Source organism: Myxococcus faecalis (assembly GCF_050039385.1).
GTDB lineage: Bacteria > Myxococcota > Myxococcia > Myxococcales > Myxococcaceae > Myxococcus > Myxococcus fulvus.
Map to the genome: position 1 here is coordinate 4529613 of NZ_CP144336.1, position 55926 is coordinate 4585538.

Consider the following 55926-nt stretch of genomic DNA (forward strand, 5'->3'; position numbering starts at 1 on the left):
AGGCGGACGTCACCCTTCACCACCACGTCGCCGGGAATCTTGTTCTCCTTGGTGTTGGCCGCCTCCATCACGGTGGCCTTGAGGCTGGAGGTGGCGAGGAAGCCCCAGCGCTTCTCGTCCTCGTTGGGCGGGTAGCGCGCGTGGAACCAGCGGCCCAGCTCCAGCGACGCGGCCATCGCCAGCTCCAGCGCGTTCACGCAGTTCTGCGGCATGCCCGAGTGGCCGCCCACGCCCGTCACCTTCAGCTCCCACACGCTGTTGCCCGCGGTGCCCACGGTGGGGCCGAAGTTGGCGCTGTCCAGCCAGTACACCGGCTGGCCCACCAGGTCCTTGAGCCGGCCCTGCTCGGCCACGTAGCTCAGGCCCAGGCCGGGCAAATCCCCCGCCTCCTCGTTGGCGATGAGCACCACCTTGAGCGTGCGGCGCGGGCGCACGTTGGCCTCCGCCAGCTGCGCGAGCAGGTCCGTGGCCACCGCGACGTGGCCCAGGCAGTCGGTGACGCCGCGCCCGTAGAGCACGCCGTCCGGGCCCTCCCACAGCTCGAAGGGGCTGCGCTCCCAGCCCTCGGCGACCTGGTCCGCGGGGACCACGTCGAAGTGCGCGCCCACGAAGCCCACCGCGCCCTCGCCCGTGCCCTTCACGGTGAGCACCAGGCTGACGCGCGACTCGTTGCCCTGGGACGCGAGGGCCTCCGCGTGGATGAAGCCGCTGGCGATGTGCGGGGCCAGCGTGTCCAGCACCACCTGCGCGGCCAGCCGCTCCTGGGGCACCAGCCCCGCCTCCAGGTTGTTCTGCAACCGGGGCGTCAGGGCGATGAGACGGCGGAGCACATCCAGGAAGCGGTCTTCCTTCAACATGAGCGCGGACATGGGCGCGGATTGGAGCCCAGGTGCCGACAGGATGTCACTGAAAACGACGACGCCGGAGCCCCATGCAGAGCCCCGGCGTCGAGACTTCAGCAGGCCGCGCTCAGCGGTAGGTCAGCGCCTGCGAGTCCATGCGGGCCGCCTGGCCCGTGGTGAACGTGTTCATGCAGGAGTCGTCCGTGTAGTCCATGAAGTTGGTGATGGGGTCGTTGCCCGCGGCGGAGCAGGTGTTGCGACCCGTGGGGCAGCCGTACGCGGGCGAGGCCTCCGCCGGCGTGTCGCTGACGGAGTCGTTCGTGGTGGAGCAGCCGCCCTGGAACGTGTGGTACAGGCCCAGCCAGTGGCCGACCTCGTGCGTGCCCGTGTCACCCAGGTTGTACGGCGACGCGCTGCCGCCCGGCACGCTGGAGTACAGAATCACCACGCCGTCCATCGTCGGGTTGCTGGCGTAGCTGGAGGGGAACGTCGCCCAGCCGAGCAGGCCGCCGCTCAGGTTCGCCGAGTAGATGTTGAGCGCGTTCTTGCCGCCCTTGCGCAGCGCCGTCTTCATCGCGCGCTCCGCGGACGAGCCCGAGCCCAGGTTGTACCAGGTGCTGTTCGTCGTGCGGTCCGTCGCCGTCAGCGTGAACCTGAACGGCGTGTTCGCGTACGCGGCGTTCAGCACCGCAATCTGGTTGGTAATCATGGCCGTGGTGATGTCGCCGTTCGCCACGCCCGTGCCCTTGTTGATGACGTGGAAGTAGACGGGGATGTTCACCGAGCCGTTCGGACGCGCGAAGGCAGACACCGCGCGCTCCGACTGGAAGCGGCGCTCCATGTCCGCCATCTCCTCGTGCGTCGGGTTCACGCCGCAGCCGCGACCCTCGATGGCCTGCTGACCGGGCTGCTCCTCGGCCGCCGGAGGCGTGGGCTCCGGCTGCTGGGACTCCGGAGCGCTCGAACAGCCGGACAGCAACGCCAGGACACCGATGACCACGGAGAAACGGCCACTGCGACGCGCAACGAAGCTGGACATTCCCGACTCCTCGGAAAATGCGTGGAATACGTATTTTCCACGAAAAGCTGTCTCATAGTCAAACCGTCCCCTGGTGCGACGGCGGGGGGTGGGATTGGAATGTCCGTGGAGGACACACCATGACGCGCAAATCCATTCATCGTCGGCGGGAGCTGTTCATCACGGAGCTGGGGGAGACGCCGAAGCCGCCCGGGACGGGGAAGCCCGGCGGCCCCAAGCCGATGACGACGATGGCGGTGGGCGAGGAGTCGAAGCCGCCGGACAGCGGCCCGCGCGATTGACGCGGTGCGCGTCCCTGGAGCTCCCACCGAGCATCTGCTTCGCTTCGCGTCCATGACGACTGGCGTGGTGGCACTGGTGGGCTCCCGGGAGGACATCCACATCCAGGAGGTGGGCCGGAGGCTGGAGGCCCTGGGTGTGGCGAGCGTCGTGGTGGACACGCTGACGTTCCCCGACGAGACGCGGATGTCGCTGACCGAGGACCTGGCTGGCATCCGCGTGGACGGGCGCGAGCTGGGGCGCCCCGCCGCGGCGTACCTGCGCGGGCTGCACACGCATCCGTTGGCGCACGGGGTCGACGCCTCGGAGGCGATGGCGGAGGACTGGCGCACCACGCTCACCGTGTTCCGCGAGAAGGCCACGTTCCTGTTGGGGGTGCTGGGCCGGTGGGAGCGGTTGGGGGTGCCGCTGTACAACCCGCCCTCGGCGGACTGGGGGCTGCACAAGCCCGTGCAGCTGAGCGCGCTCGGGGCCGCGGGGCTGCCGGTGCCTCGCACGCTGTGGACGAACGAGCCGGAGGCGGTGCGCCGCTTCGCCTCGGGCGGACGCGTGGCCTACAAGCCCGTCATGGGCGGGGCCGCGACGCAGGAGCTCCTGCCGGAGGACCTCACGGACGCGCGGCTCGCGGCGCTGGCCGCGTCTCCCGTCACCTTCCAGGAGCTGCTGCCCGGCGAGGACATCCGCGTCTTCGTGCTGGATGGCGAGGTCATCGCGAGCCTGCACATCGTCACCTCCGCGCTGGACTTCCGGCAGAACGAGGAGCGCATCGAGCAGGTGGTGCTCCCGGACGCGGTGGCGCGGCAGTGCGTGAGGGCGTGCGAGGTGCTCGGCCTGCGCTGGACGGGGCTGGACCTCAAGCGGGGCGTGGACGGTGAGCTGAAGTTCCTGGAGCTCAACGGCTCGCCCATGTTCCTCGGCTTCGACGCGGGCGGAGGCACGGACGTGGCCGGGCACTTCACGCGGGCGCTGGCGAAGCACGCGCGGGGCGGCTGAGGCGCGCTATCGCCACAGCGCGGCGAGCACGGTGCGCGAGGCCCCCCACGCCAGCGCGCCGAGGACGAGCACCAGCGCGGCGGTGAACAGCAGCGGGCGATGGGGACGCGGGTGCATCACCGCGCGCAGCTCCTCCGTCATCGCCGGGTCCGCGTCCAGGTCCTCGTCGTCACGGGGGGACGTCATCGCTGCTCCATCTGGTTCTCGACGAGCGCGCGGTAGCGGCCGCCGGGGATGAGCACCAGCTCGTCGTGGGTGCCTTCCTCGACGACGCGCCCCTGGTCGAGCACGACAATCTTGTCCGCGCGGCGCACGGTGGACAGGCGGTGGGCCACGACGACGAGCGTGCGTCCGGCGGCCTCACGCTGGAGGGCCTCGGTGATCGCCCGCTCCAGGGATGCGTCCAGGTGGCTGGTGGCCTCGTCGAGGAAGAGCACGCGCGGATTGCGATAGATGGCGCGCGCGAGCTGGAGCCGCTGCTCCTCGCCACCGGACAGCCGCACGCCCGCTTCGCCGATGCGCGTCTTGAGGCCGTTGGGCAGCGCGAGCAGCTCATCCAGGCACGCGGTGCGCGCGGCGTGCAGCAGTCGCTCCGCGTCCGGCGTGTCGTCGCCCAGGGCGATGTTCTCCGCGAGGGTGCCGTCGAAGATGTCGGTCTTCTGGAAGACGAAGGCCACCGAGCGGCGCAGCGCCACCGGGTCGAAGGTCTCCAGCGGCTGGCCGTCGTAGAGCACCCGGCCCTGCTCGGGGCGATAGAGGCCGTAGAGGACCTGGGTGAGCGTCGTCTTGCCCGCGCCTGAGCGGCCGACGATGGCGGTCATCTTCCCCGCGGGCAGCGTGAAGCTCACGTCGTCCAGCACGGGCGGCTCGTTGGGGGAGCCGTAGCGGAAGGTGACGTGGTCCAGGCGCAGCTCGGGGGCGCGGGTGAGGGCGCCGGTGCCTTGCGCGGTGTCGTCGCGCAGCTCGGGCGTGGACTCGTAGACGATGTCCACGCGGCGCAGGGAGATGACCACGTCCTGGAGCTGGTGGATGAACATCACCAGGTTCTGCATGGGCGCGAGCGCGAGGCCGAGAATCGCGAGCGTCGCCACCATCTGCCCCAGCGTGAGCCGGCCTTCGAGGACCAGGTGCGCCTCGTAGACGAGGATGCCCATGGACACGGCCTGATTGACCAGCTGCGCGCCGGAGGTGTGCACGGTGTCGTGCAGCCAGATGCGGCGCGCGGCCTCGGCCTCGCGGGCCTGGAGCTTCTCCCAGCGCGTGCGGGCCTGTCGCTCGGCGCCGCAGGCCTTGAGCGTCTGGATGCCGCCGAGCATCTGCAGCTCCAGCCGGCTGGCCTCGGCCGCGACGCGGAAGCGCTGGTGGTCCAGCACCGTGCGACGCGGCATCAGCAGGAGCGTCCACACCGCGTACACCGCGGCCCCACCCGCGAAGAGGCCGAAGACGGCGCGGTCGTAGAGGAAGAGCACGGCGCCGTAGCCCACGAGCATCACCAGGTCCAACAGTACGGACACGGACGCGCCCTGGAGGATGCGGCGGATGCGCTGGTGGTCCTCGATGCGCTTGAGCAGGTCTCCCCGGTGACGCCGCGCGAAGAACGTCACCGGCAGGGACAACAGGCGCCGCCAGAACTGCGCGAGCAGCAGCGCGGAGAAGCCTCGCGACAACAGGAAGAGGCCGGCGCCGCGCGCAATCGACACGGCGATTTGAGCGACGAGCAGCACCGCCAGCCCCACGCCCACGGCGGTGAGCAGGGAGACGTCCCGGCCACCCACGGCCTTGTCCACGAGCCCCTGGATGAGCAGCGGCTGTGCGAGCGCGAGCGCCTGGAGCAGCAGCGTGGTGACGAACACCTGGAACAGCAGCAGGCGGTAGCGCAAGAGGCCCCGTCCGAAGCGTCGCAGCGCGCCGAAGCGGCGGGACGTGACGGGCGCGGTGGGGAGGGGACGGAAGAGGGCCTCGGTGGCCTCCAGCGAGAGGAGGATTCCATCCCAGTGCTCGCCGAGCTTCGCGCGCGGGATGCGCCGCAGGCCCTGCTCCGGGTCCCCGACGACGGCCTCCTTCGGGGTGACGGCGTAGAGGACGACGAAGTGGTGGTCGTCCCAGTGCGCGATGCCGGGGAGGAGCGCCTGGCCCTCCTCGTCCTCGAGGTCCGTCGGGTCGTCGACGTGGAAGGCGCGGACCTTGAAGCCGACCTTCTCCGCGGCGCTGGCGAGGTCCGGTAGCGAGGTGCCCGCCGCCTGGACGTGGGCGAGGTCCTTGAGCGCGGCGAGCGAGTGCGTGGCGCCGTGATACGCCGCAATCATCTCCAGACACGCCGGCCCACAGTCCGCCTCCTCGAGCTGGTGGCGCAGTGGATACGGTTCCAGGGCGACGGCGAGCCGGGAGCGGGGCACGGCGCAATCGCTATCACGGAGCGCCGGGGGCAACCAGCCACCACCCGACACGACGCACAGCGGCTTGAACCCGGAGCCGCGAGCGTCAGCGCGAGACCCGGGCCACGGGGCGCATCAGGTCGCTGGCGTACGCGGCCTCGCCCCTGGGAATCACTCCCTCGTAGCGCCGGGTGGTCCGATACCAGTCCGGGTGGCCTCCGATGTTCTCCTCGAGGCCCTGGACGAGACGAAGCAGGTTGTCGGTCTCCACGCGGGACAGCTGCTGCCGGGCGCAGGCCTCCGGGAGGCCGGCGGCAAGCTGGATGAACTCCTGGCACCAGCGCCGCATGGTGTCGTGGGTCTCCGCCAGGGCCTTCTCACAGGGCCCACCCCGCTCGGATTGCAGGACCAGGACCAGGTTGTGCACGTCACCGCGTGCGTGCTCCTTCTCGAAGGAGCAGACGTCGTTCATGGTGTCGATGAGGTCCGCGGTCAGGTCGAGCAGCTGTTGCACCCCAGGGACTTGTCGGGCCCGCTCGGTGGTCTCGAAGCCGTTCGCCTTCTCCGTCAGGTCCATCATCATGTAGACGAGACCGGACTTGCGGCGCAGCGCGAGAAAGCGGTCACGGGTCAGGCGCACGGAGCCCTGCCGCCACCGGGCCTCCTCGGGAAACGCCTCGAGGAACCATCGCCAATGCCGTGCCGCGCGCCGCCGCCACTCGAGCGAAGCGCCCTGGCAGGTGCGCGCCCACACGTCGGCCAGCGCGGTGGCGAGGACGCCGACGGGAGACGGGGGCCGCCCCTCCACCTGGAGGACGGCGAGCAGGGTCTCGCAGTCCGCGCGGACCTGCTCGGGGGGAATGTCCCGGGCGCCGTCGAACTGCTCGTCGATGAGGGTTCCGACGACGATGGCATCGACCGCGAGGTCGAGCCCGGCGCCCGAGGCCTGGGGAAGCCACCGGGCGGCGAGGTCGGCGATGTCCCACGAGACATAGCGGCGCTCGTCGATTTCGTTGGTCACCAGGCCGGACGCGCGAGCCCAGTCGAGGTTGCGCCGTCGAGCAGCGTCCCGGTCCGGACTGCAGCGGGACGGGAAGGGCATGGGGAAGTTCACGGCGACATTCATCACGTCCTCCGGACGTCAGGTGTCCTCGTTGTGCGGCGACACGAACGGCAGCACGCCCCCCCTTCAGCTCCCCGAGCACGCGCCGGGCCTGGTCCACCTTCACCTCGCCCTGCTGGACGAGCAGCGCGGCGACGGTCTCCACCCACTCGGGCGGCGTGCCCGCGCTCACCGCCACCGAGCGCGCGTGCAACGCCATGTGGCCCTTCTGGATGCCCACCGAGCCCAGGGCGCGCACCGCCGCCAGGTTCTGCGCCAGCCCCACCGAGGCGAACAGGCACGCCAGCTCCCGGACTCCGGGATGCCCCAGCACCTTGAACGCGGCCTTCACCCCGGGGTGCACCAGCAGCGGCCCGCCCACCGTGCCCAGCGCGAGCGGCAGCTCGATTTCGCCCACCAGGTTCCCGTCCTCCCGCGTCCACGTGGACAGCGGCCCGTACCGGCCCGTGCGGGCCGCGTACGCATGCGCCCCCGCCTCGATGGCGCGCCAGTCCTGGCCCGTGGCGAGCGCGATGGCGTCGATGCCGTTCATGATGCCCTTGTTGTGCGTCGCCGCGCGGTAGGGGTCGGCCTGCGCGAAGCGGCTGGCCTGGACGATGCCCTCCGCGATGTCCGCCCCCGGCAGGCCGTAGTCGGCGAGCAGCGCCTCCGGGATGACACACCGCGAGCGCGCCAGCCGCCGGTCCGCGAGGTTGGAGAGGATGCGCAGGAAGACGCGGCCTCCGGTGAGCGCCTCGATGCGCGGCGCCACGCCCTCCATCATCGTGTTGATGAGGTTGGCGCCCATGGCTTCCTGGGTGTCGACGTGGAAGTGCACCACCAGGAGCGGCTCGCCCAGGGGGCCCTCCGGCGCGTCGAGGAGACGGACCTCCAGGTCCTTCGCGCCGCCGCCTCGGCGCACCAGCTGGGGCTGCAGCGCGTTGGCCAGGTCCAGCAGCTCCGAGCGCGCGGCGAGGATGCTCGCGCGCGCGGACTCCGGGTCGCCATAGCGGGTGAGCTGTATCTGTCCCACCATCAGCGACGGCTCCGCCTCCGCGATGAAACCTCCCGCCGAGCCGACGAGCTTCGCGGCGAACGAGACGGCCGCGATGACGGAGGCCTCCTCGATGACCATCGGCGCCACGTACGCGCGCCCGTTCACCCGGAGGTGGAGCCCCAGCCCCAGCGGCAGGCTGAAGAAGCCCAGCGCGTTCTCCACCATCGAGTACGCCTTCTCCGCGCCCAGCCCCTCCTCTCCGGTGAGCGCGGCCAGCTCCGCGTCGCTCAGGCCCAGCTCGGCCGCGACCCGCGCGCACCGCTCCTCCAGCGAGAGACGGTGGAAACCCGAAAAGATGCTACGGCTGATATCGATGCCCATGGGGCTTCATCCTCGGTGTATTTCTTTGCCAGGGACCCACTCACAAGCCGCCGCGACATGGTTTCAAAACAATAACCAGTCAGACAACGTCTCGCAGGCAATTTCTTGGACATCACTTCGACACGAGACGTCGGCGTTTGATGTCTCAAGGCCCGCACCTGAACCCAGACATCGCCCGCACGCGGGACAGCAGGTTCCCCGCACCGGGAGGCGGATGCGGTGTCAGGGATGCGCGGGTGTCACCGGGAGGGGGCGCATCGGGCTCGTGGTGCCGACGGCCACGGCCCTGGGGTTCGAGGAGTTCTCGTAGCGTCCACAGGTCCTGTACCAGTCCGGTTGTCCGCCGATGCCCTCCTGCAGGGCGCGGATGAAGTGGAGCAGGTTGTCTGTCTCCTCCTGGGAGAGCCCATGCCGGACACAGTCCTGGGGGATGAGGGCCTGGAGCTGGATGATGTCGTCGCACCAGCGCCGCATCATCGCGTAGGACTCCGCGATGGCGGCCTCCTGGGACCAGCCGCGCTCGTGTTGGAGGACGAGGATGGTGTTGTGCACATCGCCGAGCGCGAGCTCCTTCTCGAGCGAGCAGACGTCGTTCATGACGTCGACGATGTCCACCGTCAGGGTGATGATTCGCGCCACGTTGGGGAGGTCCCGGACCCTGTCGGGGAGCGTGAAGCCATTGGCTCGCTCGGACATGTCGACCATCACGTGGGTGAAGCCGGACGCACGGCGCAGCTCCAGGTAACCGTCCAGCGTCTGGGGGACGCGGCTCCGCCGCCAGCGCGCCTCCTCGACGTACGCGTCGATGAACCACCGCCAATGCAGCGCGACGCGTCGCCTCCATTCGAGAGGCGCCCCTTCGCACAGGCGCGCCCACAGGTTGACGAACGCCGCGGAGAGGACCGTGGACGGAGCCTGGAGTCCACCCGGCTCGATGACGGCGAACATCTCCGCGCAAGCATCCCGGACGAACTCGGGCGGCTTGTCGATGGCGGCTTCCATGTGCTCTTCGAGGAAGACTCCGACGGTGATGGTATCGATGGCCAGGTCGAGCCCTTCGCTTGAGGCCCGGGGAAGCCAGTAGGCGAAGATTCCGGCCATGTCCCAGAGGAGGAGACGGCGGGCGTCCGCCTCGTTGACCACCAGACCGACCTCGCGGGCCCACTCGAGGTTGCGCTGTCGGGCGGCCTCCAGGTCTGGATGGCAGCGCGAGACAAAAGGCATCGGGAAATTCACGGCGGGCAGCACGTCTTCCTCCTGGCGCTCGGATGCCAACTCACACGGCGGAGGGACGTCGGGACAAGGCCCGCTCCGCCGAGAACACAGTCACGAGCACCAAGATAAAGACATCGAGAACCCAGACAACCGCGACTCCGGTCCAGAGCCCGTCGAACCGCGGACTGCGGGTTGCCTGTCTCGGAGGATGCGGGGCTGCGGCCCGCAGCGACAGCGAGGCCGCCTGGCTCGCATGGCATCGTTTGACAGGTACGCCCCACCTGACCACGCTCCACGAAAACCCTGGAACAGAGGACTTCAAGAGAACACCATGCACAGGAGCTTGCGATACGTCGGGGGGCTCCTCGGGCTCCTGTTGATGGCGTGTGCGTCCTCTCCCGAGTCGTCCTCCGGGAGCCAGCGGCACCTGGCCCACATCGAGGGTGAGGATTGTGGAGAGACAGACCGGTGCGTCACGCTGGTCTGCGACGCGGGCGCTCACTGTGGGCTCTACTCATGTGAGGACGCTGGGCGCCTGCTGGCGCGAGGCGGGGGCCCCATCGCCCCGCCCTCGGCCCCTGGTTCCGGACCTCGCCGCCATTGGGGCAACGTCCAGAAACTCCCCGGTGGGAATGGGCCCATCTTCGTCTTCGACTGGTACAACACGCCTCAGCCCCAGCATCGTCCGCCCGAGCTCCCCTCGGGCCCCGGATGGGTGCGGCACCATCTGTTTCCTCAAGCAGAGTCCCTCGCACGGTGGTTCACCCGAGCGCCACGAGGGCTGAACGTGCATGACTTCACGATGGTGGTTCCCGCGAACATCCATCAGCGCATCCACAGCGGGCCTCGCGGCGGAGACTGGAACCGGGAGTGGTCGGACTTCGCGAGGCAGTACCCTGGAGCCAGTCACGCCCAGGTCTGGGAGCATCTCGGAAAGCTCATCCAGAAGTACGACCTCGTGGGCCCCATCGTGCCGTACTACTACCTTCGCTGATGGCCGAGCCGCGCATGACCTTCTTCGAAGTGCTGCCCTCCGACGCACCGACCTTCAACGCCACCCTCGACGGCGTCAGCCGATGGACCCTCCCCAGCATCGACTGCTCGGTGTGCGGAGGCCATGGCGGAATGGGCGAGCACTACCCCACGGTCGCTCTCTCGGACTGGTCCGAGCGGGAGCACCTGGAGGAGCCACGAAGTCTCCAGGCTGTCTCCCTGGAGGAGTATCAGCGCCTGCATGCGCTGCTGCGTCCACGCGTCCCAGCAGGTGCGCCCCTGGAGCCGGGCACCCAGTTGGGGCCCGTCGACGCCCGCTCATCAGGGCGCTTCGGCGACATCTTCTTCCAGGAGCCGTGGCAGCCCTGGATGACACGCTCGGCACTGGAGCGACTCCAGTCCCGGAAGCTCCTGGGCCTCCGGGGGGCCCCCGGAAACCTGCGTCACCGCGGTGCCTCCGCGCCGCCCGAGCTGCTCACGTTGGAGATTCTGGTGCGAGGCGAGCTCCATCCCAGCTGTCGCCCTCCGGACTGGCAGCCCCCATGTCCTCGCTGCGGGAGCCATCGCAACGGATACCCCATGGAGGCCTCCGTCCTCGACGCGAACACGCTGCCCAAGGACGTGGACCTCTTCCGACTGCGGGAGTTCAAGACCGTCATCGTCGCGAGCGCGCGGTTCGTCGAGGCCGTGAACGACCTCGCACTCCGAGACATCCAGTTCCGCGAACTCCCCTCTCGCTGAGGGGCGCAGCACGCTCACTCCACGGCGGTCGCCGGCTCAGGCGGCTGCGTCGCCCCAGACGCGGGCGGCGTCACCGGCTCCCCCACCGTGACGGAGGCGGCCGGCCGTGCCTCTCCCGCGGGCGAGGCGGGCGCCTCGGCCTTGGGCTCCACGCGCTTCACCTTGCCCATCTGCTCCAGGTCCTCGCGGTTGTTCAGCGAGAAGCGCACCAGCGCGCGCAAGATGCGGTTGCGCTTCACGTTGCCCAGCACCTCGCGCAGGTCCTCGTACACCGTGGGGTCGCTGATGAGCCCGCCCACCGTGCCCTCGCCCTTCGCCACCGTGGCGGTGATCTGCTTCAGGTCCGCCGCCGCGCTGCCCAGGTCCGCGAACATCCCGCTCGCGTCCCCGTACACCAGCTGGTGCACCGCCCCGTTCGGGCTCTTCTTCGCGTCTTCAATCAGCCCCGCCAGCTGCCCCGCCGCCTCGCCCAGCTCGCGCAGCGCCGTGGCGCCCTCGTTGCCGTAGATGAGCGCGTGCGCCGTGCCGTCACCCGTGCGCACCTCGCGCAAGAGCGCCTCCACGTGCCCCACCGCGCCATCCACCCGCCTCGCCGCGCTCGACGCGTTCGCCATCAGCGCGCGCACCTCGCGCCCCGCCTCCTTGTCGTAGATGAGCGCGTGCAACACCCCGTCCCCGTTCTGCACCTGCTCCAGGATCGCCCGGAGCGACGCCATGCCCCGCTGCACGTCACCCGCGAGCTTCGGGTCCCCGTACGCCTCCACCGTCTTCAGGAGCGACTTGCTGATGGCCACCGAGTTGTCCATCACCTCGCTCGCGCTGCTCAAGAGCTTGGACAAGTCCCCGCTCGTCGACGACGTCAGCACCCCGCCCGGCTCAATCGGCGGCGCCGTGGGCGTGCCCAACGAGATGTCCACCGCCTTGTCCCCGAGCACCCCCATGCTGCTCAGCTGCGCCAGCGAGTCCGTCTTCACGCGGTCCGCATACCGGGCGGAGACTTGAAGCTGCACCTCCAGCTTCGGGTCGTTGGGGTCCTGGGAGAAGAAGATGCCCGTCACCTTCCCCACCTCCAGGCCCCCCAGCCACACCGGGGACTGGTCGCTCAGGCCCTGCACGTTGGTGAAGTACGCGCGGTACATCACCTGCCGCTGGAACAGCCGCGACTCCTGGCCGATGAAGAACACCACCACGCCCGCCACCGCCAGGCCGATGGCCACGAACAGCCCCGCCCTCAGCGCCAGCCGCTTCTCGCCCGACGTCGAGGTGAAGAGGCTCATGACGCCGCCTCCGGCTCCAGCTCCACCCGCCGCGCGTCCAGGAACGCCCGCACCTCCGGCACCGTCGAGCGCCGGAACTCGCCCGGCGTCCCCACCTGGACGATGCGCCTGTTGGCCAGCATCGCCATCCGGTCCCCCACCGCGAACGCGCTCACCAGGTCGTGCGTCACGACGATGGAGGTGCTGCCGAGCTTGGTCTTCATCGAGTTGATCATCGCGTTGATGGACTGCGTGGTCACCGGGTCCAACCCCGTGGTGGGCTCGTCCCAGAGGATGACTTCCGGATTGGTGGCGATGGCCCGCGCCAACCCCACCCGCTTCTTCATGCCGCCCGACAGGTCCGCCGGCATCAGCCGCTCCGTGCCCGGCAGGTTCACCAGCTCCAGCTTCTCCGCCACCCGGTCGCGCACCTCGGACAACGGCATGTCCGGGTAGTGCTCCCGCAGGGGATACGCCACGTTCTCCCCCACGCTCAGCGAGTCGAACAGCGCCGCGCCCTGGAACACCATCGCCACGTGCCGCCGCACCGGGATGAACTGCCCTTCCGAGAACCCCGTCACGTCCCGGCCCTGGAAGAGGATGCGGCCCGCGTCCGGCCGCTGCAGCCCGATGAGGCACTTGAGCAGCACGCTCTTGCCCGTGCCCGAGCCCCCCAGCACCACCAGCGTCTCCCCCGCCCGCACGTCCAGCTCCAGGTCGTCATAGACGCGCTTGGGGCCGAAGGACTTCTGGAGGTGCTGGAAGTGGATGAGCTGCTCGCCCGGCGTGGGCTGCTGGAACTCGAACGTGGGCGCTTCCTGGTGGCGAGAGGCGAAGGGCATGGCACGTCACAGGTACAGCGTCACCTTGGTGATGAAGAAGTCGGCCAGACACACCGCCACGGAAGTAATCGCCACCGTCTGCGTGGTGGCGCGGCCCACGCCCTCCGTGCCGCCCTCCACCGTCAGCCCCTTGAAGCAGCCCACCAGGCCGATGATGAAGCCGAACACCGCGCCCTTGAACACGCCGGACACGAAGTCCTGCATGAACACCGCGTCCAGCGCGCCCTGGAAGAACAGGTCGAAGGAGATGGCGTACTGCGTGTTCACCACCACCGCGCCCGCCACCAGCCCCACCACGTCCGCGAACACCGTGAGCACCGGCATCACCAGCAGGCACGCCAGCACGCGCGGCACCACCAGCTTGCGCAGCGGGTCCGCCCCCAGCGCGCGGATGGCGTCCACCTGCTCCGTCACCGTCATGGCGCCCAGCTCCGCCGCCATGCCGCTGCCCAGCCTGGCGCCCACCGTCAGCGCCGTCAGCACCGGGGCCAGCTCGCGGAACAGCGTGAGGATGACCACGCGCCCCACCGTGTACTGCACCCCGAAGCGCGCCAGGAAGTAGCCGAACTGCAGTGAGATGACGAGCCCGGCGAACATCGCCGTCAGCAGCGCGATGGGCAGCGAGCGCACGCCCAAGGACTCGATGTGGAAGATGAGCGTCTTGCCGTCGAACGGCGGCCGCACCACGCGCTGGAGCACCTGCCCCGTCATCACCGTCATCGCGCCCAGCGACTCCAGCCGCTCCTTCGCCTTGTCCCAGAGCCCGGGGCGCGGGGCTGACACCTGCTCGCCCGCGTCCGCTTCCGTCGAGGCGTTCATCCGACGTGCTCCGACTCGAAGCCCGCCAGCAGCGCGTCGAAGTCCGCCATGCGCTCCATCGCCAGCCCCGGCGGCGCCACGTAGGAGAAGTCGAACACGCAGTTGTCCTTCTTGAGCACCACCAGCTCCAGCTCCACCGGCACGCCGTCCATCTTCGCCAGGTAGCGGCTGCGCAAGGCCTCGCGCCCGTCCATGGCGACCACGCTCTGGGCCACCTCCTGGCGCTCGGTGAAGCCCATCAGCAGGTGCCGGGTGAGCACCGGGAGCGGCGGGTCGTCGTGCCCCTCGCACGTGGCGTTGATGGAGAGCGCGCGGCCGGTGCCCTCCTCGGCGAAGGCCAGGTCGTTGCCGTCCAGCCACACGCGGCGCCAGTGCTTGGGCAGCTCGCCCACGCGGTAGCGCACGTCGGGCTTGGACAACACGGAGTCCTCGAAGCTCACGCGGCGGCAGCCCACGCAGGAGGCAAGAAGCAACACGAGCAGCAGCGTCATCCTCGGCATGGCACCGTTCTTCGCGGCATCTACGTCCGGCCCTTGCGGGCAAGTCATGCGACAGCCCAGCCGCCGCCGCAAGAAATTCCGTGTACTGGAACGTCCACTACCGCGCCCTTCCTCCCACCCCTGGATGGTGGGTACCGGACACTGAACCTCGCGGGTTGCACGCCCAAGGTGCGTGATACCGGAACACTGCCGTGGCATTCCCCCTGGGAGAAGGGGTGGCCCGTCCGCCCCGTCCCCGGTCGGATTCAGCCTCTCCCCGCCAGGGGGAGTGACGGCGTGGCGCGGGCGTTCGCAGGTTCTCCTCATCACCCCTCGACAGGAGGCTCCATGGACGGCGGACTCGCGATATTCGGCTTCGGCCTCTTCCTGCTGTCCATCGCCGGCCTGTACGCCCGCACGGCGTACGGCCTGGTGGTCGCCCTGCTGGTGCTCGCGGTCGCCTCCATGGGGATGGCCTTCAGCGAGTCGAAGAAGCTGCGCGAGCTGTCGCTGGGGGTGAGCATCGCGCTGCTGCTGCTCGCCACGGTGTCACTCGCCACGGGCACGGTGTGGTGGCTCACCCTGGGGACGTTCCTGTTCGCCGTGGCCTTCGGCGTGCTGTGGGCGGAGTTCCGCTTCAGCGCCTTCGGCAACGTGCGGCGGGAGGACCTGCCGGTGCACCAGCACCCCCCCGCGCGGCGGATGAACGTGCACTGGCCCTGGCACCGGCGTCGCTCGGTGCACTGAAGCGCCGTCAGCCGACCGGGGGCGCGTCCTCTTCGCGGAGCGTGACCTGCCCTGAGTGCACGGAGAGCCACAGCGTGTCCTCGGCCGCGGCGCCCCTCACCAGCGAGCCATCCGTGGTGGACAGGAAGACCTGCGCGCCGCTCCTCGCCAGGTAGTCCATCAGGTAGGCGTTGCGCTCCGGGTCCAGCTCGCTCGACACGTCGTCCAGCATCAACAGCGGCAGGAAGCCCGTGCAGGACTCCAGGTTCTCGATTTCGGCGATCTTCCAGCCGAGCACCAGCGCGCGCTGCTGCCCCTGGCTCGCGTAGGCCCGGGCGCTGCGGCCACCCAGCGTCACCGACACATCATCCGAGTGCGGCCCCACCGACGTGAAGCCCCGGTCCAGGTCCCGCCGCATCCGGGCCGTCAATGACTCGCGCAGGGAGGAGGCCAGGACCGCCTCGTCCGCCGCGGCGAAGTCACAGGCCAGGTGCGCCGGGTGATAGCCATACACGGCCGGGTCCACCGTGCGGCCAATCGAGGCGAAGGTCGCCTGCGCGCGTGGCGCCAGCTCCGCCATCAGCGCGCGCCTTCGCGAGTAGATGCGCGCTCCGGCCTTGGCCAGGGTCTCGTCGTAGGCGTCCAGGTAGGCGGGGTCCACCGCGCCGCCTTCGCGCAAGAGGCGGTTGCGGTTCTTCAGCGCGCGCGCGTACTCGCGGCTCTCGCGCAGGTACGCGGGGAAGCGGTTGAACACGGCGCGGTCCAGGAAGGCGCGCCGTGAGTCCGGCCCACCCTTGACGACCTCCAGGTCGTCCGGAGTGAAGGCCACCACGGAGACGCCGCCGAAGTACTCCTCCAGGCTCGCGGCCTTCTTGCCGTCCACGAAGGCCTGCCGGGTGCCGCCGCCCACCTCCACCGCGATTTCACGCTCGGCCCCCTTGAGCAGGAAGCGGCCGGACACGCGGGCCGTCTGGGTGCCCCAGCGCACCAGCTCCGACAGGCGCCCGGCGCGCAGCGGCTTGAGCGTGGCGAGGAAGTACAGCGCCTCCAGCAGGTTCGTCTTGCCCTGCCCGTTCTGCCCCACCGCGATGGTGGCGTGGGCACTCGGGGTGAGCGACACCTGGGCGAGATTGCGGAAGTCCTGGACGTGGAGTGCGAGGAGGCGCACGGCGCCCCCCGTATACCCGCCTTGGGGCCGACAGGGGAGGTTATCTCGCGGTCCCGAGGCAGGGCCGCGCGGCCTCCCCGCTCCCGCCCCCGCAAAGGCCCTCCACACCAGCGGGGCAGCCCGGGCCCCGCCGGGTCCTCCCGCTCATCCCACAACCAAAGACAAACATTCTACCGGGACATGGAACCAAAGGACACCTTGAAGACATACCCAAATCATAGCAATTCAATCTCCACATCCATGCAGGGCCACCGGGAACCCAACCCCAAACAAGACAGCGCTGACGGCCGGGAGGAACGCTCCCGACCGCCGCGCCTCCTCGCGCGCCCCCGCGCCCGAAGGGAACGACACACATGGTGAAGAACAAGCGAGTCGTCATCACTGGCGGAGGCCGGGGTCTGGGCCTCGCCTTCGCCCGGAGCTTCCTCGAGCAGGGCGCGAAGGTCACCATCACCGGCCGCGACGCCGCGACGCTGGCCAAGGCCGCCCAGACGCTGGGAGGCCAGGTGCAGACCCAGGCCTTCGACATCTCCAACGCGATGGCCACCAAGGCCGCGTTCGACGACATCCACCAGCGGCAGGGTGCCATCGACGTGCTGGTGAACAACGCGGGCAGCTGGGGCCCCGTCGACTACTTCTGGAACACGTCGCTCGAGGAGTGGCAAGAGGCCATGGACATCAACGTGAAGGGGCCCGTCTACTGCACCCACGCCGTGCTCAGGCACCGCGTCGACCACCAGGTCGACTCCACGACCACCATCATCAACATCACCAGCCACGCGGGGGCCTACCGCTGGCCCACCGCGTCCTCCTACTCCATCAGCCGGGCCGCCATCATCAAGCTGACGGAGAACCTGGCGTTCGAGACGCGCCACAAGGGCGTCGCCCTCTTCGCCTACCATCCGGGCCTGGTGGTCGGCACGGGGCTCGTCGCCGATGGCCTCGCCATCTCCGAGGAGGAGGGGACACCCAGGCGCGCCATCCAGCAGTGGGTGCTGGCGGAGCAGGAGGCCGGCAGGACGGTGTCGGCCGAGCAGGGCGCGAAGAACCTGCTCCGGCTCGCCAGCGGGGGATACTCCGCCCTGAGCGGCTGCTACCTCACCGTCCAGGATGATTTGGACGCGCTGCTCGCCGACCAGCAGGCCATCCGCGCCGACGGCCTGCTCACGCTCCGGGTCAAGTCGCGCTCCGCCTGACTCAGGACGCCAGGTCCGTGGCGGCCGCTTCGGGGGGCGCCTCGGAGACGAGCGGGAGCTCCACGGTGAAGGTGGAGCCCTCGCCCGGGTGGCTGTCCACGCGGATGACGCCCCGCATGGCCTCCACCAGCGTGCGCGCGACGTACAGCCCCAGGCCCAGGCCGCCGTAGTTGCGCTCGGACACCGCGCGCTCGAACTTGTGGAAGATGCGCGCCTGGGCCTCCCGGCTGATGCCGATGCCCTCGTCGCGCACGCTCAGGCGCGCCAGCCCCGCGTCCGCCTCCACGCGCAGCCGCACGGGCCGCCCCGCGCCGTACTTCAGCGCGTTGGACACCAGGTTGGTGACCACCTGCTCCAGCCGCATCCGGTCCCACGTCCCCACCGCGGGCGGCCCGCCCTCCAGCTCCACCTGACACTCCGCGCGCTCGGCCTCCGGCTGGAAGCGCGCCACCACCTCCTGCACCAGCGCGCGCAGGTCCACCTGCTCCAGCTCCAATCGCAGCCGCCCCGTGCCGATGCGCGACACGTCCAGGAGGCCATTGACCAGGTCCGCCAGCCGCATCACCTGCCGAAGCATCCCCTGCACCTCGCGGCCGTGGCGCAGCGCCCAGGGGGACTCCGGGTCCGACAGCGTCGCGCGCGCGAAGGCCTGCAGCCGGAGGCTCAGCACCGTCAGCGGCGTCTTCAGCTCGTGGCTCGCCACGGAGAGGAACTCGTCGCGCGCGCGGATGGCCTCCTGCAGCCGCTGCTCCACCGTCTTCAGCCGGGTGATGTCCAGGAAGGGCAGGAGCGTCACCGCGGGGTGGCCATGCATCGCGGGCAGCATCTCCGAGGAGATGCTCAACACCACCTCCCCCGCGCTCGTGTGCCACACCGCCTCCATGCCCTCCAGCTTCTCCCCCCGGGCCGCGCGCGAGGACGGCAGCTCGTCGCCCGTGAGCCTGCGCCCCTGCAGGTCCGTGACGTGGAACAGCGCGCCGTACTCCGACGCGGGCACGCGCGTGGGGATGTGCTGGCCATGCAGCCGGTCCGCCGCCGCGTTGGAGAAGACGAGGTTGCCCGTGCCCGGCTCCGCCATCACCACCGGCAGGGGCATGGAGTCCAGCACCGCCTCCAACCAGCGCTGCTGGTTCTCCACCGCGTGCCGGGCGAGCACCTGCTCGGTCACCTCGAAGGCGAACGTCACCAGCCCGTCCACCCGCCCCCGCTCGTCGCGCAGGGGCTCGTAGAGCATGTTCCAGTAGCGCGTCTCCACCTGGCCCTGGCCCGCGTAGTCGATGGCCAGCGGGTACTCGTGCGCCGCCACCGGCTCGCCCGTCTCCAGCACGCCCAGGTACAGGCTCACCAGCTCCGGGGAGATGTCTGGAATCGCCTCCAGGAGCGCGCGGCCCACCAGCGCGCGGCCGCCCATCAGCTTCTGCAGCAGCGGGTTGGCGAACTCGAACCGCAGCTCCGGGCCGCGCAGGAGGTTGATGGCCACGGGCGACTGCGTGAGCAGTTGGTAGAGCCGGCTCCTCTCCAGCTGCTCCGCCTCGCGCGCGGCCAGCTCCGCCGTCACGTCCTTGTAGGCCAGGGCGATGTGGCGCACCTCGCCTCCGGACGCGGACAGCGGGAAGCACGTACACGCGATGGCGATGCGGTGCGCGTCCTTCACGTCGATGTGCCGCAGCTCCTTCACGTCGTACCAGATGACCGGCGTCTGCACCGTCTCGCCCGCGAAGGCCCGGCGCAGGAGGACATCCAGCCCCAGCTTCGCCACCAGCTCGTCGCGAAAGAGGCTGTACTCGGGCGGCGGCACCGAGCCGAACATCGCCCGGTACGCCGGGTTGCTCAGCCGGCAGTGCCCCTCCACGTCGAAGATGGCGTAGGGCACGGGCGAGTGGAGGAACAAGCCCTCCAGGAGCGCCAGCGGGTCCGTCACGAAGGAGAGCTGTTCGCGAAGCGCGGGCTGGGGCGGGCGCACGACGTCGTCCACACCGGCCATGCGGCCCGTCTGCTTGCGCTGCTTCCCACCCCGAGAGCCGCGGCCTTTGCGTGTCGGCACGGAGCGTACGACTAGCAGAAGACTGTCATTCCTGGCAGCGCCGAAAGGTAGGACACGTCTTGTGGACCACGTCCTGACAGGGTTTGGTGGACCCATCATGGCGGAGCCTCTCAAGACCTTCTTCGACGCGCGGCTGGTGGAGCGGCTGGGCACCTCGCTGCACCGCGCGCACCCCGCGTTCCCAATCGACACGTTCCTGCGCGAGGCCCGAGAGGGCCTGGAGGCCCACGAGCTGGTGGGCCGGGCCCGGCACCTGTGTCTGGCCATGCGGCGCTCGCTGCCGGACGACTATCCCCAGGCGGTGCAGGTGCTGCTGCGCTCCCTGGGGCCGGTGCGGGAGGTGGACCGGGTGGGCGGCATGGAGGTCTTCTTCTACCTGCCCCACACCACCTTCGTGGCGGAGTACGGGTTGGGGCACTTCGAGGAGTCCATGCGGGCGCAGCACGCGCTCACCCAGCGCTTCACCGCGGAGTTCTCCATCCGGCCGTTCCTGGAGAAGCACCCGGAGAAGACGCTGGCGCGGCTCTCCGAGTGGGCCACGGACGAGAACGTGCATGTGCGGCGGCTCGTCTCCGAGGGCACGCGGCCGAGGCTGCCGTGGGGCTCCCGGCTGCGCGCGTTCCAGGAGGACCCGACGCCGGTGCTGGGGCTGTTGGAGCTGCTCAAGGACGACCCGGAGCTGTACGTGCGCCGCTCGGTGGCCAACAACCTCAACGACATCGGCAAGGACCACCCGGACGTGCTGGTGAAGGTGGCGAAGCGGTGGATGAAGGACGCTACGCCGGAGCGCGAGTGGCTGGTGCGCCACGCGCTGCGCTTCGCCATCAAGCGCGGCGAGCCGTCCGCGTTGGAGGTGGTGGGCGCGGGCAAGCCCTCCGGCATCGAGGTGCGCCCCACGCAGCTGCCCCGGCGCGCGAAGCTGGGCGGCGCCATGGACGTGCGCTTCGTGGTGGCCAACCGCTCCCGGAAGGAACAGTCGCTGGTGGTGGACCTGGCGGTGCACTTCTTCAAGTCGCGGGGCGAGGCGCCGCAGCCCAAGGTCTTCAAGGTGCGCGAGCTGGTGCTCGGCGCGGGCCAGGAGGAGGAGGTGGGCAAGCGCGTGTCGCTGGCGCAGCTGTCCACGCGCCGCCACTACGCGGGCCCGCATCGGCTGGAGGTGCGCGTCAACGGCGTGGACCTGCCGCTGGGCACGGTGGACGTGGTGGAGTGACCTGGCCGGGCCGTCAGCGCGAGCCGAGCAGCTTCACCAGCTTGTTGTAGACGCCCATCACCAGGAGGGGGGACACCCAGGAGCCGACGAAGCGCGCGGGCTGGGTGCGCCCCGTCAGCTCGAAGCCCAGGGACACGCCCATCGAGCAGAGGCTGGCGAACAGGAAGACGTGGGAGGGTATCTTGGCCGTCTGCTGCTCGAGCAGGCGGGTGAACGAGCTGTCGGCGTGCTCGGCGCGAACGACGGGCGGTGCCTCGTAGTCGTGCTTCGAGGCCTCGCTCGCGGGGTTGACGTCCAGGCTCATGCTCCCTCCCCTGGCGGCCGGTCAGGCCCGCCCATGCCCCGCACGGGCGGGCAGGCCCCATGCCTCCCGTCGTGGCGGTCCCCATCATGGTGGGACCGGACCTGGCAAAGGGCGAGAGGGTGCACCACACACCACACACGACAGAGGGCGAGGCGGGCGACCTGCAGCTGCCGAAGGCGGGCGCGGGGCCGCTGTTGCAGCGCGACTACTGGGCCGTCATCCGCCAATGCCATCACCGGCCGTCGGACCTGGTGGACTGGGTGGCCCGGCGCTTCCCGGAGCTGGCGCCGGACGAGCTGTGTGTCTTCGAGCGGGAGGACCGCTCGCGCGAGGGGCAGCCGCTGGAGTTGGGGGAGCACCTCACGGTGCACATCCAGGGCGCGGGGACGTTCGGCGTGCGCGTCATCCACAAGGACCGGCAGAGCCTGACGCTCGCCACGCTGCCGGGGCACCCGGAGGCCGGGCGCATCACCTTCGGCGCGTACCGCAACGAGTACGGGGACGTGCTCTTCCACATCCGCAGCCGCGCGCGCTCGGGCTCGCCCGTCCACTACTGGGGGTTCGTGGCGGGGGGTGAGGCGATGCAGACGAACACCTGGACGGAGTTCGTGCTGCGCGTGGCGGTGTCCACGGGTGAGGGCGTGGTGGGTGCCATCCACGCGGAGACGGTGGAGCTGGAGGATGAGCCCGAGGGGGGCGACGTGACGGCGGGTCCCACGTTCCTCGCGCGAGGAGACGAAGCGGATGATTGAGTGGCGATGGCTCTCCGGGTGGACGGACGAGGAGCTGGCTCCGAGGCTGGAGGCGGCGCGGGCGCTGTCGCGCAACTTCGAGGCCGCATCGGGGGAGATGACGCTGGAGGGGGGATGGAACCAGGTGCACTCGGTGTCCTCGCTGGGCCACGAGGCGCCGGGGCTGCCGGTGGCGGACGGGCTCTTCGCGCGCGCGCAGGGGGTGCTGGAGACGTTCGACTTCTCGGACCCGCGCATCGTGCGCTGGCACTTCAACGCGGACTCGCCGCTGCATGGGCGCACGGTGGTGCTGGAGCTGAAGTCGCTGGCGCAGCGGCTGCGCTTTTTGTGCGCCGTGCGGGTGGGGGACACGCGCGAGGAGCATGGCGGGACGTGCAGCGTGTTCGGCTTCAGCTTCGAGACGCTGGAGGGGCACATCGAGGAGGGGCGCGAGTGGTTCCTGCTGCGCAAGAGCCACGAGACGGGCGAGGTGCGCTTCCACATCGAGGCGGCGTGGCGGCCCGGGAGGTTCCCCAACTGGTGGAGCCGGGTGGGCTTCACGGTGGTGGGGCGGCGTTATCAGCGCGCGTGGCATCGGCTCACGCATGCGCGCCTGCGCGCCTTGACGCTGCATCACCCGGAGCTGGCGGGGCGGCCCGCGGAGCACGGCAAGGTGGACCACTCCGGCCATGAGCTGGAGGAGCTGGGGCCGGTGCGCTTCTTCGCGCAGCGGGCGCCTGGGCGACTGAAGTCACAACTCGAGGAGGAGGTGGAAGCCGTGCAACGAGGACACTGGTTGACGCCCGTCGGGCTGGGAGTGATGGCGGGGATGCGGAGCATGAGCGCGCCGGCGCTGGTGAGCCACCGGCTGGCGGAGTCTCCGGAGCCGAGGACGGACCCGCTGTCGGTCGCGCTGTCGAAGCCCTGGGTGCCTCGGGTGCTGGAGGTGCTGACGCTGGGTGAGCTGGTGGGGGACAAGCTGCCGACGACGCCCGCGCGCGTGAAGCTGGTGCCGATGACGGGGCGCATCTTCATGGGGGCGGTGGCGGCGGCGACGTCGGTGTCAGGGCAGCCGCGAAAGCGCAGGGTGCTCGCGGCGGCGCTGGGTGGGCTCGCGGCGGCGGCTTCGACGTGGACGTTCTATTCGCTGCGCAAGCTGGCCACGACCCGGTTCCGGGTGCCGAGCATGGCGGCGGCGTTCGCGGAGGACGCGCTGGTGGCGGCCATCGCCTCGCGGCTGATGCCGCTGGTCTCGAATCGCCCCGCGGAGGCGTGAGGGTCCGGGCCTCTCGCGCTCGCCGCGCGGGAGGCCCATGCGCAGGTGGAATCGCGCAACGACACGCGCATCGCGGCGTGGCGCGCACACCGACGAGCACATCGCGGCGGCATGCGCGCATCGTGGCACGGCGCGCGCATCGACGAGCACATCGCGGCGGGGCGCGCGCATCGACGAGCACATCGCGACGTGGCGCGCACCGACGAGCACATCGCGACGTGGCGCGCATCGACGAGTACATCTTGGCGTAGCGAGCACATCGCGACGTGGCGCCCGCATCGACGAGCACCACGGCGCACGCTCGTCCTCATCCAGGCTCGACACTCAGCCGCGCCGAGTGGCTGCGTGCCTCGCGGCCTGGACGAGCGCGGGCAGGTCCTTCATGTCCCGCACATCGCGCCCCGGCTCCTCCGAGGCACGCGGTGACGCGCGGGACGGAGAGAACAGTCGGGCCGGTGTCTGCTCCGTGCCGCGCAGGATGACGAACAGGCGCAGGGCATCGCGCAGTCGCTCCACGTCCGCGCCGCCCTCGTCACGTGCTCGCTGCGCCGCGCTCCACAGCCGCGTCCACGCGGCCTCCTCGTTCCACGCGCCCGTGGGGCGCTCGTGCGACAGCGACGCCAGCTCAGCGGCCAGCTCGAACAGGCCCGCGCGTCCCTCGTCGAAGGATTCACCGGCGCTGAGCTTCGCCTCGCCGCCCGACGCGGCCTCGCGCGCTGCAATCCACGGCAGCAGCGCGGGCACCTCCGTCTCCAGCGGGGACACCGGCGCCAGTCGCTCCTCCAGCAACGCGCGCAACCTCGCTCGCGCTACGCCGTGCCAGAACGCCGCATGCAGCACCAGCTCCGGCCCGCTCCGAGGCGCATGCAGCGGCGTGCGCGAGGCCCGGCGCGACAGGAACTCCTTCACCCGCCCGCTCGTGTCGAAGTGCTCCAGCCGCGCCCACAGCGCCCCCAGCGCGGACTCCGCGAGCGGCAGGGCACGGCGCAGCTCATCCGCCTCCGCCTCACTGAACGGCAGGGCCCCCGGCCGCGTGGGCCGCTTGAACACACGCTCGAACACCTCGGCCGCGGCACACGCGGCGCGCAGCTCCGGGAGGTTCCGGGGCAACAACTCGATGGCCCGCGCCCACGTGCGTCGGCCCAGCAGCGGCCCCGCCTCCAGCACCACCTCCTCGAGCCGCAGCAACATCTCGCCCAGGGACGACGAGCGCTCCGCCTCCGGCAGCCGCTTCCGGGCCACCTGCCGCACGGCGTCCCGCAGCCGTGTCACCTCCGCCATCAACTTCATGGGCGCGGCGTCGCGCGGCCAGCTCTCGGCGGCGGCGCGACGCTGGAGCGCGGCGAGCGTGGCGTCCACTTCGGGCTGCACCTGCGCCACCTCGCGCAGCAGCTCGAAGTGCGCGCGCACCCGGTCCTTCCAGAAGAAGGCATCCAACATGCCGCGCAGGGCGACGTAGCGCAGGCGCGTGGCCTCCAGGAGGTCCGCGCGGTCCTCCAGTCGTGCGCGCAGGTCGTCCGGGTGCGTGGCCACGGCCTCACTATAAAAGCGCGGCCCTCATCTCGCAGGCCCCCCGGCCCCTCTCTCCTCGGAAGAGCGTGCACGATGTGTCACCCGGGACCGCGCCCCTCCCTCCCGAGTGCGCGCCCCGCGCGTTCCCCGTCCAGAATGAGGCATCCGGCGCGCCGCGCTCGGGCGAGGCCTCCCACCCAAGTGCGCGTGTGGAGCACGCCCTCTCGTCGCGCACCACGCCGGACGAGCCGCTCTCAATCTCGGACTCCTCGCCCAAGCAAGCGCGGAGCAGTCCGCGTCCTCTCACGCCGAACGAGCGCGGCTCGAACCCGCACGCACCTCCGCGCGAGCACCCCGCCCCCGCGCCCACGAAAAAGCCCATGCGACCCCACCCCGAAGGCGGAGCACGCATGGGCTCGCACGGCGAGACGCCGGCCGTGGCCGACTCAGACGCGCATCGGCATGACCACCGCGGTGAACGTGCGGTCCCCCGGCGCGTGCAGCACGCCCGGGCTGTGCTCGTCCCCCAGCTCGAAGCTCACCTCGTCCGTGTCCGTCACCGCGAGCACGTCCATCAGGTAGCGCGCGTTGAAGCCCACCGTGATGTCCTTGCCCTGGTACGCCAGCTCCACCTCGTCGCGCGCCTCGCCCAGGTCCGGGTTGCTCGCGGTGATGATGAGCTTGTTCTCCGCCAGCCCGATTCGCACCGCGTTGCTCTTGTCCGCGGACAACAGCGCGATGCGCTTGAGCCCCTCCAGGAGCCGCACCTTGGGAACGAGGACGACCTTCTCCCCCTCCTTCGGAATCACCCGCTGGTACTCCGGGAACTGCCCGTCGATGAGCCGCATCACCATCGTCAGGCCCGGCTTCTTGAAGAGCGCCGAGTTCTCCGCGAACCCCAGGTGGCACTCCGCGTCCGGCGCCTCGTCCAACAGGCGCTTCAGCTCCATCAACCCCTTGCGCGGGATGATGACGCCGCTCTTGAGCTTGAAGTCCCCCGTCAGCTCCCGCTCGATGAGCGACAGCCGGTGACCGTCCGTGGCCACCATGCGGACCTTGCCGCTGGCCTGCGGCTCGAAGAAGACGCCGTTCAGGATGTAGCGCGTCTCGTCGCTGGAGATGGCGAACTGGGTCTTCTTGATCATCTCCAGGAGGGTGTTGCCGCCCACCTGAACCAGCGGGGCGTTCTCCTCCTTGGGCAGCTTCGGGTACTCCTCCGCCGCCATGCCGACAATCTTGAAGTGGGCGGAGCCGCTGGCGATGTCCACGTAGTTGTTCGCCAGCTTCTTGAGCGTCACCTGCGCGTCCGGCAGGTTCTGCACGATGTCGAAGACGTACTTGGCGCTCAGCGTGACGGCGCCCGTCTTGATGACCTCGGCGGGGTGCTCGGACACGATGCCGATGTCCAGGTCGAACGCGGTGACGGTGATGCCGCCCTTCGTCGCGTTGACGAGCACGTTGGCCAGGATGGGCATCGTCGTCTTGCGCTCCACGATGCCCTGGGCGCGGTAGAGGGCCTTCTTCAGCTCGTCGGCGGCGATGCGGAATTCCATCGGAGGTCGTCCTTGAATCCCGGCCCCCCAGAGGGAGCCGATCAGGCGGTCGATGTAGCCCGTGAGTCCAGGCGGGTCAACGCGCCAGAAGCACTCTGGACACGAGCGCCAGGACGTCAACTGAAGCACATCAGCCACCCTACCCGCCCTGTACGGGCATTCAGCCACGGGCAGTCCAATTGACCGCCAGTCAGCCGGGTGAACGGGAGACTGGCCCAATCGCCGGGGGCGATGGACACTGGGTGCCTTCCCGCCTTCCGGAGCCTTCCCATGAACGTCCGCCCGCTGTTGCTCGCCGCCCTCGCGCTGGGCTTCGCCGCCGGCTGCAGCAAGCCGTCCGCCTCCTCGTCGTCGGCCACGGGCGAGCCGGGTACGCCCCCCCCGGGCGACACCCGCCCGGCCGCGGAGAACGCCGCCCCCGACAATGACCGCAGCGGCACCCCCGTCGCCCCGCCCCCCTCCAACGCCAACGGCGGCGAGGCCAAGCCGGGTGAGAGCGCCGTCTACATCGTCACGGACAGCGGCATCCGGTGCATCGCGCCGCCGTGCCCCTCGTACAACGCGGTGCTGGCGGACAAGCCGGGCATGGACGCGATTCCCGTCCACGAGCTGGACCTGACGGCGGTGACGGGCGGCAACGAGCAGCAGATGGAGTCGCTCATGCAGCAGACCACCAGCGGCGGGCTGCGCATCCGCGCCACGCTGGAGACGCGCGCCAAGGCGGGCCCCGCGGGCGACGCCACGGTGCTGCGCGCCAGCAAGGTGGAGTAGCCCGACTAGAAGTGCAGTCCCAGCTGGAGGCCGGGCCAGTGCTGCAAGCGCTTGTCGGCCTTCGGGTGGCTCTCGCGCACGGACATGCGCGTCACCGACGCGAAGTCCGGCTGTCCCCACACGAGCCACGCGTTGTACGTGGGGCCGACGAACACCGCGAAGCGCGGCATCACCTGGACGCCCAGCATCAGGCGCAGCTGGCCCAGCACGTTGCCGCCGTCGCCCTCGAGCGGCTTCTGCACCGGCTGCACCGCGCCGCCCGTCACGTCCAGGTCCAGCCAGAAGCGGTGCGACAGCACGATGTGCCCGCCCACGCCCAGGCCGAAGTTGAAGCGGGCCTCGTCGCGGCTGCCCGGCTCGATGCCCGCCAGCAGCGTCAGGTAGAAGGGGCCACCGCCCAGCTTCACCGCGAGGTTGGCGAGCTGGATGTCGCTCGACCACAGCTCCATGTGGACGTTGCCCTTGCGCAGCCCGCGACGCTCGGGCTCGGGGCCCGGGTCCGCCGACTGCGCGAACGCACCTTCACCCTCCTCCATCGCGAGGGGGCGCGCCGCCCTGACATCGGCGACCGCCGCCCCCGCCCACAGCCACAGTGCGAGAAGGGCTCGGGGTTTCATCACTCCTTCTTTTGAAGGGTGAAGGACACCTGCGTCAAGCCCTCGGGCAACATGAGCGACGCGGTGTCGGCCCCGGCCGACGCCGCCAGTCGCCGGGCCGCCTCCACCACGGGTTCCACCTCGAAGGGCGCGTCGGACGTCACCAGGAAGAAGCGCTCGAAGCCCGGCGCGTCATCCAGCTCGTAGGCCCCCGGCAGCCGCTGTGTGCCGGAGGGGGACAACGCCGCGGCCCGGGCCCCGTGCTCCGGCGCGTGCAGCGTGACGGCGCCCCGTCCGTCCACGGAGAGGATGACGCCGTGCGCCCGCCCCGCCGCCACGTACGCCAGCTGCACCACGTCTCCCGGCGCCGCGCGCGCGCCGTCCTGGAGCGCCTCGTCCGCCTGCCCCCGCTGGCGGTGCACCTCCAGCTTCGGCTTCAGGCCCTTGGAGCGCGTGGTCTCCGTGTCCCACCCCGCCACCGGCGCCTCCACGCCGTCCGAGGGCCGGGACGCGGGCTTCACCACCATGAACAGCGCGAGCGCCGCCAGCACCGGCACCAGCCCCATCGCGGGCGTCAGCCACGCGGGACGAGTCGCACGACGCTCGGCGCCCCGGCGAAATCGCGCATCCACCTCGCGGGTCACGCGCTCGGCGGGCAGCCGCTCCAAAGTGGCGCGCGTGTCGGCCTCCAGCGCGGCCAGGCGCGCCAGGCCCTCCGGCTCCGACTCCAGCCGCGCGCGCGCGGCGGCCAGCTCCTCCGGGGGGAGCTCGCCCAGCAGGATTCGCTCCAGCAGCCAGTCCGGGGTGCGTTGGGGGGAAGTCATGCGGCCTCCAGCTCGAGCTCCTGCAACACGGACGTCAGCGCGCGCAGGCGCTTGCGCACACCGGACACGGACAGGCCCACCTCGCGCGCCGTCTCCTCCAGCGTCATCCCATCCACCAGGTGCAGCACCGCGATGTCGCGGCTGGACGCGGGCACCCGTCCGAACAGCCGGTCCAGCATGCCCCGCGCGCTCGCGCGCGACTCGGTGTCGTCCGCGGAGGCGATCTGCAGCACCAGCTCGTCCTCGCGGTCCTCCGGGCGGCGCCGGGCGCCGCGCAGGCGGTTGAGGCACACGGTGGTGGAGATGCGGTGCAGCAGGCTGGAGGGAGCGGCGTCCTTCAGCGCCCCCTGGTAGCGCAAGAGCTGCACGAACACGTCGTGCATGGCGTCCACGGCCTTCTCCTCGTCACGCAGGAGGAAGCGGCAGCGCCGGAGCACCTGGGGGCCGTAGCGGCGGTAGTAGGCCTCCACATCGATAGACACCGGCGTCGCGCCTCCCTCGTTCCGCGAAAGGGAACACCAGTGCCTTGCGAAAGTGTCACCGGCCTCTTCGCGCTCCGGTTTCCCTATCCCGATTCCCCCCGCCGGCGAAGCCCGATGGGCCCGCGCCACCTGCAAAATCTACAGGGCGGGCGGCTTCACGAGCGCTCGTCTTCCCGAGCGTTCAGTGTCAGGTTGTCGATGAAAACACCCCCGCCCGCGTGTACTCGACTGTATCGAGGCAGGTTCCCGTCACTACTTTCCGAAACTCGACGCCCCCGGCAGCTCGCGCCCCCTGTGACCGAAGACGCCCTCACCCAGCTCAGGACGCGCTACCTGGCGGCGCAGCTCGCGGGCAACCGACAGGAAGCCCTGCGCCTGCTGGTGGATGACGGTCTGCTGCGGGGCATCCCCCTGCAGCTCATCCACCTGGAGGTCATCCAGCAGGCCCAGTACGAGATTGGCCGGATGTGGCAGGAGAACGTCATCTCCGTGGCCCAGGAGCACCTGGCCACCGCCGTCTCCCAGCTCGCCCTGGCCCACCTCTACCGCCACCTGCCCCGCGACCCGCCCAACGGCAAGGTCGTCATGGTGTCGTGCGTGGAGGGGGAGCTGCACGAAGTCGGCGCGCGCATGGCCAGTGACTTCCTGGAGATGGCGGGCTTCGACGTGCGCTTCCTGGGCGCCAACGTCCCGCCCGAGCACCTGGCGCGCATGCTGCGCGAGCAGACGCCGCACCTGCTCGCCTTGTCCGTCACGATGTCGTACCACCTGCCCGCGCTGCGCCGCGCGGTGGAAGCCGCCAGAGAAGTCGCCCCCCACCTTCCCATCGCCGTCGGCGGACACGCCTTCCGATGGGCCCCCGGCCTGGAGAAGGAGCTCGACGTGACCTTCCACGGCAAGGACGCGCGCGAGCTCGTCTCGTCCGCGTGCCGCACGCTGGGAGTTTGAGGAAAACGCATGGAGAAACCCAGTCGCCAGTTGGCTGCGCGCGCTGACGCCATCGCCCAGGCCTCCGTCGAACCGATGTATCAAGACCCCTTCTGGGAAGCGCGCTACGGCCCCGAGCGCGCGCGCCGCTTCGGCGACGAGGATGCGCGCTTCCATGTGCGCTACCTTGTGCAATCCCTCGACGAGCAGCGCCCCTCGGTGATGGAGGGCTATGCGCGCTGGCTGCGCACCTTGCTGGTGTCGCGGGGAATGTCCACCTTCCATCTCGACGCGAACTTCGCCGGGCTGGCCTCCGCGCTGGAGGCCGAGGGGTGGGGCCCCGGCACCGAGCCGTACGAGCATGTGCGCGCCGCCCGGGAAGCCTTGCGCTACCCGGAAGGTCCCTCACGCACCCTGCAAGACGACGCGGCGGAGCTGTCCCGTGCCGCCACTGCCCGGCTGGCCCTCTACCTCACCCAGGAGGACCGCCCCCGATTGGAGGAAGAGCTGAGACTCCAGCTTTCATATCTGGCGGACGCGCTGGACGCGGACAAGCCCGAGCTGATGGCGGACCACGTGCGCTGGTACGTGGGCTTCTGGCCCCGGCGGGGCTTCGGCCTGCTCGCCTTCCCCACCGTGCTGGGGATGTTGAAGGCGGTGCTGGGAGGCCGGCATCCGCAGGCGCGCGCGCTGCTCGCCACCGCGGGTGTTTCGTGGGAGGAGACCCGCTCATGAGACTCTCCGCTCCCGACAAGAGCCCCCCCGTGGACGAGCTGAGCCGCGAGGTCGCGATGATGTGCGACGCGGAGGGCGTGCTCACCTGGGTGGACGCGCGCGCCCAGGGCGTGCTGGAGGCCGTCCCGGGCAAGACGCTGCGGGCCCTGGCGGCCCAGGGCACCGAGGACAAGGTGGACCGGCTGTTGATCCAAGCGCGCGACGAGCGCGTGGACGGCTGGGAGCTCATCCTGTGCCGCGGCCAGACGCCCACCACGTTCGCCTTCCGCGCGCGCCCGCACGAGGGCGGCGTGCTGCTGGTGGGCAGCCTGGTGCCGGAGGACTACGGCAACGCGCTGGAGCAGGTGAGCACGACGATGAGCGAGCTGTCCGCGCTGCATCGCGAGGCGGAGACCCAGCGCCGCGAGCTCAAGCGCCGCGCGGACGAACTGATGCGGCTCAACCGCGAGCTGGAGGAGTCCAACCGCGGCGTGAGGAGCCTGCACGCGGCCCTGGACGAGAAGGCGGAGGGGCTGCACCGCGCCGCCGAAATCAAGAGCCGCGTCGTCGCCAACGTCAGCCACGAGTTCCGCACGCCGCTGCACTCCATCCTCGGCCTGTCCAAGGTGCTGCTCAACCCCATCAACGGGCCGCTGTCCTCCGAGCAGGAGAAGCAGGTCCAGTTCATCCGCAACTCCGCCGAGTCGCTCTTCGAGCTGGTCAACGACCTGCTCGATTTGTCCAAGGTGGAGGCGGGCAAGACGACGCTGCGCCACAGCCGCTTCGTGGTGCACGACCTGCTCAGCGCGCTGCGCGGCATGATGAAGCCCATGCTGCCGCCGGGCTCGCCCGTGGACCTGCGCCTGGTGGAGCCCCAGACGCCGCTGGAGCTGGAGACGGACGAGACGCGGCTGAGCCAGGTCTTGCGCAACCTGGTGTCCAACGCGCTGAAGTTCACCGAGGCCGGCCACGTCACGGTGAGCGCGGCGCCGGGCCCGCGCGACACGGTGGTCTTCACCGTGAAGGACACGGGCATCGGCATCGCGCCGGAGGACCACGAGCGCATCTTCGAGGAGTTCACCCAGCTCGACAGCCACCTGCAGCGCAAGGTGAAGGGCACGGGCCTGGGCCTGCCGCTGGCGCGCCGGCTGGTGGAGCTCTTGGGCGGCACGCTCACGCTGCAGAGCGCGCCCGGCGAGGGCTCCACCTTCACCATCACCCTGCCGCGCGTGCACATGGAAGTGTCGGAGATGGCGGGGCTGTCCGAGCGCAGCCAGCACCTGGACACCAGCCGCGCGCCGGTGCTGGTGCTGGAGGACGACCGGCAGACCCTGTTCCTCTACGAGAAGTACCTGGCCCGCTCGGGCTTCCAGGTGCTGCCGGTGCGCAGCACGGACGACGCGCGCCGGGTGCTCCAGCGCGTGCGGCCCGCCGCCATGGTGCTGGACGTGATGCTGGAGGGCGAGACGAGCTGGAACTTCCTGGCGGAGATGAAGAACGGCGAGGCCACCCGTGACATCCCCATCCTCGTGGTGACGGTGACGGACCGCGAGCAGAAGGCGCGCGCCCTGGGCGCGGACGAGTTCTGGCTCAAGCCGGTGGACGAGGTCCGCCTGCAGAAGAAGCTCCAGGAGCTGGCGCGCAGCGGGCCGGTGGAGCGGGTGCTCATCATCGACGACGACGACGTGCACCGCTACCTGCTCAAGCAGCTGCTCAAGGACACGCCCTACGTGCTGCTGGAGGCCGCGGGCGGCAAGGACGGCGTGCGGCTGGCGCGCGAGCAGGTGCCGCAGCTCATCTTCCTGGACTTCGTGCTGCCGGACATCACCGCCTTCGACGTGCTGGACGAGCTGAAGGGGGACCCGCGCACGCGGGAGATTCCGGTCATCCTCCACACCTCGCACGAGCTGCGCGAGGACGAGCGGGTGCGGCTGGCGAACGAGACGGCGGCCATCCTCTCCAAGCACACGCTCAGCCGCGAGGTGGCCATCGGTCGCATCCGCGACGCGCTGGCCAAGGCGGGGCTGGGCTCTCACATCCCACAGGAGGGGCGCCGTGGTTGAACCTCGACTGGCCACCGTCCTCAACGTCAACGACGACGACGCCAACCGATACCTGGTCAACCGCATCCTCGAGATGGCGGGCTACCACGTCATCGAGGCGGCCACCGGCATGTCCGCGCTGCTCATGGCCGAGCAGCACCGCCCGGACGTCGTCGTCCTCGACGTGAAGCTGCCGGACATCAGCGGCTACGAGGTCTGCGCGCGGCTGCGCGCCAACCCGGACACCGCCGCCATCGCGGTGATGCACACGTCCGCCACCTTCGTCACGTCCGACAAGAAGGCCCGCGGCCTGGACGGCGGCGCGGACGCGTACCTCACCCAGCCCTTCGAGTCCTCGGAGCTCATCGCCACGGTGCGCTCGCTCTTGCGGCTGCGGCACGCGGAGCAGGCGGCGCGCCGGCGCGCCGACGAGCTGGCGGAGATGGACCGGCGCAAGGACGAGTTCCTGGCCATGCTCGCGCACGAGCTGCGCAACCCGCTCGCCGCCATCATGACGGCCATCGGCATCCTGGAGCGCAAGCCCACGGATGACACGAAGGAAGCGCGGATGCGCGGCATCATCCACCGTCAGACGAACCACCTGGCGCGGCTGGTGGATGACCTCCTGGACGTGAGCCGCATCACCCGGGGCAAGGTGGAGCTGCGCTCGGGCCGGCTGGACCTGCGCGCGGTGCTCTTGCAGGTGGTGCAGGTCATCCGCCCCATCACCGAGGCGCGCGGGCTGGGGCTGGAGGTGTCGCTGCCGGAGGGGCCGCTGCTCATCAGCGGCGACGCCACGCGGCTGGAGCAGGTCTTCACCAACCTGCTCGACAACGCGGCCAAGTACACCGACAGCGGGCACATCTCGCTGCGCGTGGAGAAGGAGGGCGTGGACGGCACGGCGCAGGCGGTGGTGCGGGTGCGCGACACGGGCATCGGCATCCCTCCGGACGTGCTGCCGCGCATCTTCGATTTGTTCGCGCAGGCGGACACCTCGCTGGAGCGCACGCGCGGGGGCCTGGGCATCGGCCTCACGCTGGTGCGCCAGCTGGTGCATCTGCACGGCGGACAGGTGCAGGCGGTGAGCCCCGGCCCCGGCCTGGGCGCCGAGTTCGTGGTGCGGCTGCCGCTCCTGCACGTGCACGAGGTGTCGCTGGCGCCGCCCGTCAACACGGTGTCGCGCGGGGGCCGGCGCATCCTGCTGGTGGAGGACAACCCGGACGCGCGCCAGGCCATGCGCGAGCTGCTGGAGCTGTGGGGCCACGACGTCGAGGTGGCGCCGGACGGCCTGCAGGGCGTGGAGCTGGCGGTGAGGAAGCCACCGGAGCTGGCGCTGGTGGACATCGGCCTGCCGGGGCTGGACGGCTACCGGGTGGCGAAGGAGCTGCGCATGCGCATCGGCCGCGACATCCGCCTGGTGGCGATTACCGGCTACGGCGGGCCGGAGGGACATGACCGCGCGCTCGAGGCGGGGTTCGACCTGCACATCGTCAAGCCGGTGAAGCCCGACGAGCTGGATCGCCTGCTGTCCAATCTGTGAGGGAGGCGGGGGTGGGCGCGGGCCGGCGCCCTTCACTGCTTCGGGCGGGGCGCTTCAGCGCCGGCCCAGGGCGTTGGCCACCAGCCCCAGGAGCTTCACGTGGGGGGCCTCGAGCTGACGCACGGTGCGAAGCAGGCGGCGCACCTCGGGCCGCTCGGGTGGGGACGACGACGACTCGCTGACGCGCGAGGGCTGCACGCCCTGCGAGGCGAGCCCCAACAGCTCGTCCGCGGAGACATGCAGCTCGTGACACAGCTTCAGCAGCGTCTGCACGCTGGGAAGCATGCCGCCGCGCTCCAGTCGCCCATACACCTCCGTGGCCACGTCGATGCGCTCGGCCACGTCAGCCTGGGTGAGCTCCAGCCGGGACCGCGCGGCTCTTGCTCCCGCTCCGATGGTGGTTGCCAGTTTCTTGTCCATGCCTTACCGACCCGAAACGTTTGGCCGCTGGCATAGGACGTATAGAGGCAGACAGACAGAACTTGTCGGGTCAGCCTCAGGTTGTTCACCCAGCGGGTCACCGCTGTAGAGGGAGACTTTCGGGGTTCCGAGGACCTCGATACCCGCCCCTTTCTCTCGACGGAAGAGCTGTCTTCCACGCTCAACCCGGCACCCCGAAGTCGGGGGGAGAGGCCCTGGGAGGGGACGACCTGAGACGTCGGGCGTCGATTTTCCTACGGTGCCTGGGAGTCCTGCCGCCAGGGCCACCCCGCAAGGTTGTATCCCCTGTCGGACGCGTCGCCCCGTCATCGCCCGCGTGTGGCGGCGGACCGGGGCAGGCAGGCGGGCCGCGACGCTCGCCCTGCCACACACGGCGTGCGCCGGGGACGATGAGACCTGGGACCACCGGTGGCAATCGACGGGGGGACGACCGTGGGAGTCGCGCGCGCCGAGGGCGGGAGGACTAGTCTCGCGCGCCGATGGCGCTCGGACGGCGCAACCTGCTGGTGAAGCTCTGTGTGGCGATGGGCGTGGTCGCCCTGCCGCTGCTCGTCGCCATCCTGGGCTACGTGTTGCCCCAGCTGCGCGCGCAGCTGCACGCGGACCGGGTGCGCGGCCTGCGGCAGGCAGTGGAGACGGCGTACGGAATCCTCCGGGTGTACGAGGCGCGCGAGCGCGAGGGCACGCTGACGCGCGACGAGGCCCAGCGGCAGGCGTCCGTGCTGCTGTCGACGCTGCGCTACTCGCAGGTGGAGTACTTCTGGGTCAACGACCTGGACACGCGGCTGGTCATGCACCCGCACCTGCCGAAGATGGTGGGGCAGGACATGAAGGGCTACCGCGACGTGCGCGGGCGGGCGGTGTTCTCGGACATCGTCGCGCTGGTGCGCGCGCGGGGCGAGGGCGCGCTGGGCTACGAGGCGACGCGGCCGGGCTCGCCGGACCCCATCCCGAAGGAGAGCTACGTGAAGCTCTTCGAGCCGTGGGGCTGGGTGCTGGGCACGGGCGTGTACGTGGAGGACATCGACCGGGAGGTGGCGGCGGTGCGCCAGCGCATCCTCATCGCCGTGGGCGGGGCGCTGGTGCTGGCGGCGCTGGCGGGGGTGTACGTCTCGCGGCGCGTGGTGAGGCCCGTGCGCGCGCTCGCGCTGGCGGCGCACCAGGTGGCGCGCGGAGACCTGTCCGTGCGCGTGGAGGCGCGGACGGAGGACGAGGTGGGCCAGCTCACCGGCGCGTTCAACACCATGGTGGCGGGGCTGGGCGAGGTGGTGGGCGCGCTGACGCGGGCGGCGGGTGACACGGCGGCGGACGCGGAGCGCATCCGTGTCTCGGCGGACGGCCTGTCGCGCACGACGCGCGAGCAGGCGGAGTCCCTGGAGCGCGCGGCCAGCGCCGTCCAGGAGATGAGCCGTCATGTCTCGCTGGGCGCGGCGGACGCGCGGGTGGCGGCGCGCTCGGCGTCGAGCCACGGGCAGGTGGCGCGCGAGGGCGGCGCCGCGGTGGACCAGGCGTCGCGGAAGATGGTGGAGATTGTCGACGTGGTGGAGCGCTCGGCGCGCACGGTGGAGGAGCTGCAGGCCTCCGGCCGCGCGACGTCGCGGATGCTCCAGCTCATCCAGGCGGTGGCGGACGAGACGCGCATGCTCGCGGTGAACACCGCCATCGAGGCGGTGCGCGCGGGCCAGCACGGCAAGGGCTTCTCGGTGGTCGCCGGCGAGGTGCGCAAGCTGGCGGAGCGCACGCACGAGGCGGCGAACCAGGTGCAGGTGCTCCTGACGAAGCACGAGGCGGACACCACCGCGGCGGTGGAGCTGATGCGCCGGGGCACGTCGAAGGTGGACGAGGGCATGGGCCTGTCGTCCGCCGCGGCGCAGGCGCTGGCGCGGCTGTTGTCCGGCGTGAAGGAGCTGGGCGAGCGCGTGGAGGCGCTGGCGGAGCAGAACGCGCGTCAGTCCTCCTCGGGTGAGGCCATCGCCGAGCGCATCCAGGCGCTGTCGGAGCGCTCGGCCGAGTCCGTGTCGGGGGTGGAGCGCATCGCCCGCTCGGTGGAGGACCTGCGGGCCCGGGCGGGACGGCTCCAGGAGTTGGCCTCCCGCTTCACCCTGGGCGGGCCCCCTTAGCTCCGGGCGTTAACCTTTCTTCACACCCGCGCAACGCCCGGGACAGCCGGGCCGGGCAGTCTGCTGCTCCAACCTGGATGGACGTCCTTCATCCCCACATGGAGGTAGCAGACATGGCGCTGGCATTGACGCGGGCCCCCGGGCGCGAGCCCGTGGTGTTCGGATACGCGCTGGAGACGCTGCTGTCGGCGGCGGCCCCGTTGACGGAGCTCACCCAGAAGGCGCTGGAGCGGCAGGGCATCTTCGCACTGCGGCCCCTGCACACGGCCTACCCCTGCGCGGTGTGGCCGCAGAGCATCCAGTTGCTGGCCGCCACCACCCTGCCCCACCTGTCGCGCGAGGAGGCCGAGTACGAGCTGGGCCTGCGCTTCGGGCAGGCGTTCATCCAGGCGCGGCTGGGCACGGCGCTGCAGGACTTCGCCCAGGTGGTGGGCCCGGAGAAGATGTTGCTGCGGCTCGCGCGCTCGCTGCGCTCCATCAACAACTTCCTCGACGCGTCGGTGACGCCCACGGGCGACGACGGGGGCTGGGAGCTGAGCCTGTACCCGGTGCGGGAGTTCCTCGACCACCCCCGCCGCCGGGCGGATCCGCCGCACTTCATGCGGGGCCTGCTCACGTTCGCCTTCCAGCACAGCGGCGCGCCCACGGCCCGGGTGACGCTCACGCGCCACGACGATGCCCGGGCGGTGACGACGTTTCACGTCGGCCTGTAGTCAGCTCCGACGGAGGCAGGGGCAACAGGATGCGCGCCGTGGTGCCCACGCCCGGCTGGCTCTCCAGCGTCAGCGTGCCGCCGTGTGCATCGACGATGCGTCGGGCCAGCGCCAGGCCCATGCCGATGCCACCGGTGCGCCGGGCGCGGCTGCGGTCCGTGCGGAAGAAGGGGGTGCCCACGCGCAGCAGGTCCTCCGACTCGATGCCGATGCCCTCGTCCGCCACCTCCAGCGAGAGTGTGTCCGGCGTCCCGGCGGCCTGGGCTCGCAGCCGCACCGGGCTCTTCGGCTCCGAGTACTTGCCCGCGTTGTCGAGCAGGTTGTCCAGCGCGCGGCGCAGCAGCACCGGGTCCACCTCCACGGGCGGCAGCGAGCCCTCCACGCTCACCTCCAGCACCCGGCCCGGCCGCGCGGTGCGGAAGCGTGAGGCGGCCTTGTCCACCAGGCTCTGGACCTCCACCTGCTCCTGGCGCAGCGGCGGCGCGCCCACGCCCGCGTTCCCCGTGGCCAGGTCCAGCCGCGCCGCGGTGAGCACGTCATCCACCAGCTGCTCCAGCTCGGCCAGGTCACTGGTGATGTCGGAGAGCATCTCGCGCGCGGTCTCCGCGTTGCCCTCCTCCGCCAGGTCCAGGGCCACGCGGATGCGCGCCAGCGGCGTGCGCAGCTCGTGCGACACGTTGGCCAGCAGCTCCTTCTGCGAGCGCAAGAGGTGGGTGAGCCGACAGGCCATCTCGTCGAAGGCCTCCGCCACCTGCCCCAGCTCATCGCGACGCCGGATGCCGGTGCGCGTGTCCAGCTTCCCCTCGCCCAGCGCGCGCGCCACCTCGGCGAGCCGCTGGAGCGGACGGGCCAGCGTGCGCGCGAAGGCCAGCGAGGTGATGGCCGTGGACAGCAGCACCGCGCACACCACCAGCGCGGTGTTCCCGGGCGGCGGCTCGGGGGGCCGGGTGATGATGGTGGCGTACGCCTCCAGCGGCCCCTCCTCCGGAATCGGCAGCGTGAGCGAGTGAGGCGGACGGCCGCGCGACAGCCGCTCGCCGTGCAGGGTCAGTTCGTCCAGCTCCACGGGGGTGAGCTCGGGCGAGGGCGCGGAGGTGTTGGTGGCGATGAGCCGCCCCGAGGCGTCTCGCAGCGTCACCTTCGCCTCGAGCAGCCGCGCGGCGCGGTCCAGCGAGGCCTGGAGCGCCACCGGGTCTTCGAGCAGCTCCTCCCACTCGCGGATGTTGTACGCGGCGTGACGGATGAAGCCGTGCCGCAGCGGCTTGTCGACGACGAACGAGCGCGCCGCGAACAGCGTGGCGACGACGAGCACGAGCTGGGCGATTCCCACCAGGTAGATGCGGAACAGCAGGCGGCCGGGAGTGCGCGGACGACGACTCACGACGCCTCTCCGGTCGCGAGCATGTAGCCGGCGCCGCGCACCGTCTTCAGCAACAGGGGGTTGCGAGGGTCCACCTCCAGCTTCTGGCGCAGGCGGAAGATGTGCACGTCCACCGAGCGGTCGAACACCTCGTCCGCGCTGCCCTTCACCAGATCCAGCAGCTGCTCGCGGCTGAGCACGCGACCGGCGCGCTCGGCCAGCACGCGCAGCAGGCTGAACTCGTAGGTGGTGAGGTGCAGCGCGCGGCCGTCGAGCGTGGCGCGCAGGCTGCGCGGGTCCATCATCAGCCGTCCGGCCTGCACGGGCTGGGAGGAAGGCCCCACCTTGCCCCGGGCGCGGCGCACCTGGGCGCGGATGCGGGCGAGCAGCTCGCGCGAGGAGTAGGGCTTGGCCAGGTAGTCGTCCGCGCCCGTCTCCAGGCCGAGCACGCGGTCGGCCTCCTCGCCGCGCGCGGTGACCATGATGATGGGGACGTCGGTGCGGCCTCGCAAATCCCGGCACACCTCCAGGCCATCGCGGCCGGGGAGCATCAGGTCCAGGAGGATGACGTCGAACACGTGGCGGTTGGACTCGACGAGCGCGTCGGAGCCGCTGTGTGCCAGCGTCACCACGAGGCCGTGCTCCTGCAGGTAGCGGGCGGTGAGCCGCGCCAGCCGCTCGTCATCCTCGACGAGCAGGACCTGGATGGTGCCCTCCTCCAGCGAGGGACGGCTGAGCTGTTCCATGGGTTCCAAGCCTCCTGCCTTTCCGCGGACCTTCCCACCGGGAGGGTAACAGCGGAGCGGTGGCCCGGGAGCAGGCGGGAGGAGTCTGTCCGCCGCTCGCCGGGCTCCAGCCGGGTCCAGCGAGGGCAGTCGAGCTCCCGGGCCACGCTTCGAACGGTGGCACCGGGATGTGTCCGGGGTGCGTCCCCCGGATGACGATTTGTTACAGGACGACTCCGCCCGCCCAGGAGCCGGACGGGCATCCGCCGTCCCGTCCGGCCCGGCGCTCCGGGGAGGCGCAGGTCAGCGCAGGTACCACTTCTGGTTCGCGGTTCCGGCGCACTCCCAGATTTGCAGCCGCGTGCCGTTGTTGGTGTTCCACTCCGACACGTCCACGCACTTGTTGGCCTGCGGGTTGACCAGGTCCCCGGCGCCGCTCAAGACGAACTGCTGCGCGGGGTTGCCCGTGCAGTCGTGGAGCTGGATGAGCGCGCCGTTGGCCGTGGAGCCCCACGTCACGTCCATGCACTTGCCGAAGGCGCGCAGCGTCCCGTCGCCGTGGAAGGTCCACTTCTGCGCGTTGGAGCCGTTGCAGTCCCACAGCTGGATGGCCGTGCCGTTGGCCGTGTTGGAGTGGTCCACGTCGATGCACTTGCCCGCGAGCCCGACGATTTCACGGCCCCCGCCGCCGTTGGTGGTGAGCGACAGGCCGTAGACGGAGAGGATCTCGTTCACCGGCTGGAAGTACGTGGTGCCGCCGGTGGAGCAGTCGCCCGAGCCGCCCGACGTCACGCCCTGCGCCTGGTTGCCGGAGATGAACGAGCCGCCCGAGTCGCCGCCCGCCGCGCACGCGTTGCTGCGCGTGAGCCCGTACACGGGGCCGACGTCGTAGTTGACGGTGACGTTCTTCGCCTGGATGACGCCGCAGCGCCAGCCGGTGGTGGAGCCGGAGCGACACACGGACGCGTTGATGCCCGCCTCCGCGGAGCCCGCGACGATGACGTTGCCGCCCGCGTAGTTGTAGACCCACGGCTGCGAGGCCCAGTTGCCGTTGACCTGCACCCAGGCGTAGTCGTTGTTCGGGAAGGAGGAGCCGCGCACCGTGCCCTGGCCCGCGCCGTTGTGGCCCTGGGTGGAGGAGTTCACCCCGCCGCAGTGGCCCGCGGTGACGAAGCCTCCGGCCACGGGGAAGCCGATGGAGCAGCGCGTGTTGCCGTTGATGTAATACGCGTCACCGCCGCGCAGGTCGTAGAAGGGGCGGGGCTTCTCCTGGGAGATGACCACACGCACGGCGCTGTCGGCCGCGCCGCTCTCCGCGACGAAGCGCTCCGCGTTCACCACCGCCGCGTCCGGGGCCAGCACCACCACGCTGTTGGTGGGCAGGTCCACGTACCAGCCATGGATGTCCTTGCTGGCCACGTCCGCGCCCCGGTCCAGCGCCTCCTTGAGCGCGTCCAGCTCCCGCTCCGTGCGCGTCACCCAGCGAGGCTCCGCGCCCGCGCGCCGCGCCGCCTGCTCTCCCGCGGCGGTGGTGACGCCGACGACGAGCCGGTCTCCCGCCTCGTTCAGCCACGCGCCGCCGAAGGACGCGCCCAGCTCGCTCCTCAGCGTCCGCTCCGCGCGCGCCGTGAGCGCCTCCGTCTCCAGCCGTTGTCGCGCCTGCTCGGCGGTGAGCCCCAGGTCCCGCTGCATCGCGGTGAGCACCTCGGGAGAGACGTCCTCGCTCGCCGCGAGCGCGGCGCCAGGGAGGGTCAGGGTGGTGAACAACGCCGTCGCGGTCCGGAGCGCATGCAGTCTTCGGTTCATCGGGGGCTTCCTTTCTGAACGGGGGACCGGCGCACGCGGACACCAGCGTCCACGACGCCTCGCGGACCATCGGAAGCGGGATTTGTGACCCGAGTCAATCAATTCAAGTATTTACAGAAAATCACGACACTTTTGCCGGACAAAGAATAAAGTCCAGGACATCACGCAGGTTGGACGGAACTGCCGAGCGGCCATGTTTCTCCACTCAGTGGAATAATTCAGAGGGTCGGCGCCCCGTTGAGGCATCTGCCCACGCATCCAGCGCGCGACTCGGGAGCAGGCCCGCGGTCCGGATGCATCGGGCAAACGCGTCATGGAGTGGGCGCCCGCACGAAGCGGACGCAAGACGCGTCAGAGGTTGGGCTCCTGCACGAGGCGGAGGCGAGACGCGTCAGACGGAGGGCGCCTGCCCGAGGCGGAGGCAAGACGCGTCAGACGATGGGTGCTCGCACGAGGCGGAGGCAAGACGCGTCAGGCGATGGGCGCTCGCTCAGGGCTGACCATGCGAGGCGGACAGCGCGCGACGGTCCACCTTGCCAGCGGAGGTGCGCGGCAGCGCATCGACGAAGCGCACGGAGCGCGGTGTCTTGTAGCGCGCCAGTCGTCCCTCGCAGAACGACAGCAGGGACTCGGCGGTGGGCGTCGTCCCGGCGCGAGGCACGACGAGCGCGCGCGGTGTCTCGCCCCACTTCGCGTCGGGCACGCCGATGACGGCGACCTCCGCGACATCAGGGTGACCGGCGAGCACGCTCTCCACCTCGGCGGGGTAGATGTTCTCGCCGCCGGAGATGATGAGGTCCTTGTGGCGGCCGACGATTCTGAAGCAGCCCTCCGCGTCGCGCAGGGCCAGGTCGCCGGTGTGCAGCCAGCCATCGACGATGGTGCGCGCGGTCTCCTCGGGACGCCGCCAGTAACCGGCGCACACGTGAGGCCCGCGCAGCAGCAACTCTCCCACGTCCCCGGGCTGACGCTCGCCGTCGATGCGGGCCTCCACCTGGAACAGCGGCACGCCGACGAAGCCCGGCTTGCGGCGCACGTCCGCGGGCGGGAGCCAGAAGTTGTTGGGCCCCGCCTCCGTGAGGCCGTAGCCCGTCTTGAAGGCCACGCCCTGGGCGAAGAAGCGCTCGAACACGGGCGGCGGACACGGCGCGCCGCCGCTGACGACGAGCTTGAGGCGGGAGAAGTCCATCGCCTCGAAGCGCGCGTGACGCTGCAGCTCGATGAACATGGTGGGCACGCCGAAGAACAGGCTCACCTCGCGGCGCTCGATGAGGTCGAACACCTGCTCCACCTCGAAGCCCTTGCACACCACGGACGCGCCGCCCACGTACACCAGGGGCAGCGTGAAGACATTGAGTCCTCCCGTGTGGAACAGCGGCGCGTTGAGCACGGCCACGTCGTCGGACGTGAGCCCCCAGCTCACCACCGTGTTGACGGCGTTCGCGGCGATGGAGCCATGGGTGAGCACCGCGGCCTTGGGCACACCGGTGCTGCCGCCCGTGTAGCAGAGCACCCACGGCGCCTCGGCCTCCAACTCCAGCGAGGGCAGCGGAGACTCGGGGGCCGCGTCCCGCTCGGGAACGAAGTGCCGCTCGTCCGCGCCCGGCGCGTCGAAGGTGAGCCAGTGGCGCACGAAGGGCGCGTGCTCGCGTACGGCGAGGGCCTGGGCGCGCAGCTCCGAGCCATACACGAGCACGGCCGGCTCCCCGTCGACGAGGATGCCGGAGAGCTCCGGCGCGCTGAGACGCCAGTTGAGCGGCTGGAGGATGGCGCCCAGCTTCGCGCAGGCGAAGAGCAGGTCCAGCGTCTCGACGCGGTTGTGGGCGAGCACCGCGACGCGCTCGCCTCTCCGGACACCGAGCACGTGGTGCAGGTACGCGGCGGTGCGCGAGGCACGGGCGTCCCATTCGCGATACGAGGTGCGACGTCCGCCCTGGGTGGCGTCGACGAGGGCGAGGTGGTCGGGGTCCAGGGCCGCGCGTCGGGCCAGCCAGTCATGGACGATGGGCATGGGCGCACGGTAGCCGAGCGCCCCGCCCGCTCAAATCTCCGGGAAGATGAGCAGCCCGCGCGTCGTGTCGACGACGTAGACGTAGCCGTCTCCGGGCAGGCGGATGCCGATGGCGCCGTCCCAGAAATCCAGCCCCCGGTTCGGGTCCGACTCCCGCACCGTGTGGAAGTGGCCCAACTGCCGGAGCTCCCTCGGCTTGGAGACATCCAGCACCCGCAGGCCGTGCTGGTAGTGGGCCAGGTAGAGCCGCGAGCCCTTCAGCTCCATGTTGTGGATGGAGGCCCAGTCGGGGAGCTGGTACTCGCCGATGAGCGTGGGGTTCGCCGGGTCATTGAGGTTGAGCACGCGCAGGTGGCCGCCCCAGTCCTCTCCGCCCTCGAAGGCGATGAGGTTGTTGTTGAAGTACGCCACGCGCGAGGCATGGCTCGTGGCCCGTGGGTACACGTACGCCCCCAGCCGCTTCATGTTCGTCGGGTCCGAGGCGTCGACGATGACGAACCCTCCCCGCATGTGGCTGATGAAGAGGCGATGGTTCAGGGTCGTGGCGTCATGCGGATAGGAGCCGGGGACCACCCTGACGGTCGAGTCCCGGTAGCGCCCGAGCAACACGGGCTCGCGCGGGTTCTTCACATCGTGGATGTGCACCTCCCCCTCGGGCAGGATGGCCATGGAGTAGAGCCGATCTCCATCCACGAAGAGGGTGTGCACGTTGGTGCGCGTCCCTCCAGACAGGTCACGCACGAACAGCGGGTTCGAGGGGTCCGTGATGTCGAACACGAGCACGCCCCGGGCGTCGCTGGCGACATAGAGCGCATCCCCCTTGGCCCACACGCCGTTCCAATAGGAGTCCTCGGGGAACTGGATGGACTTCACCAGCCGCGGCGCCTTGCGGTCCCTCACGTCGTAGACCTGGAGCGCGCCAGCCCCGAGGAAGTAGTCGTCGATGGAGACGACATAGGCGTGCTCCTTCGCGACATAGACATCCACGGCCCGCCCGCTGTGCCCGCCCGCCTCGCCGATGAGCTTCAGCCCTCCGGAGGACTCCCCCTCTCCAGGGAGCGGCTGGATCCGTCGGGCCTCCCAGGTGTAGAGCCGTGGCTCACCGTTCACGGTGCAGCCCGCCATGCAGCCCGTCACGTGGTCCGGCGTCGGCGCCGTGCAGCCCACCATGGCGAAAGTGTAGGGCGTCCCGTCTGGATAGGTCTGCGCGGAGACGTTGTACAGCGGATGGTCATTCCCTGGAGTCGGCTCCCAGCGTGAGAAGTCGTCGACGCCGATGAACTGCCACGAGTCATCCGTCGCGATGTCCACGCCATGGAAGCGCATGTTGTAGTTGCCCGTGCGCTTCAGCCCCTTCAGGCTCTGGAGGTCGCAGCCCGACAGGTCGAAGGACTCCACGGTTCCACAGGCCGGGAGCCGCTCCATCCCAGGCTTCAGCTTGCACGCGGCCAGCGGCACCGGCTCCCAGTCCTCCCGGTCCTGGATGGCGGGCCCGGGTGACAGGTCCACGGGAATCTCCACGACCTCGTGGTCCCGACTCTGGCACGACGTCGACGCGCCCGCGCACCACAGCGTGACAACAGCACTCACGATACGCTTCACCATGTCAGCCCCCGGGGTTGGGGCCGGCGACACAGGAGGCTCGAGCGAAGAGGGACTGCCGGCCTGCTTCCGACATCCTACGAGCGACGCGAGCCGCCCCCTCCGGATGCCCCTCATTCCAGAAGCGTCATCCCGGTCCTCACACCTCCGTCCGATTCCAGACCCTTGGCCTCACAACGCCAGACGCCCGGCGCAATGCCTCCCCGGGGCAGGGGGACAGCGACGTCACCCGCCTGTCCGCGAAGCTGCTTCCCCTGGGGCCCTTCCCTCCCAAGCACGGGAGCCCGGGCACCGGCGACTGAAGCCCGCCGCTCACGGCACCAGCACCAGCTTGCCCACCGTCGTGCCGGACTCCAGCGCCTGGTGCGCCTGGGCCACGTCATCCAGCTTGAAGGTCGTCACCTTCGGCGACACCACCTTCCCCTCCTCCACCCACGCGAGCAGCCGCGCCATGCTGTCCTCCAGCACGAAGCGCTGCTCGAACAGGTACGACAGGTTGAACGCGAGCACGCTCGTGTTGTCGTTCGTCAGCGTCAGCGGGTCGAAGCGCGGCGTGCGCAGCCAATCCCACGCGAGCTTCGCGTAGTTCGGCTTGCCGCCCGTGCGCGGCAGCATCGAGTGGAACCCGTAGATGACCAGCTTCCCCGGCGACGCCAGGTGCCGGTAGCTGTCCTTCAGCGTCGACGGCCCGTTCGCGTCCAGCACCACCTCGTAGCCCTTGGGTGACGCCGCCTCCGCGGCCTTCCACAAATCCTCACGGCTCTTGTCGATGACCACGTCCGCGCCCAGCGCCCTCGCCGCCTCCACCTTGTGCGTGCCGCCCACCACGCCCACCATCCGGCACCCGGCGATGCGCCCCAGCTGCAACAACGCGCTGCCCACCCCGCCCGCCGCCGAGTGCACCAGCACATTCATTCCCGGCCTCGGGTGCGCCAGCTCGAACAGCGCGTAGTACGCCGTCAGGAACACCGCGGGAAACCCCGCCGCCTGCTCCATCGTCAGCTTCGACGGCAGCGAGAACACCTGGTGCCGGGGCACCACCACGTGCGTGGCGTACCCGCCGAACCGCGTCACGCCGAAGACGCGGTCGCCGGGTGCCAGGTCCGTCACGCCCTCGCCCACCGCGTCCACCGTGCCGGCGAACTCGAAGCCGGGGGTAATCGGCCACCCCACATACTCCTTCGCGGAGGCGTACAGGCCCATGCGGATGACGCAGTCCGCATAGTTCACCCCGATGGCCTGGGTGGCCACCCTCACCTCCCCGCTCCCAGGTGAAACCTGATTCAGGTTTTCGACGCGGAGCTGCTCGTAACCACCGGCCTTCGGGATGACCACCTTGCGTGCGCGCATGTCCCGATGACTATCACGCGACGCAGCGCGACAACGTGCGCGCGCGTCCACTCGGATGACGACGCTCGCGTGAGATGTCTCTACACTGCGTCTCGCGCTCGAAGACATGTCTCGGTCCGAGCGCGTTTGCATCCCCCACAACCGAAGGAGTCCACCATGCGATTGCGGCATTCGCTGTTCCTCATGGCCCCCCTCTTCGTCGGAGCCCTCACCGGCTGCGGCGAGGGGCTCGAGGAGCCCGTCACGCCCGAAGCGCCCATCACCGAGCAGCTCGGCGCCACCGAGTCCGCGGCCTCCACCGCGGGCATCACGCCGCACTTCCAGCAGTGGCTCCTGGCCAACGGCTACAAGGACGACAACTTCGCGCGGTACGAGCTCGCCGGCGGCAGCTACGGCGGCAGGGCCAGCAGCACCGACACCGTGGTGAACACGCCCGTCATCTTCATCCACGGCAACTCCGACAAGGCGGTGGGCACCGGCACCGCGGGCCAGTCGGGGTGGAGCGCGTCGCTCGATTACTTCCTGGCCAATGGCTACAAGACGAGCGAGCTGTACGCGCTGACGTGGGGCCCGGCGGACATCATGCAGACCGCCGTGCAGTACCACTCGAAGCCGAACATCATGCGGGTGCGCCGCTTCATCGAGGCGGTGAAGGCGTACACCGGCGCGTCGAAGGTGGACATCATCTCCCACTCGATGGGCGTGACGCTCGCACGCAAGGCCATCCTCGGCGGCTCCGCGAACGACTCCGCCAACGGGGGCGCGTACAACGTCGGCGCGCCGCTGACGAACTCCGTCGACACGTTCGTCGGCATCGCCGGCGCGAACCTGGGGCTGACGTCCTGCTACCAGACGGGTCCCACCACGCCGACGTGCGGCTCCACCAACGGCCTGTATCCGGGCTACCTGTACTTCGGCGTGGTGTACGGGCGCTCCACGTTCCTGGACAACCTGCGCGCCACGAGCGGCTACGAGGGCGCGTACCGCTACAGCATCTACTCCACGGCCGACGAAATCATCGGCTACGGCGGCATCGTGTATGGCGACTACACCTCGCGCATCCCCGGGCAGCAGGGTGAGAAGGTGTACTCGGCCTATCCCTACGGGCACTACAACTCGAAGGACCTGACCGGCGCGGTGCAGTACAGCATGGTGCGCAACCACGTCGTCCCGTAGCCACACCCCGCTCTCGTCTCCCGGCGCGTCGTCACCTGAGACGTCGCCGGGAGCACGGGCCCGACGTGGGAGTCACTTGAAGTCAGGACATCGCGCGCGGACCTGCGCGCAACGCGCGCCCGCCGCAGAGGTGTGAGTCGACAGTCGTCCACGCCGTGGGGGAGTGGACACGGGCCGGCTCGCCGCCTCGCGAAGGCGCGCGAAGTCCCGGGCGGCCTCATCCAGGTTTCAGGATGAGGCCGCCCCACCCGCTTCCAGCGCGAGCGCGACACCTCGTCGCGGGGGACCTCCTCCCAGTCGGAGGTCACCTCCCCGCTTCGAGCCTTGCCGCGCGCTCACGACCCGGGTCCCCTATGTCCACACCCGGTAGCGCGCCGCTCGTCTTCACCACCTCCGACCTTCCGGCGCTGGCGGCCCTCCCGCCGCGCGTCTCCACGGAGGGCGTCGTCGCATCCTCCGGAGGGCGCCGTGCGCACCCTCGCGCCGAGGCCGGTCAACCTCTCGGCGCGAGGCCGTGCCTCACCTTACGGCCGCAGCCCGTCCGACGGCGCGGGCGCATCGTTCTGCGCGGGCGTCGGCGAAGGCTGCGTCTCCGGCGCGCCGGGCACGGGCGCGGGCTCGCTCGGCTTGGGCGCCTTGTCCTCGGGCTTCGTCCTCTCCACGAACGGCTTCGCCGCCGCGGGGTCCGCCAGGAACGCGAGCAACACCTCGTTGACCGGCTCCGGGCAGTCCAGCTGCACCGTGTGCCCGCAGCCCTTCATCGGCGCCAGCGCCGCGCCGGGGATGCGGGACGCGCCGTACTCCATGATTTCGCGCGCCTCGCCGCCGTGCAGGAACGGGTTGGGAATCAGCCGGTCATCCGTGCCGTAGACGATGAGCGTGGGCACCGAGACGCGGTGCAGGTTGTCGCGCACGAAGTCGTTGTTCGCCAGGCCCCGCACCGTGCGGACGTTGGCGTACGCGTACGCGTCGAACTCCGGCGACTTCGCCAGCCGCACGCGGTCCTGGATGAGCCATTCGAGCTCCGGCCGCCAGTGCATGAAGTTGCCCTGACGCACGCTGCCCCAGATGCCCGCCTCCGGCGCCGCCTTGATGAAGTCCGAGCTCATCACCCGGCGGAACCACTGCTTCTCCTTCCAGGAGAACTTCTCGAACCCGGCCGGAGACACCAGCACCAGCGCCTCCAGCGCGTCCGGGTAGCGCAGCGCGTACGACAGCGACGTCTGCCCGCCCATCGAGTGCCCCGCGAGGATGGGCTTCTCCACGCCCAGCACCCGCGCCAGCTCCGCCACCGCGTCCGCCATGGCCTCGGTGGTGTACGGGAACGTGGCCGGCTTGTCGGACTTGCCGTACCCCGGCAGGTCCACCGCGACGACGCGGTAGCCCTTCGCGTGGAACACGTCCAGCTGCGCCTGCCAGAACTTCAGATACGAGCCCAGGCCGTGCACGAAGATGACCGTCTTCGCCTCGGGCGAGGGCGCGGGCAAATCCACGTACGAGACGTGGAGGGGGCTGGCCAGGCCATACCGGGCGGTGACGTCCGGCAGGGCCACGCGGTGCACGGGCCAGGCCTGCTTGGTGCCTGCCGTGGAGTAGTCGAGGTCCTGGAAGGACAGCGCGGACTCGCCAGCATACGAGCGCACGCAACCGGCGGAGGACAACCCCGCCGCGAGGAGCAACGCGGTGAAAGCGCGGGAGGTGCTCATGGTCAGAACGCGTACCAGGTGAAGGTGGTGAAGGCCGCCCACGGGTCGCTGCGCACGGTGGCCGAGCCGTCGTAGAAGCTGCCGCGGAAGAGGTAGCCGCCGTGGAGGCCCACGGTCATCAGGTAGCGGATGTGGTAGCGCAGCTCCGCGTTGACCTCCGCGCCGATGAACCGGCCGCGCCGCACCTCGGCCACCCAGGGCGTCGGGTCCGCGCCCGAGTTCGCCAGGCCCGTGGCCACCTTGAGGTTGAGCTTGTTGGGCACGATGTCCCACGACGCCGAGGCGATGCCCGCGCGCAGGCCGTAGCCCTGGTTGGAGATGTCCGTCACCGCGCCCGTGTAGTTGTTCACCGTGCTGGTGAACGGGAACAGGATGAGCATCTTGTGGTTGAACCACACCGCGCCCGGCAGGCCGTACTGGTTCAGCGTGAAGGCGCCCGTGTACTTGTCGTCCTCCAGGTTGGAGTCACCGGTGGAGAACATGCCCTCCAGCGTGACGACGTCGCCGGGGCCGCGGCCCCACTGGTACATGACCTCCAGGTTGGCGGACACGCCGGAGATGCTCAGCTCGTCGATGGGCGAGTTCTCCGGGTCGTCGCTCTTGTACTTGCCGCCGTTGTACATCACGAAACCGGAGGCCCCGAGCCGACCGTTGCGGAAGTCGATGTTGTGGTTGAAGTGCGCGCCCGCCCAGAAGACGGTGCCGGTGGGGCGGTTGATGTTGAAGCGCGCCGTGCCGGTGAAGCCCGGCAGGCCCGTGGACGACGGGCCGCTCTTCACCAGGCCCTCGAAGGCGTACGCGTCACCCTTGGTGTCGTCGTTCAGCGCCCACGCGGACACGCCCACGTTGGTGTTGGGGCGCACCGGGTAGACGTAGTCCGCCATCGCCAGCCAGATGTACTTCAGGCGCGGGTCGTTGCGCGTGGCGCGGTCCGCCTGCGCGCTGCCCAGCGGGAACAAGCTCAGGCGCGCGTTGCCCTTCAGGCCACTGAAGATGGACAGGCCCGTCGCGTCGCTGCCCAGGAAGGCCAGCTTGTAGCCGGTGCGCGTGAGGTCCGACAGCGGCGTGCGCGTCGGGTCATAGGCGCTGTCGTAGACGGGCTGGGTGCCCACCAGCAGCGTGAGCTGGTTGGGGTTGCGCGTCGGGTAGATGGCGACGTTGACGTTCTTGGTCTGGATGTTCACCTGGTCGGCGTTGAAGCCGCCGCCCTCGTTCTGGCCAATCGTGTTGGCCGAGCGCCCCCAGAGGAAGTCCACCTCGAACTGCGCGCGGAACGACGCCAGCCCGTCGACGAAGAAGGGGCTGTACTCGATGACGGGAATCCAGCGCTGCTCGATGAAGTACGCCGAGCGGCCGGACTGCGTGCTCACCGCGCTGCCCACGGGCGAGCCGATGGGACCCAGCGCCACGCCACGCAGGCCGGCCGGGTCACCAATCTGGTTCGTCATGGAGACGCGGGTGAAGAAGTAGTTGATGAGATTGAACTCACGAGGCTCGGCGTCCTCCTCGCGGCTCTTCTCCTCCTGCCATTCGGCGTACAGCCCCGGCACCGGGGTGCTCTGCGCGGCGGCCGGCGTCGCCAGTCCCACGAGGCCCAGCGCCGCGAGCACCCTCGCGTTGCGCCGCAGCGTCTCGCGTGCCTCGAACCCACTTCCCGTCATATCCACCTCGGCCCCGCACGGCGGGGCGCTCCCGGTACACCGGGCTCGGATGTCACCACTGTCGATGGCTCAGGTACGGCCAGGCTCCTGGGGGACGCGGGCGAAGAGCACCCGCGTCCGGACCTGCGGCCGGAAAGGGAGGGCGGGAGCGCACCCTCCCTCCGGCACGAGGTGAAGCGGCCTAGCGGATGGAGTACGTCTGCACGGCGTTGCCCGTGAAGGGCTGGCCGTTGAGCGTCACGGAGCTGGACGTGCCCACCGCGCCGTTGGCGCAGCGGCTGCCCGTCGCCTGGTTCTTGAAGTACAGCTCCAGCTTGAGCGTCTTCTGGTCCGCGGTGAAGCCGCCGCGGCCCTCCTGCACCAGGCCGCCCGGGAAGGAGAACGTCACGTCGAAGCAGCTCCCGTCGGACGCCACGTTCTCGATGAGGACGGTGTTGGACGTGAAGGAGAGCGGGTTCTTGGGCGCGTCGTGATTGCAGGCCCCGTCGGCGATGGTGCCCGGGATGCTGTCGACCTTGAAGTTGCCACCGGCCACCGACATGGTGACGCTCTGGTAACACTGGGACGCCGCGCCGTAGTCGACATCTTCGCTGAAGCCGTTGGGGTGGCTGGGGATGTTGGCCCCCTCCATGATCATCGACTTGCCCTCGAGGAACGCGAGGATGTTGGCGGAGCTGTCGAGCTTGGGGGCCTGGGGGGTCGGCGTGGGGTCGCCGTCGTCATCTCCGCAGCCGACGAAGCCCAGCGCGCAAACCATGACCGCGGACAGCAGCTTCTTCTTCATGTGGTGCTCCCTTCGTTCCGGCGTCACCGCCGGGGTGTCACGACAGACGACAGGCATGCAGGGCCAACCCCAGACATGCCCGCCCAGACAGTGTTTCAGCGCGGTGCGTCGGAGCCGGTGGGCGTCATCGCCCCTCGGCGTCGGCGGCGATGGCCGCCTCGCGAAGCTCGCGCTTGAGAATCTTCCCCGCCGCGGACACCGGCAGGCGCTCCACCAGCACCACCCGCTTGGGCACCTTGAAGCGCGCCACCTTGCCGCGCAGGTGCTCGAGCAGCGCATCACCCGTGCAGTCCACGCCGGGCTTGAGCACCACGAAGGCGCGCCCCACCTCGCCCCACTTCGCGTCCGGCACGCCGATGACCGAGCACTGCTGCACGGCCGCGTGCTCGTACAGCACGGACTCCAGCTCCAGCGGGTACACGTTCTCCCCGCCGGAGATGAACATGTCCTTCTTGCGGCCGGCGATGGTGAAGAAGCCGTCCGCGTCCTGGCGCGCGAGGTCGCCGGTGTGGAACCAGCCATCGGCGTCGATGGCCTCGCGCGTGGCGGCCTCGTCCTCGAAGTAGCCCGAGCACATGGAGGGGCCCTTCAGGACCAGCTCACCCACGTCGCCCGTCGGCACCTCGCGGCCGTCGTCGTCCACCAGCTTCGCCGCGATGAAGTAGTTGGGGCGGCCGATGGAGCCCGCCTTGGACACCGCGAACTCGGGCCCCATGCTGAAGATTCCCGGGCCGAACTCGGTCATCCCGAAGCCCTGCTTGAAGGGCACCGCGTGCACCGCCTGCCACGCCTGGATGAGCGGCACCGGCAGCGCCGCCCCGCCGCTGGTCATGAAGCGCACCGACGAGAAGTCCGTCGACTGGAAGCGCGGCGAGTCGAGGAGCTGCTGGTACTGCGTGGGCACCGCGAAGAACAGCGACACCTTCTCGCGGGGAATCAGCGCGAGCAGCTCCTCCGGCTCCCAGCGGCGCATGATGACCACGGTGCCGCCCGCGGTGAGCAAAGGCAGCGTGTACACGAGCAGCCCGCCCGTGTGGAACATGGGCGTGTGCGTCACCGTGACGTCGCCGGGGCGCACCTCGTGCACCAGCGTGTTGAGCGTGTTCCACGCCACCATGCGGTAGCTGACGCACGCGCCCTTGGAGCGCCCCGTCGTCCCGCCGGTGAACAGCAGGCACAGCGTGTCCTCCTCGGACACGGCGTCGTTGCGCACGGGCGCGGTGGGGCGGTGCGCGAGCACCTGCGCATACGGGGCGGCGCCGGGCAGCCCCTGGGGCTCCAGCGCCACCAGGCGCAGCGAGTCCCCCACGCTCTCGCGCACCTGGGCCACGGCGTCGCGGAAGTCGTCGCCGAAGAGCAGCACGCGCGGGCGGATGGAGCGGACCAGGTCGGTCAGCTCGGCGGCGTGCAGACGCCAGTTGTAGGGGACGAAGATGGCGCCCAGCTTGCCGCAGGCGAAGAGGGCATCCAGGTACTCGACGCCGTTGTGGGCGACCAGGCCCACGCGGTCCCCGGGCTTCACCCCGGCGACGTCGCGCAGCCAGCCGCCGAGCGCCTCGGCGCGCGCGTTCAGGGTGCGGTAGGTGAAGCGGCCGGCGTCGCCCTTGGCCGTGTCCACCACCGCGACGTGCTCGGGCCAGTACAGGGCGCCCCGCCCCATCCAGTCTCCGATGAACATGCGCGCCTCCAAGGTTCAGGCCGTCCAGCGGTAGAGGGCGGAGGCCATGGCGAGCCCACCGCCGCTGGCACAGAAGGCCACCAGGTCCCCCGTCTTCACCTTCCCCTGCACCACCGCGTCGTCGAGCGTCATGGGGATGCAGGCCGAGCCCGTGTAGCCCCACTTGTCCATCGTGTAGTGCGCCTTGGCCATGGGCTGCTCGAGCACCTTCATGGTGGCTTCGATGGTGCGCAGGTTGAGCTGGGTGAAGACGAAGAGCTTCACGTCGTCCAGCGTCTGGTCCTGCCGCTTGAGCAGCTGGTCCAGCAGCATGGGCCAGCGCTCGGTGTTGAAGGTGGAGGGGAACTTGCGCACGAACTGCACGGCGGGCTTGCCGCCGGTGAGCGGCAGGGTCTCCGCGGTGGCGGGGCGGTTCGTGCCGCCGGTGTAGATGCCGAGCGCGTCGTGGTACTCGCCGTTGGCGAGCAGCTTCGCGCCCATGAAGCCGGGCTTGTCGCCCGCGCCCAGCACCACCGCGCCCGCGCCGTCCGCGAACAGGGTGCAGGTCTTCTTGTCCTTCCAGTTCACGTAGCGCGTCATGCCGTACGCGCCGACGACGAGGATGCGCCGGTAGCTGTCATCCGCCGCAATCGTCTTCGAGCCCACGTCCAGCGCCGTCACCCAGCCCGCGCACGCGCAGTTGAGGTCGTAGGTGCCGGCGTTGGGGGCGCCCAGCTTGGCCTGCACCACGGAGGACGTGGCGGGGCTCAGGTAGTCGGGCGTGTCGGTGGCGACGATGATGAGGTCCAGCTCCTCGGGCTTCGTCCCGGAGCGCTCCAGGGCCTGCCGGGCGGCGGCGACGCACAAATCACTGGTGGCCTGGGAGTCCGCCATGACGTGGCGCTGCTTGATGCCCACGTTCTGCTGGAGCCACTCGTCCACGGGCTCGCCGAGAATCTTCTCGACGTCCGCGTTGGTGAGGACCTTCTCGGGGACGTAACGGCCGGTGGAGAGGATCTGCGCGTATCGCATGTGCTTTCGTCAGCTCCGGGCGCTCCGCGCCGGACGGCGCGCGGGACGCAGGGTGTTCTTCTTCGCGGTCTTGGTGGGGGCGGCGCGGGAGGGCGCGGCCTTGGCGGCGGGCTTGGAGGGCTTGAGCGTGTTGCGGCCCGGGGGCGGCGCGGGGCGGGTGTCCAGGCCGTGGCGGATGAGGCCCATGGCGGTGTCGAGCACGCGCTCCAGGCCCGGGTCCTCCTCCCACAGCACCCAGCGCATGCCCAGGAAGTCACCGATGCCCATCAGGCAGTAGGCGAGCGCCTCCGGGTCCATGCGGCGCACCTCGCCCTCCTCCATGGCGCGCGACAGCCCGGTGACGTAGCCCTTGGCGAAGCGGTCGTAGTAGCGGCGGTAGCAGTCGGCGTCGACGAACTCGGCCTGGCGCACCACGCGGTAGAGGTTGGGGTGCTGGCGCACGAACTGGAAGAAGGTGCGCAGGCCCTCGCGCTCCACGTCGATGCGGTTGTCGCACTTGGAGGTGGAGTCCGCGATGAGCCGGCGCAGGCGCGTGCCCAGGTCGTCCACCACCTCGACGAAGATGGACTGCTTGTCCGGGAAGTAGACGTAGAACGTGCCGAGCGCCACGCCGCCCTTGCGCGTGATGTCCGCGATGGAGGCGCGCTCGTAGCCCTTCTCCCCGAAGACCGACTCGGCGGCCTTCAGCAGCTTCGCACGCGTCCGCTGACCTCGCGGTGTCACGGGTCCGGAGCGGTCTGGAGAAGTTGAAGGCCGATTCATGTTTCACCTAGCGGTAGCACCCGCTCAATGGGGTTGTCAAAGCGCGGAGAATGGCTCCGCGCGTCATGGACTGTGGGCGACGCAGGGCGTCACCGGAAGACCTCGTGTCTTCTGTGAGGAAGCGTACTCCGGAAGCCGTCCGAGGCAGCGCGGGCGTGCCAGGCCCCGGGGACGTTGTTCCTCGACGCAGTGCGTGCCCGGGTGGTTCGATGGGTGGACCATCTGGGGGAAGCCCACACCATGAAGCGCGCGTCGTCCCTGCCGTTGTCCTTGTTGTTCGTCGTGCTGCTCGGCGCGGGCTGCGCGTCCACGCCGGCCGCGCGGAAGTACACCCCGGTCGACACGGGGAAGGCGTTCCTCTGGGAGGTGAAGGGGGCAGGGGGAGGCACCGCGTACCTGGTGGGGTCCATCCACATGGGGAAGCCGGGGGCGCTCGCGTTGCCGGCGTCGATGGACGCGGCGTTCGGCAAGGCGGAGGTGCTCGCGGTGGAGGTGGACACGACGAGGACGGACGCGGCCGCGATGGGGAAGCTGGTGCGTGAGCTGGGGATGTTGCCGGAGGGGCAGCGCCTGACGCAGCGGTTGGACCCGGCGACGCGGGAGTTGTTGGGGAGAGCGGCGACGCGGCTGGGGGTGGAGGTGAAGGGGTTGGAGCGGCTGCGGCCGTGGCTGGCGGGGCTGGTGCTCAACAACCTGGAGTTCGAGGCGGCGGGCTACAAGCAGGGGCACGGCGTGGACCGGGCGTTCCTGGACAAGGCGCACGGGGTGCAGAAGCAGGTGGTGGAGTTGGAGACGGCGGACGGGCAGCTGCGGATGCTCGCGGGCACGCCGGAGTCGCTGCAGGACTTGATGTTGAGGGACCAGCTGCGACGGGAGCAGGGGCCTGGGGAGATTGTCGAGGCGCTCACGTCGGCGTGGCAGGCGGGTGACGCGGAGGGGATGGCGGGGCTGCTGCTGGAGGGGGCGAAGGATGAGACCTACCGGCCGGTGTACGAGCGCGTGTTCTTCGAGCGCAACGTGCAGATGGCGGACCGGCTGGAGGGGCTCCTGG

Annotated in this window: 49 protein-coding genes and 1 pseudogene (2 of these 50 running past the window's edge); 18 read left to right on the forward strand and 32 right to left on the reverse strand. The window is 70.4% G+C overall.

Annotation, left to right across the window (positions count from 1 at the left end):
- A protein-coding gene (locus VZQ01_RS18110) for a M20/M25/M40 family metallo-hydrolase (RefSeq protein WP_426748479.1) crosses the window boundary here: on the reverse strand, nt 1-869 show its 5' portion. It extends 427 nt beyond the left edge of the window; the window shows 869 of its 1296 coding nt (coding positions 1-869); the start codon lies at nt 867-869; its stop codon lies off the left edge, out of view.
- A 100-nt stretch (nt 870-969) separates the two neighbouring features.
- Entirely contained in the window at nt 970-1881 is a 912-nt protein-coding gene (locus VZQ01_RS18115) for a zinc metalloprotease (RefSeq protein ID WP_426748480.1), read from the reverse strand.
- A gap of 119 nt (nt 1882-2000) precedes the next feature.
- Between VZQ01_RS18115 and VZQ01_RS18120 the strand changes: the two genes are divergently transcribed.
- Both VZQ01_RS18120 and VZQ01_RS18125 read left to right on the forward strand, forming a co-directional pair.
- Entirely contained in the window at nt 2001-2162 is a 162-nt protein-coding gene (locus tag VZQ01_RS18120) for a hypothetical protein (protein WP_426748481.1), read from the forward strand.
- Nucleotides 2163-2214: 52 nt separating this feature from the next.
- On the forward strand, nt 2215-3153 hold the full coding sequence (locus VZQ01_RS18125; protein ID WP_426748482.1) for an ATP-grasp domain-containing protein: 939 nt from the start codon (nt 2215-2217) through the stop codon (nt 3151-3153).
- A gap of 6 nt (nt 3154-3159) precedes the next feature.
- Here the strand turns inward: VZQ01_RS18125 and VZQ01_RS18130 are convergent, their stop codons facing one another.
- The 5 genes and pseudogenes from VZQ01_RS18130 to VZQ01_RS18150 form a co-directional block, all read right to left on the reverse strand.
- A complete protein-coding gene (locus VZQ01_RS18130) occupies nt 3160-3339 on the reverse strand; it encodes a hypothetical protein (protein ID WP_223751872.1) in 180 nt (59 codons plus the stop codon).
- Nucleotides 3336-5549, reverse strand: a complete 2214-nt coding sequence (locus VZQ01_RS18135) for a peptidase domain-containing ABC transporter (protein ID WP_426748483.1) — start codon at nt 5547-5549, stop codon at nt 3336-3338. The genes VZQ01_RS18130 and VZQ01_RS18135 overlap by 4 nt, the downstream gene beginning before the upstream one ends.
- Before the next feature lie 85 nt (nt 5550-5634).
- Nucleotides 5635-6654, reverse strand: coding sequence for a terpene synthase family protein (locus tag VZQ01_RS18140; RefSeq protein WP_426748484.1), 1020 nt, complete (start codon nt 6652-6654; stop codon nt 5635-5637).
- 241 nt (nt 6655-6895) lie between these two features.
- Nucleotides 6896-8008 (reverse strand): annotated as a pseudogene (locus VZQ01_RS18145) (hydroxymethylglutaryl-CoA reductase, degradative); the annotation flags it as partial.
- 222 nt (nt 8009-8230) lie between these two features.
- Nucleotides 8231-9232, reverse strand: coding sequence for a terpene synthase family protein (locus VZQ01_RS18150; protein ID WP_223751876.1), 1002 nt, complete (start codon nt 9230-9232; stop codon nt 8231-8233).
- A gap of 322 nt (nt 9233-9554) precedes the next feature.
- Between VZQ01_RS18150 and sitA6 the strand changes: the two genes are divergently transcribed.
- Nucleotides 9555-10217 (forward strand): SitA6 family polymorphic toxin lipoprotein, encoded by a 663-nt coding sequence (sitA6, locus tag VZQ01_RS18155; protein WP_434223585.1) that lies wholly within the window; start codon nt 9555-9557, stop codon nt 10215-10217.
- Between the two features lie 14 nt (nt 10218-10231).
- Entirely contained in the window at nt 10232-10957 is a 726-nt protein-coding gene (gene sitI6, locus VZQ01_RS18160) for a SitI6 family double-CXXCG motif immunity protein (RefSeq protein ID WP_267698486.1), read from the forward strand.
- Between the two features lie 14 nt (nt 10958-10971).
- On the opposite strand, the gene VZQ01_RS18165 is transcribed toward sitI6, so the two are convergent.
- The 4 genes from VZQ01_RS18165 to VZQ01_RS18180 are packed head-to-tail and all read right to left on the reverse strand — an operon-like array spanning nt 10972 to nt 14374.
- The gene (locus VZQ01_RS18165) at nt 10972-12234 is read right to left on the reverse strand and encodes an MlaD family protein (RefSeq protein WP_426748485.1); all 1263 of its coding nucleotides are present in this window, start codon (nt 12232-12234) and stop codon (nt 10972-10974) included.
- Nucleotides 12231-13055, reverse strand: coding sequence for an ABC transporter ATP-binding protein (locus tag VZQ01_RS18170; protein ID WP_223782129.1), 825 nt, complete (start codon nt 13053-13055; stop codon nt 12231-12233). The genes VZQ01_RS18165 and VZQ01_RS18170 overlap by 4 nt, the downstream gene beginning before the upstream one ends.
- Before the next feature lie 6 nt (nt 13056-13061).
- A complete protein-coding gene (locus tag VZQ01_RS18175) occupies nt 13062-13874 on the reverse strand; it encodes an MlaE family ABC transporter permease (protein ID WP_141324118.1) in 813 nt (270 codons plus the stop codon).
- Nucleotides 13871-14374, reverse strand: a complete 504-nt coding sequence (locus tag VZQ01_RS18180; protein ID WP_174816692.1) for a hypothetical protein — start codon at nt 14372-14374, stop codon at nt 13871-13873. The genes VZQ01_RS18175 and VZQ01_RS18180 overlap by 4 nt, the downstream gene beginning before the upstream one ends.
- Nucleotides 14375-14701: 327 nt before the next feature.
- On the opposite strand from VZQ01_RS18180, the gene VZQ01_RS18185 reads away from it, so the two are divergent.
- A complete protein-coding gene (locus tag VZQ01_RS18185) occupies nt 14702-15100 on the forward strand; it encodes a hypothetical protein (RefSeq protein WP_426748486.1) in 399 nt (132 codons plus the stop codon).
- A gap of 7 nt (nt 15101-15107) precedes the next feature.
- On the opposite strand, the gene recF is transcribed toward VZQ01_RS18185, so the two are convergent.
- Nucleotides 15108-16247, reverse strand: coding sequence for a DNA replication/repair protein RecF (recF, locus tag VZQ01_RS18190; protein ID WP_223751883.1), 1140 nt, complete (start codon nt 16245-16247; stop codon nt 15108-15110).
- A 353-nt stretch (nt 16248-16600) separates the two neighbouring features.
- On the opposite strand from recF, the gene VZQ01_RS18195 reads away from it, so the two are divergent.
- The gene (locus tag VZQ01_RS18195) at nt 16601-17443 is read left to right on the forward strand and encodes an SDR family oxidoreductase (protein WP_223782128.1); all 843 of its coding nucleotides are present in this window, start codon (nt 16601-16603) and stop codon (nt 17441-17443) included.
- Between the two features lies 1 nt (nt 17444).
- Here the strand turns inward: VZQ01_RS18195 and VZQ01_RS18200 are convergent, their stop codons facing one another.
- Nucleotides 17445-19427, reverse strand: a complete 1983-nt coding sequence (locus VZQ01_RS18200; RefSeq protein WP_426748978.1) for a sensor histidine kinase — start codon at nt 19425-19427, stop codon at nt 17445-17447.
- A 157-nt stretch (nt 19428-19584) separates the two neighbouring features.
- Between VZQ01_RS18200 and VZQ01_RS18205 the strand changes: the two genes are divergently transcribed.
- The gene (locus VZQ01_RS18205; protein ID WP_305070866.1) at nt 19585-20697 is read left to right on the forward strand and encodes a DNA alkylation repair protein; all 1113 of its coding nucleotides are present in this window, start codon (nt 19585-19587) and stop codon (nt 20695-20697) included.
- A gap of 13 nt (nt 20698-20710) precedes the next feature.
- On the opposite strand, the gene VZQ01_RS18210 is transcribed toward VZQ01_RS18205, so the two are convergent.
- Nucleotides 20711-21001 (reverse strand): hypothetical protein, encoded by a 291-nt coding sequence (locus VZQ01_RS18210; protein WP_141324112.1) that lies wholly within the window; start codon nt 20999-21001, stop codon nt 20711-20713.
- Nucleotides 21002-21060: 59 nt separating this feature from the next.
- Here VZQ01_RS18210 and VZQ01_RS18215 point away from each other — a divergent pair, with 59 nt between their 5' ends.
- Together VZQ01_RS18215 and VZQ01_RS18220 are read left to right on the forward strand one after the other, a co-directional pair.
- Nucleotides 21061-21753 (forward strand): DUF1990 family protein, encoded by a 693-nt coding sequence (locus VZQ01_RS18215; protein WP_426748487.1) that lies wholly within the window; start codon nt 21061-21063, stop codon nt 21751-21753.
- On the forward strand, nt 21746-23008 hold the full coding sequence (locus VZQ01_RS18220) for a DUF1990 family protein (protein ID WP_426748488.1): 1263 nt from the start codon (nt 21746-21748) through the stop codon (nt 23006-23008). Before VZQ01_RS18215 ends, VZQ01_RS18220 begins: the two co-directional genes overlap by 8 nt.
- Nucleotides 23009-23332: 324 nt before the next feature.
- Here the strand turns inward: VZQ01_RS18220 and VZQ01_RS18225 are convergent, their stop codons facing one another.
- Both VZQ01_RS18225 and dnaN read right to left on the reverse strand, forming a co-directional pair.
- Nucleotides 23333-24541 carry a hypothetical protein gene (locus VZQ01_RS18225; protein ID WP_223751943.1) on the reverse strand — a complete coding sequence of 403 codons (1209 nt, stop codon included), beginning with the start codon at nt 24539-24541 and terminating at the stop codon, nt 23333-23335.
- Between the two features lie 425 nt (nt 24542-24966).
- Nucleotides 24967-26073: a DNA polymerase III subunit beta gene (dnaN, locus tag VZQ01_RS18230; protein ID WP_074948321.1), complete on the reverse strand. Its 1107-nt coding sequence runs from the start codon at nt 26071-26073 to the stop codon at nt 24967-24969.
- A gap of 270 nt (nt 26074-26343) precedes the next feature.
- Here dnaN and VZQ01_RS18235 point away from each other — a divergent pair, with 270 nt between their 5' ends.
- Entirely contained in the window at nt 26344-26844 is a 501-nt protein-coding gene (locus tag VZQ01_RS18235; protein ID WP_223782125.1) for a DUF6748 domain-containing protein, read from the forward strand.
- A 5-nt stretch (nt 26845-26849) separates the two neighbouring features.
- Here VZQ01_RS18235 and VZQ01_RS18240 read toward each other — a convergent pair whose 3' ends face one another.
- Genes VZQ01_RS18240 through VZQ01_RS18250 form a run of 3 tightly spaced genes read right to left on the reverse strand, consistent with a single transcriptional unit; the run spans nt 26850 to nt 28746 of the window.
- A complete protein-coding gene (locus VZQ01_RS18240) occupies nt 26850-27461 on the reverse strand; it encodes a peptidase (RefSeq protein ID WP_223751945.1) in 612 nt (203 codons plus the stop codon).
- Nucleotides 27461-28264: an anti-sigma factor gene (locus VZQ01_RS18245; RefSeq protein ID WP_223782124.1), complete on the reverse strand. Its 804-nt coding sequence runs from the start codon at nt 28262-28264 to the stop codon at nt 27461-27463. The genes VZQ01_RS18240 and VZQ01_RS18245 overlap by 1 nt, the downstream gene beginning before the upstream one ends.
- Nucleotides 28261-28746, reverse strand: a complete 486-nt coding sequence (locus tag VZQ01_RS18250) for an RNA polymerase sigma factor (RefSeq protein WP_046710437.1) — start codon at nt 28744-28746, stop codon at nt 28261-28263. The genes VZQ01_RS18245 and VZQ01_RS18250 overlap by 4 nt, the downstream gene beginning before the upstream one ends.
- A 294-nt stretch (nt 28747-29040) precedes the next feature.
- Between VZQ01_RS18250 and VZQ01_RS18255 the strand changes: the two genes are divergently transcribed.
- From VZQ01_RS18255 to VZQ01_RS18270, 4 genes are read left to right on the forward strand one after another with little or no spacing between them, the layout of a single operon-like run.
- Nucleotides 29041-29694: a cobalamin B12-binding domain-containing protein gene (locus VZQ01_RS18255; RefSeq protein WP_223751947.1), complete on the forward strand. Its 654-nt coding sequence runs from the start codon at nt 29041-29043 to the stop codon at nt 29692-29694.
- A gap of 9 nt (nt 29695-29703) precedes the next feature.
- On the forward strand, nt 29704-30408 hold the full coding sequence (locus VZQ01_RS18260; RefSeq protein WP_141327985.1) for a hypothetical protein: 705 nt from the start codon (nt 29704-29706) through the stop codon (nt 30406-30408).
- The gene (locus VZQ01_RS18265; RefSeq protein ID WP_223782123.1) at nt 30405-32450 is read left to right on the forward strand and encodes a hybrid sensor histidine kinase/response regulator; all 2046 of its coding nucleotides are present in this window, start codon (nt 30405-30407) and stop codon (nt 32448-32450) included. Before VZQ01_RS18260 ends, VZQ01_RS18265 begins: the two co-directional genes overlap by 4 nt.
- On the forward strand, nt 32443-33969 hold the full coding sequence (locus VZQ01_RS18270; RefSeq protein ID WP_426748489.1) for a response regulator: 1527 nt from the start codon (nt 32443-32445) through the stop codon (nt 33967-33969). Before VZQ01_RS18265 ends, VZQ01_RS18270 begins: the two co-directional genes overlap by 8 nt.
- Before the next feature lie 54 nt (nt 33970-34023).
- On the opposite strand, the gene VZQ01_RS18275 is transcribed toward VZQ01_RS18270, so the two are convergent.
- Entirely contained in the window at nt 34024-34389 is a 366-nt protein-coding gene (locus tag VZQ01_RS18275) for a helix-turn-helix transcriptional regulator (protein WP_223751950.1), read from the reverse strand.
- Nucleotides 34390-34889: 500 nt separating this feature from the next.
- Here VZQ01_RS18275 and VZQ01_RS18280 point away from each other — a divergent pair, with 500 nt between their 5' ends.
- Together VZQ01_RS18280 and VZQ01_RS18285 are read left to right on the forward strand one after the other, a co-directional pair.
- A complete protein-coding gene (locus tag VZQ01_RS18280; RefSeq protein ID WP_426748490.1) occupies nt 34890-36530 on the forward strand; it encodes a methyl-accepting chemotaxis protein in 1641 nt (546 codons plus the stop codon).
- Nucleotides 36531-36643: 113 nt separating this feature from the next.
- Nucleotides 36644-37243: a DUF2378 family protein gene (locus VZQ01_RS18285; protein ID WP_426748491.1), complete on the forward strand. Its 600-nt coding sequence runs from the start codon at nt 36644-36646 to the stop codon at nt 37241-37243.
- Here the strand turns inward: VZQ01_RS18285 and VZQ01_RS18290 are convergent.
- The 6 genes from VZQ01_RS18290 to VZQ01_RS18315 all read right to left on the reverse strand — a co-directional run bounded on the left by VZQ01_RS18290 (nt 37191) and on the right by VZQ01_RS18315 (nt 46097).
- Nucleotides 37191-38624 (reverse strand): sensor histidine kinase, encoded by a 1434-nt coding sequence (locus VZQ01_RS18290; RefSeq protein WP_426748492.1) that lies wholly within the window; start codon nt 38622-38624, stop codon nt 37191-37193. The genes VZQ01_RS18285 and VZQ01_RS18290 overlap by 53 nt on opposite strands.
- A complete protein-coding gene (locus VZQ01_RS18295) occupies nt 38621-39349 on the reverse strand; it encodes a response regulator transcription factor (RefSeq protein WP_426748493.1) in 729 nt (242 codons plus the stop codon). The genes VZQ01_RS18290 and VZQ01_RS18295 overlap by 4 nt, the downstream gene beginning before the upstream one ends.
- Before the next feature lie 282 nt (nt 39350-39631).
- A complete protein-coding gene (locus tag VZQ01_RS18300; protein ID WP_223751955.1) occupies nt 39632-41134 on the reverse strand; it encodes a ricin-type beta-trefoil lectin domain protein in 1503 nt (500 codons plus the stop codon).
- 490 nt (nt 41135-41624) lie between these two features.
- Nucleotides 41625-43145 (reverse strand): acyl-CoA synthetase, encoded by a 1521-nt coding sequence (locus VZQ01_RS18305; RefSeq protein WP_426748494.1) that lies wholly within the window; start codon nt 43143-43145, stop codon nt 41625-41627.
- 30 nt (nt 43146-43175) lie between these two features.
- Nucleotides 43176-44735: an LVIVD repeat-containing protein gene (locus tag VZQ01_RS18310; RefSeq protein ID WP_426748495.1), complete on the reverse strand. Its 1560-nt coding sequence runs from the start codon at nt 44733-44735 to the stop codon at nt 43176-43178.
- A gap of 324 nt (nt 44736-45059) precedes the next feature.
- Nucleotides 45060-46097 (reverse strand): synaptic vesicle VAT-1 family membrane protein, encoded by a 1038-nt coding sequence (locus VZQ01_RS18315; RefSeq protein WP_408888437.1) that lies wholly within the window; start codon nt 46095-46097, stop codon nt 45060-45062.
- A gap of 156 nt (nt 46098-46253) precedes the next feature.
- Here VZQ01_RS18315 and VZQ01_RS18320 point away from each other — a divergent pair, with 156 nt between their 5' ends.
- Complete coding sequence (locus tag VZQ01_RS18320) at nt 46254-47273, forward strand: alpha/beta hydrolase family protein (protein ID WP_408888438.1); 1020 nt, start codon at nt 46254-46256, stop codon at nt 47271-47273.
- A gap of 524 nt (nt 47274-47797) precedes the next feature.
- On the opposite strand, the gene VZQ01_RS18325 is transcribed toward VZQ01_RS18320, so the two are convergent.
- The 6 genes from VZQ01_RS18325 to VZQ01_RS18350 all read right to left on the reverse strand — a co-directional run bounded on the left by VZQ01_RS18325 (nt 47798) and on the right by VZQ01_RS18350 (nt 54875).
- Nucleotides 47798-48979 carry an alpha/beta fold hydrolase gene (locus tag VZQ01_RS18325; protein WP_426748496.1) on the reverse strand — a complete coding sequence of 394 codons (1182 nt, stop codon included), beginning with the start codon at nt 48977-48979 and terminating at the stop codon, nt 47798-47800.
- Between the two features lie 2 nt (nt 48980-48981).
- Nucleotides 48982-50640: a hypothetical protein gene (locus tag VZQ01_RS18330; protein WP_426748497.1), complete on the reverse strand. Its 1659-nt coding sequence runs from the start codon at nt 50638-50640 to the stop codon at nt 48982-48984.
- Nucleotides 50641-50821: 181 nt separating this feature from the next.
- Nucleotides 50822-51424: a hypothetical protein gene (locus VZQ01_RS18335; RefSeq protein WP_426748498.1), complete on the reverse strand. Its 603-nt coding sequence runs from the start codon at nt 51422-51424 to the stop codon at nt 50822-50824.
- Nucleotides 51425-51548: 124 nt separating this feature from the next.
- Nucleotides 51549-53102 (reverse strand): class I adenylate-forming enzyme family protein, encoded by a 1554-nt coding sequence (locus VZQ01_RS18340; RefSeq protein ID WP_426748499.1) that lies wholly within the window; start codon nt 53100-53102, stop codon nt 51549-51551.
- Between the two features lie 15 nt (nt 53103-53117).
- On the reverse strand, nt 53118-54113 hold the full coding sequence (locus VZQ01_RS18345; protein ID WP_426748501.1) for a 3-oxoacyl-ACP synthase III family protein: 996 nt from the start codon (nt 54111-54113) through the stop codon (nt 53118-53120).
- A gap of 9 nt (nt 54114-54122) precedes the next feature.
- Nucleotides 54123-54875 carry a TetR/AcrR family transcriptional regulator gene (locus tag VZQ01_RS18350; protein WP_426748502.1) on the reverse strand — a complete coding sequence of 251 codons (753 nt, stop codon included), beginning with the start codon at nt 54873-54875 and terminating at the stop codon, nt 54123-54125.
- A 240-nt stretch (nt 54876-55115) separates the two neighbouring features.
- Between VZQ01_RS18350 and VZQ01_RS18355 the strand changes: the two genes are divergently transcribed.
- On the forward strand, nt 55116-55926 hold the 5' portion of the coding sequence (locus tag VZQ01_RS18355; protein ID WP_426748503.1) for a TraB/GumN family protein. The gene runs 128 nt beyond the window's last position; 811 of the gene's 939 nt are visible here — the first part of the coding sequence; the start codon lies at nt 55116-55118; the stop codon falls past the right edge of the window.

Bases quoted from the DNA above. Each gene is read 5' to 3' on its own strand.
- VZQ01_RS18115 (WP_426748480.1), bottom strand. From the start codon at position 1,881: ATGTCCAGCTTCGTTGCGCGTCGCAGTGGCCGTTTCTCCGTGGTCATC.
- VZQ01_RS18120 (WP_426748481.1), top strand. From the start codon at position 2,001: ATGACGCGCAAATCCATTCATCGTCGGCGGGAGCTGTTCATCACGGAG.
- VZQ01_RS18125 (WP_426748482.1), top strand. From the start codon at position 2,215: ATGACGACTGGCGTGGTGGCACTGGTGGGCTCCCGGGAGGACATCCAC.
- VZQ01_RS18130 (WP_223751872.1), bottom strand. From the start codon at position 3,339: ATGACGTCCCCCCGTGACGACGAGGACCTGGACGCGGACCCGGCGATG.
- VZQ01_RS18140 (WP_426748484.1), bottom strand. From the start codon at position 6,654: ATGAATGTCGCCGTGAACTTCCCCATGCCCTTCCCGTCCCGCTGCAGT.
- VZQ01_RS18150 (WP_223751876.1), bottom strand. From the start codon at position 9,232: ATGCCTTTTGTCTCGCGCTGCCATCCAGACCTGGAGGCCGCCCGACAG.
- sitA6 (WP_434223585.1), top strand. From the start codon at position 9,555: ATGCACAGGAGCTTGCGATACGTCGGGGGGCTCCTCGGGCTCCTGTTG.
- sitI6 (WP_267698486.1), top strand. From the start codon at position 10,232: ATGACCTTCTTCGAAGTGCTGCCCTCCGACGCACCGACCTTCAACGCC.
- VZQ01_RS18165 (WP_426748485.1), bottom strand. From the start codon at position 12,234: ATGAGCCTCTTCACCTCGACGTCGGGCGAGAAGCGGCTGGCGCTGAGG.
- VZQ01_RS18170 (WP_223782129.1), bottom strand. From the start codon at position 13,055: ATGCCCTTCGCCTCTCGCCACCAGGAAGCGCCCACGTTCGAGTTCCAG.
- VZQ01_RS18175 (WP_141324118.1), bottom strand. From the start codon at position 13,874: ATGAACGCCTCGACGGAAGCGGACGCGGGCGAGCAGGTGTCAGCCCCG.
- VZQ01_RS18180 (WP_174816692.1), bottom strand. From the start codon at position 14,374: ATGCCGAGGATGACGCTGCTGCTCGTGTTGCTTCTTGCCTCCTGCGTG.
- VZQ01_RS18185 (WP_426748486.1), top strand. From the start codon at position 14,702: ATGGACGGCGGACTCGCGATATTCGGCTTCGGCCTCTTCCTGCTGTCC.
- VZQ01_RS18195 (WP_223782128.1), top strand. From the start codon at position 16,601: ATGGTGAAGAACAAGCGAGTCGTCATCACTGGCGGAGGCCGGGGTCTG.
- VZQ01_RS18200 (WP_426748978.1), bottom strand. From the start codon at position 19,427: ATGGCCGGTGTGGACGACGTCGTGCGCCCGCCCCAGCCCGCGCTTCGC.
- VZQ01_RS18205 (WP_305070866.1), top strand. From the start codon at position 19,585: ATGGCGGAGCCTCTCAAGACCTTCTTCGACGCGCGGCTGGTGGAGCGG.
- VZQ01_RS18210 (WP_141324112.1), bottom strand. From the start codon at position 21,001: ATGAGCCTGGACGTCAACCCCGCGAGCGAGGCCTCGAAGCACGACTAC.
- VZQ01_RS18215 (WP_426748487.1), top strand. From the start codon at position 21,061: ATGCCTCCCGTCGTGGCGGTCCCCATCATGGTGGGACCGGACCTGGCA.
- VZQ01_RS18220 (WP_426748488.1), top strand. From the start codon at position 21,746: ATGATTGAGTGGCGATGGCTCTCCGGGTGGACGGACGAGGAGCTGGCT.
- dnaN (WP_074948321.1), bottom strand. From the start codon at position 26,073: ATGGAATTCCGCATCGCCGCCGACGAGCTGAAGAAGGCCCTCTACCGC.
- VZQ01_RS18235 (WP_223782125.1), top strand. From the start codon at position 26,344: ATGAACGTCCGCCCGCTGTTGCTCGCCGCCCTCGCGCTGGGCTTCGCC.
- VZQ01_RS18240 (WP_223751945.1), bottom strand. From the start codon at position 27,461: ATGAAACCCCGAGCCCTTCTCGCACTGTGGCTGTGGGCGGGGGCGGCG.
- VZQ01_RS18245 (WP_223782124.1), bottom strand. From the start codon at position 28,264: ATGACTTCCCCCCAACGCACCCCGGACTGGCTGCTGGAGCGAATCCTG.
- VZQ01_RS18260 (WP_141327985.1), top strand. From the start codon at position 29,704: ATGGAGAAACCCAGTCGCCAGTTGGCTGCGCGCGCTGACGCCATCGCC.
- VZQ01_RS18265 (WP_223782123.1), top strand. From the start codon at position 30,405: ATGAGACTCTCCGCTCCCGACAAGAGCCCCCCCGTGGACGAGCTGAGC.
- VZQ01_RS18275 (WP_223751950.1), bottom strand. From the start codon at position 34,389: ATGGACAAGAAACTGGCAACCACCATCGGAGCGGGAGCAAGAGCCGCG.
- VZQ01_RS18280 (WP_426748490.1), top strand. From the start codon at position 34,890: ATGGCGCTCGGACGGCGCAACCTGCTGGTGAAGCTCTGTGTGGCGATG.
- VZQ01_RS18285 (WP_426748491.1), top strand. From the start codon at position 36,644: ATGGCGCTGGCATTGACGCGGGCCCCCGGGCGCGAGCCCGTGGTGTTC.
- VZQ01_RS18295 (WP_426748493.1), bottom strand. From the start codon at position 39,349: ATGGAACAGCTCAGCCGTCCCTCGCTGGAGGAGGGCACCATCCAGGTC.
- VZQ01_RS18300 (WP_223751955.1), bottom strand. From the start codon at position 41,134: ATGAACCGAAGACTGCATGCGCTCCGGACCGCGACGGCGTTGTTCACC.
- VZQ01_RS18305 (WP_426748494.1), bottom strand. From the start codon at position 43,145: ATGCCCATCGTCCATGACTGGCTGGCCCGACGCGCGGCCCTGGACCCC.
- VZQ01_RS18315 (WP_408888437.1), bottom strand. From the start codon at position 46,097: ATGCGCGCACGCAAGGTGGTCATCCCGAAGGCCGGTGGTTACGAGCAG.
- VZQ01_RS18320 (WP_408888438.1), top strand. From the start codon at position 46,254: ATGCGATTGCGGCATTCGCTGTTCCTCATGGCCCCCCTCTTCGTCGGA.
- VZQ01_RS18325 (WP_426748496.1), bottom strand. From the start codon at position 48,979: ATGAGCACCTCCCGCGCTTTCACCGCGTTGCTCCTCGCGGCGGGGTTG.
- VZQ01_RS18330 (WP_426748497.1), bottom strand. From the start codon at position 50,640: ATGACGGGAAGTGGGTTCGAGGCACGCGAGACGCTGCGGCGCAACGCG.
- VZQ01_RS18335 (WP_426748498.1), bottom strand. From the start codon at position 51,424: ATGAAGAAGAAGCTGCTGTCCGCGGTCATGGTTTGCGCGCTGGGCTTC.
- VZQ01_RS18340 (WP_426748499.1), bottom strand. From the start codon at position 53,102: ATGTTCATCGGAGACTGGATGGGGCGGGGCGCCCTGTACTGGCCCGAG.
- VZQ01_RS18345 (WP_426748501.1), bottom strand. From the start codon at position 54,113: ATGCGATACGCGCAGATCCTCTCCACCGGCCGTTACGTCCCCGAGAAG.
- VZQ01_RS18350 (WP_426748502.1), bottom strand. From the start codon at position 54,875: ATGAATCGGCCTTCAACTTCTCCAGACCGCTCCGGACCCGTGACACCG.